The sequence below is a fragment of the Aureimonas sp. SA4125 genome (assembly GCF_019973775.1).
Classification (GTDB): Bacteria; Pseudomonadota; Alphaproteobacteria; order Rhizobiales; family Rhizobiaceae; genus Plantimonas.
Map to the genome: position 1 here is coordinate 4,093,468 of NZ_AP025032.1, position 54,979 is coordinate 4,148,446.

56 protein-coding genes, 2 tRNA genes and 2 pseudogenes (2 of these 60 running past the window's edge) are annotated in these 54,979 nt (G+C 64.2%); 34 read left to right on the plus strand and 26 right to left on the minus strand.

The features are described from left to right. Positions 1-331: the 5' portion of an Ldh family oxidoreductase gene (locus Sa4125_RS19380; RefSeq protein WP_224000666.1), read on the minus strand. It extends 665 nt beyond the left edge of the window; the window shows 331 of its 996 coding nt (coding positions 1-331); its start codon is at positions 329-331; the stop codon falls past the left edge of the window. Positions 332-668: 337 nt separating this feature from the next. Between Sa4125_RS19380 and Sa4125_RS19385 the strand changes: the two genes are divergently transcribed. Further along, the gene (locus tag Sa4125_RS19385) at positions 669-917 is read left to right on the plus strand and encodes an Lrp/AsnC ligand binding domain-containing protein (RefSeq protein WP_224000668.1); all 249 of its coding nucleotides are present in this window, start codon (positions 669-671) and stop codon (positions 915-917) included. 147 nt (positions 918-1,064) lie between these two features. Here Sa4125_RS19385 and Sa4125_RS19390 read toward each other — a convergent pair whose 3' ends face one another. Both Sa4125_RS19390 and pncB read right to left on the minus strand, forming a co-directional pair. After that, complete coding sequence (locus Sa4125_RS19390; protein WP_224000670.1) at positions 1,065-1,892, minus strand: ferredoxin--NADP reductase; 828 nt, start codon at positions 1,890-1,892, stop codon at positions 1,065-1,067. A gap of 124 nt (positions 1,893-2,016) precedes the next feature. Further along, complete coding sequence (pncB, locus tag Sa4125_RS19395) at positions 2,017-3,321, minus strand: nicotinate phosphoribosyltransferase (protein WP_224000680.1); 1,305 nt, start codon at positions 3,319-3,321, stop codon at positions 2,017-2,019. Positions 3,322-3,437: 116 nt separating this feature from the next. On the opposite strand from pncB, the gene Sa4125_RS19400 reads away from it, so the two are divergent. Beyond that, on the plus strand, positions 3,438-3,878 hold the full coding sequence (locus tag Sa4125_RS19400; protein ID WP_345944299.1) for a PepSY domain-containing protein: 441 nt from the start codon (positions 3,438-3,440) through the stop codon (positions 3,876-3,878). A gap of 293 nt (positions 3,879-4,171) precedes the next feature. Here Sa4125_RS19400 and Sa4125_RS19405 read toward each other — a convergent pair. Beyond that, a tRNA-Phe gene (locus Sa4125_RS19405) sits at positions 4,172-4,247 on the minus strand. Positions 4,248-4,560: 313 nt separating this feature from the next. Here Sa4125_RS19405 and Sa4125_RS19410 point away from each other — a divergent pair. Then, positions 4,561-4,635: transfer RNA gene (locus tag Sa4125_RS19410), tRNA-Thr, on the plus strand. A gap of 32 nt (positions 4,636-4,667) precedes the next feature. Here Sa4125_RS19410 and Sa4125_RS19415 read toward each other — a convergent pair. Continuing rightward, a complete protein-coding gene (locus Sa4125_RS19415) occupies positions 4,668-5,168 on the minus strand; it encodes a hypothetical protein (RefSeq protein WP_224000682.1) in 501 nt (166 codons plus the stop codon). A gap of 17 nt (positions 5,169-5,185) precedes the next feature. On the opposite strand from Sa4125_RS19415, the gene Sa4125_RS19420 reads away from it, so the two are divergent. The 4 genes from Sa4125_RS19420 to Sa4125_RS19435 all read left to right on the plus strand — a co-directional run bounded on the left by Sa4125_RS19420 (position 5,186) and on the right by Sa4125_RS19435 (position 7,969). Next, positions 5,186-6,394, plus strand: coding sequence for an IS256 family transposase (locus tag Sa4125_RS19420; RefSeq protein WP_223998301.1), 1,209 nt, complete (start codon positions 5,186-5,188; stop codon positions 6,392-6,394). A 179-nt stretch (positions 6,395-6,573) separates the two neighbouring features. Further along, positions 6,574-6,801: a helix-turn-helix transcriptional regulator gene (locus tag Sa4125_RS19425; protein ID WP_224000684.1), complete on the plus strand. Its 228-nt coding sequence runs from the start codon at positions 6,574-6,576 to the stop codon at positions 6,799-6,801. Next, a complete protein-coding gene (locus Sa4125_RS19430) occupies positions 6,798-7,199 on the plus strand; it encodes a hypothetical protein (RefSeq protein ID WP_224000686.1) in 402 nt (133 codons plus the stop codon). Before Sa4125_RS19425 ends, Sa4125_RS19430 begins: the two co-directional genes overlap by 4 nt. A gap of 347 nt (positions 7,200-7,546) precedes the next feature. Further along, positions 7,547-7,969: a MucR family transcriptional regulator gene (locus Sa4125_RS19435; RefSeq protein WP_224008048.1), complete on the plus strand. Its 423-nt coding sequence runs from the start codon at positions 7,547-7,549 to the stop codon at positions 7,967-7,969. 168 nt (positions 7,970-8,137) lie between these two features. On the opposite strand, the gene Sa4125_RS19440 is transcribed toward Sa4125_RS19435, so the two are convergent. The 3 genes from Sa4125_RS19440 to Sa4125_RS19450 all read right to left on the minus strand — a co-directional run bounded on the left by Sa4125_RS19440 (position 8,138) and on the right by Sa4125_RS19450 (position 10,677). After that, positions 8,138-8,647, minus strand: a complete 510-nt coding sequence (locus tag Sa4125_RS19440; RefSeq protein WP_224000688.1) for a hypothetical protein — start codon at positions 8,645-8,647, stop codon at positions 8,138-8,140. Between the two features lie 46 nt (positions 8,648-8,693). Next, entirely contained in the window at positions 8,694-9,140 is a 447-nt protein-coding gene (locus Sa4125_RS19445; RefSeq protein ID WP_224000690.1) for a hypothetical protein, read from the minus strand. Between the two features lie 97 nt (positions 9,141-9,237). Beyond that, positions 9,238-10,677, minus strand: a complete 1,440-nt coding sequence (locus Sa4125_RS19450; protein WP_224000700.1) for a hypothetical protein — start codon at positions 10,675-10,677, stop codon at positions 9,238-9,240. A 579-nt stretch (positions 10,678-11,256) separates the two neighbouring features. Between Sa4125_RS19450 and Sa4125_RS19455 the strand changes: the two genes are divergently transcribed. The 5 genes and pseudogenes from Sa4125_RS19455 to Sa4125_RS19470 all read left to right on the plus strand — a co-directional run. Further along, entirely contained in the window at positions 11,257-11,454 is a 198-nt protein-coding gene (locus tag Sa4125_RS19455; protein WP_224000702.1) for a hypothetical protein, read from the plus strand. Positions 11,455-11,717: 263 nt separating this feature from the next. Continuing rightward, positions 11,718-11,840 (plus strand): hypothetical protein, encoded by a 123-nt coding sequence (locus Sa4125_RS24245; protein ID WP_267461341.1) that lies wholly within the window; start codon positions 11,718-11,720, stop codon positions 11,838-11,840. Beyond that, positions 11,837-12,352 carry a thermonuclease family protein gene (locus tag Sa4125_RS19460; RefSeq protein ID WP_224000704.1) on the plus strand — a complete coding sequence of 172 codons (516 nt, stop codon included), beginning with the start codon at positions 11,837-11,839 and terminating at the stop codon, positions 12,350-12,352. The genes Sa4125_RS24245 and Sa4125_RS19460 overlap by 4 nt, the downstream gene beginning before the upstream one ends. 33 nt (positions 12,353-12,385) lie before the next feature. Beyond that, a pseudogene (locus Sa4125_RS19465) lies at positions 12,386-13,105 on the plus strand (SOS response-associated peptidase family protein). Positions 13,106-13,171: 66 nt separating this feature from the next. Continuing rightward, a pseudogene (locus tag Sa4125_RS19470) lies at positions 13,172-13,601 on the plus strand (transposase); the annotation flags it as partial. Positions 13,602-13,648: 47 nt separating this feature from the next. On the opposite strand, the gene Sa4125_RS19475 reads toward Sa4125_RS19470, so the two are convergent. Then, a complete protein-coding gene (locus Sa4125_RS19475) occupies positions 13,649-13,816 on the minus strand; it encodes a hypothetical protein (protein ID WP_224000706.1) in 168 nt (55 codons plus the stop codon). A gap of 315 nt (positions 13,817-14,131) precedes the next feature. Between Sa4125_RS19475 and Sa4125_RS19480 the strand changes: the two genes are divergently transcribed. Continuing rightward, the gene (locus tag Sa4125_RS19480) at positions 14,132-14,566 is read left to right on the plus strand and encodes a hypothetical protein (protein ID WP_224000708.1); all 435 of its coding nucleotides are present in this window, start codon (positions 14,132-14,134) and stop codon (positions 14,564-14,566) included. Positions 14,567-14,951: 385 nt separating this feature from the next. Here the strand turns inward: Sa4125_RS19480 and Sa4125_RS19485 are convergent, their stop codons facing one another. From Sa4125_RS19485 to Sa4125_RS19500, 4 genes are read right to left on the minus strand one after another with little or no spacing between them, the layout of a single operon-like run. Beyond that, positions 14,952-16,634, minus strand: a complete 1,683-nt coding sequence (locus Sa4125_RS19485; protein ID WP_224000710.1) for a hypothetical protein — start codon at positions 16,632-16,634, stop codon at positions 14,952-14,954. Then, a complete protein-coding gene (locus Sa4125_RS19490; protein ID WP_224000712.1) occupies positions 16,634-18,052 on the minus strand; it encodes a hypothetical protein in 1,419 nt (472 codons plus the stop codon). The genes Sa4125_RS19485 and Sa4125_RS19490 overlap by 1 nt, the downstream gene beginning before the upstream one ends. A gap of 11 nt (positions 18,053-18,063) precedes the next feature. Next, positions 18,064-18,540 (minus strand): hypothetical protein, encoded by a 477-nt coding sequence (locus Sa4125_RS19495; RefSeq protein WP_224000715.1) that lies wholly within the window; start codon positions 18,538-18,540, stop codon positions 18,064-18,066. Then, positions 18,537-19,100 carry a hypothetical protein gene (locus Sa4125_RS19500; RefSeq protein ID WP_224000717.1) on the minus strand — a complete coding sequence of 188 codons (564 nt, stop codon included), beginning with the start codon at positions 19,098-19,100 and terminating at the stop codon, positions 18,537-18,539. The genes Sa4125_RS19495 and Sa4125_RS19500 overlap by 4 nt, the downstream gene beginning before the upstream one ends. Positions 19,101-19,485: 385 nt before the next feature. Between Sa4125_RS19500 and Sa4125_RS19505 the strand changes: the two genes are divergently transcribed. Further along, positions 19,486-19,875, plus strand: a complete 390-nt coding sequence (locus Sa4125_RS19505) for a hypothetical protein (RefSeq protein ID WP_224000719.1) — start codon at positions 19,486-19,488, stop codon at positions 19,873-19,875. Between the two features lie 140 nt (positions 19,876-20,015). Beyond that, on the plus strand, positions 20,016-20,699 hold the full coding sequence (locus tag Sa4125_RS19510) for a recombinase family protein (RefSeq protein WP_224000721.1): 684 nt from the start codon (positions 20,016-20,018) through the stop codon (positions 20,697-20,699). Positions 20,700-20,751: 52 nt separating this feature from the next. On the opposite strand, the gene Sa4125_RS19515 is transcribed toward Sa4125_RS19510, so the two are convergent. The 6 genes from Sa4125_RS19515 to Sa4125_RS19540 all read right to left on the minus strand — a co-directional run bounded on the left by Sa4125_RS19515 (position 20,752) and on the right by Sa4125_RS19540 (position 25,815). After that, positions 20,752-21,147 (minus strand): hypothetical protein, encoded by a 396-nt coding sequence (locus Sa4125_RS19515; protein WP_224000723.1) that lies wholly within the window; start codon positions 21,145-21,147, stop codon positions 20,752-20,754. Beyond that, the gene (locus tag Sa4125_RS19520) at positions 21,144-21,728 is read right to left on the minus strand and encodes an HGGxSTG domain-containing protein (RefSeq protein WP_224000724.1); all 585 of its coding nucleotides are present in this window, start codon (positions 21,726-21,728) and stop codon (positions 21,144-21,146) included. Before Sa4125_RS19520 ends, Sa4125_RS19515 begins: the two co-directional genes overlap by 4 nt. Before the next feature lie 238 nt (positions 21,729-21,966). Further along, on the minus strand, positions 21,967-24,351 hold the full coding sequence (locus Sa4125_RS19525) for an AAA family ATPase (RefSeq protein WP_224000726.1): 2,385 nt from the start codon (positions 24,349-24,351) through the stop codon (positions 21,967-21,969). 53 nt (positions 24,352-24,404) lie between these two features. Beyond that, on the minus strand, positions 24,405-24,743 hold the full coding sequence (locus Sa4125_RS19530; RefSeq protein WP_224000728.1) for a hypothetical protein: 339 nt from the start codon (positions 24,741-24,743) through the stop codon (positions 24,405-24,407). After that, the gene (locus tag Sa4125_RS19535) at positions 24,740-25,510 is read right to left on the minus strand and encodes a hypothetical protein (protein ID WP_224000731.1); all 771 of its coding nucleotides are present in this window, start codon (positions 25,508-25,510) and stop codon (positions 24,740-24,742) included. The genes Sa4125_RS19530 and Sa4125_RS19535 overlap by 4 nt, the downstream gene beginning before the upstream one ends. Before the next feature lie 2 nt (positions 25,511-25,512). After that, entirely contained in the window at positions 25,513-25,815 is a 303-nt protein-coding gene (locus Sa4125_RS19540; RefSeq protein WP_224000733.1) for a hypothetical protein, read from the minus strand. 594 nt (positions 25,816-26,409) lie between these two features. Between Sa4125_RS19540 and Sa4125_RS19545 the strand changes: the two genes are divergently transcribed. Genes Sa4125_RS19545 through Sa4125_RS19555 form a run of 3 tightly spaced genes read left to right on the plus strand, consistent with a single transcriptional unit; the run spans position 26,410 to position 28,787 of the window. Beyond that, a complete protein-coding gene (locus Sa4125_RS19545; RefSeq protein WP_224000735.1) occupies positions 26,410-26,844 on the plus strand; it encodes a transposase in 435 nt (144 codons plus the stop codon). Next, complete coding sequence (tnpB, locus tag Sa4125_RS19550) at positions 26,841-27,197, plus strand: IS66 family insertion sequence element accessory protein TnpB (RefSeq protein WP_224000737.1); 357 nt, start codon at positions 26,841-26,843, stop codon at positions 27,195-27,197. The genes Sa4125_RS19545 and tnpB overlap by 4 nt, the downstream gene beginning before the upstream one ends. 57 nt (positions 27,198-27,254) lie before the next feature. Next, positions 27,255-28,787 (plus strand): IS66 family transposase, encoded by a 1,533-nt coding sequence (locus Sa4125_RS19555; RefSeq protein ID WP_224000747.1) that lies wholly within the window; start codon positions 27,255-27,257, stop codon positions 28,785-28,787. 472 nt (positions 28,788-29,259) lie between these two features. Here the strand turns inward: Sa4125_RS19555 and Sa4125_RS19560 are convergent, their stop codons facing one another. Continuing rightward, on the minus strand, positions 29,260-30,564 hold the full coding sequence (locus tag Sa4125_RS19560; RefSeq protein ID WP_224000749.1) for an integrase family protein: 1,305 nt from the start codon (positions 30,562-30,564) through the stop codon (positions 29,260-29,262). Between the two features lie 918 nt (positions 30,565-31,482). Here Sa4125_RS19560 and Sa4125_RS19565 point away from each other — a divergent pair. From Sa4125_RS19565 to Sa4125_RS19575, 3 genes are all read left to right on the plus strand, one after another. Continuing rightward, positions 31,483-33,738 carry an ATP-binding protein gene (locus Sa4125_RS19565; protein WP_224000751.1) on the plus strand — a complete coding sequence of 752 codons (2,256 nt, stop codon included), beginning with the start codon at positions 31,483-31,485 and terminating at the stop codon, positions 33,736-33,738. 3 nt (positions 33,739-33,741) lie between these two features. Further along, positions 33,742-34,368 (plus strand): response regulator, encoded by a 627-nt coding sequence (locus Sa4125_RS19570; RefSeq protein WP_224000753.1) that lies wholly within the window; start codon positions 33,742-33,744, stop codon positions 34,366-34,368. A 304-nt stretch (positions 34,369-34,672) separates the two neighbouring features. Continuing rightward, positions 34,673-35,062: a response regulator gene (locus Sa4125_RS19575; protein WP_224000755.1), complete on the plus strand. Its 390-nt coding sequence runs from the start codon at positions 34,673-34,675 to the stop codon at positions 35,060-35,062. Between the two features lie 160 nt (positions 35,063-35,222). Here Sa4125_RS19575 and Sa4125_RS19580 read toward each other — a convergent pair whose 3' ends face one another. Continuing rightward, positions 35,223-35,705 (minus strand): MarR family transcriptional regulator, encoded by a 483-nt coding sequence (locus Sa4125_RS19580; RefSeq protein ID WP_224000757.1) that lies wholly within the window; start codon positions 35,703-35,705, stop codon positions 35,223-35,225. Positions 35,706-36,411: 706 nt separating this feature from the next. After that, the gene (locus tag Sa4125_RS19585; protein ID WP_224000759.1) at positions 36,412-36,630 is read right to left on the minus strand and encodes a hypothetical protein; all 219 of its coding nucleotides are present in this window, start codon (positions 36,628-36,630) and stop codon (positions 36,412-36,414) included. 458 nt (positions 36,631-37,088) lie between these two features. On the opposite strand from Sa4125_RS19585, the gene Sa4125_RS19590 reads away from it, so the two are divergent. The 6 genes from Sa4125_RS19590 (at position 37,089) to Sa4125_RS19615 (ending at position 42,513) form a co-directional block, all read left to right on the plus strand. Further along, positions 37,089-37,565: a CYTH domain-containing protein gene (locus Sa4125_RS19590; protein ID WP_224000761.1), complete on the plus strand. Its 477-nt coding sequence runs from the start codon at positions 37,089-37,091 to the stop codon at positions 37,563-37,565. 79 nt (positions 37,566-37,644) lie between these two features. After that, positions 37,645-38,598, plus strand: a complete 954-nt coding sequence (locus tag Sa4125_RS19595; protein WP_224000763.1) for a CHAD domain-containing protein — start codon at positions 37,645-37,647, stop codon at positions 38,596-38,598. A gap of 114 nt (positions 38,599-38,712) precedes the next feature. After that, positions 38,713-40,524: a translation elongation factor 4 gene (gene lepA, locus Sa4125_RS19600; protein WP_224000771.1), complete on the plus strand. Its 1,812-nt coding sequence runs from the start codon at positions 38,713-38,715 to the stop codon at positions 40,522-40,524. Positions 40,525-40,565: 41 nt separating this feature from the next. Further along, complete coding sequence (locus Sa4125_RS19605; RefSeq protein WP_224000773.1) at positions 40,566-40,817, plus strand: DUF4258 domain-containing protein; 252 nt, start codon at positions 40,566-40,568, stop codon at positions 40,815-40,817. After that, positions 40,814-41,035, plus strand: a complete 222-nt coding sequence (locus tag Sa4125_RS19610; RefSeq protein WP_224000775.1) for a DUF2283 domain-containing protein — start codon at positions 40,814-40,816, stop codon at positions 41,033-41,035. Before Sa4125_RS19605 ends, Sa4125_RS19610 begins: the two co-directional genes overlap by 4 nt. A 221-nt stretch (positions 41,036-41,256) precedes the next feature. Continuing rightward, the gene (locus tag Sa4125_RS19615) at positions 41,257-42,513 is read left to right on the plus strand and encodes an Hsp70 family protein (RefSeq protein ID WP_224000777.1); all 1,257 of its coding nucleotides are present in this window, start codon (positions 41,257-41,259) and stop codon (positions 42,511-42,513) included. Between the two features lie 62 nt (positions 42,514-42,575). Here the strand turns inward: Sa4125_RS19615 and Sa4125_RS19620 are convergent, their stop codons facing one another. After that, entirely contained in the window at positions 42,576-43,937 is a 1,362-nt protein-coding gene (locus Sa4125_RS19620; RefSeq protein ID WP_224000779.1) for an esterase-like activity of phytase family protein, read from the minus strand. 233 nt (positions 43,938-44,170) lie between these two features. Further along, entirely contained in the window at positions 44,171-45,157 is a 987-nt protein-coding gene (locus tag Sa4125_RS19625; RefSeq protein ID WP_224000781.1) for a ChaN family lipoprotein, read from the minus strand. A gap of 239 nt (positions 45,158-45,396) precedes the next feature. Here Sa4125_RS19625 and Sa4125_RS19630 point away from each other — a divergent pair, with 239 nt between their 5' ends. The 3 genes from Sa4125_RS19630 (at position 45,397) to Sa4125_RS19640 (ending at position 48,186) form a co-directional block, all read left to right on the plus strand. Continuing rightward, a complete protein-coding gene (locus tag Sa4125_RS19630) occupies positions 45,397-45,825 on the plus strand; it encodes a heme-binding protein (RefSeq protein WP_224000783.1) in 429 nt (142 codons plus the stop codon). A 214-nt stretch (positions 45,826-46,039) separates the two neighbouring features. Further along, positions 46,040-47,527 carry a siroheme synthase CysG gene (gene cysG, locus Sa4125_RS19635; protein ID WP_224008052.1) on the plus strand — a complete coding sequence of 496 codons (1,488 nt, stop codon included), beginning with the start codon at positions 46,040-46,042 and terminating at the stop codon, positions 47,525-47,527. A gap of 14 nt (positions 47,528-47,541) precedes the next feature. After that, positions 47,542-48,186 carry a nucleoside triphosphate hydrolase gene (locus Sa4125_RS19640; RefSeq protein WP_224000785.1) on the plus strand — a complete coding sequence of 215 codons (645 nt, stop codon included), beginning with the start codon at positions 47,542-47,544 and terminating at the stop codon, positions 48,184-48,186. Positions 48,187-48,411: 225 nt separating this feature from the next. Here the strand turns inward: Sa4125_RS19640 and Sa4125_RS19645 are convergent, their stop codons facing one another. Then, positions 48,412-49,590, minus strand: coding sequence for an NAD-dependent epimerase/dehydratase family protein (locus tag Sa4125_RS19645; RefSeq protein WP_224000792.1), 1,179 nt, complete (start codon positions 49,588-49,590; stop codon positions 48,412-48,414). A gap of 117 nt (positions 49,591-49,707) precedes the next feature. On the opposite strand from Sa4125_RS19645, the gene Sa4125_RS19650 reads away from it, so the two are divergent. Together Sa4125_RS19650 and Sa4125_RS19655 are read left to right on the plus strand one after the other, a co-directional pair. Then, the gene (locus tag Sa4125_RS19650; protein ID WP_224000794.1) at positions 49,708-50,745 is read left to right on the plus strand and encodes a glycosyltransferase family 1 protein; all 1,038 of its coding nucleotides are present in this window, start codon (positions 49,708-49,710) and stop codon (positions 50,743-50,745) included. A gap of 425 nt (positions 50,746-51,170) precedes the next feature. Further along, positions 51,171-52,322: a YbfB/YjiJ family MFS transporter gene (locus tag Sa4125_RS19655; RefSeq protein ID WP_224000796.1), complete on the plus strand. Its 1,152-nt coding sequence runs from the start codon at positions 51,171-51,173 to the stop codon at positions 52,320-52,322. Between the two features lie 375 nt (positions 52,323-52,697). Here Sa4125_RS19655 and Sa4125_RS19660 read toward each other — a convergent pair whose 3' ends face one another. After that, positions 52,698-53,531 (minus strand): IS5 family transposase, encoded by an 834-nt coding sequence (locus Sa4125_RS19660; RefSeq protein ID WP_223999936.1) that lies wholly within the window; start codon positions 53,529-53,531, stop codon positions 52,698-52,700. A gap of 256 nt (positions 53,532-53,787) precedes the next feature. On the opposite strand from Sa4125_RS19660, the gene Sa4125_RS19665 reads away from it, so the two are divergent. Beyond that, on the plus strand, positions 53,788-54,111 hold the full coding sequence (locus tag Sa4125_RS19665) for a helix-turn-helix transcriptional regulator (RefSeq protein WP_224000798.1): 324 nt from the start codon (positions 53,788-53,790) through the stop codon (positions 54,109-54,111). Continuing rightward, a protein-coding gene (locus Sa4125_RS19670) for a reverse transcriptase family protein (protein WP_224000800.1) crosses the window boundary here: on the plus strand, positions 54,101-54,979 show its 5' portion. 159 nt of this gene lie beyond the right edge of the window; 879 of the gene's 1,038 nt are visible here — the first part of the coding sequence; the start codon lies at positions 54,101-54,103; the stop codon falls past the right edge of the window. Before Sa4125_RS19665 ends, Sa4125_RS19670 begins: the two co-directional genes overlap by 11 nt.

Here is a 54,979-nt window from a genome sequence, read left to right on the forward strand (position 1 = left end):
CGGCGAGCGCGACGCCCTGGCGCCGCGCGATGTCCGGCAGCATCGCGACGGCGAGATCCAGCGCCGGAAAGGCAAACCCGTCCGCCGCATCGATGGTCAGCACGCCCGGCGCAGGCCGGTCCGCCGCCGGCCGCGCATGGCCGTCGACCTTGCCGGCCCGGGCCTGCGCCGCATAGGTCGCGACCCGGCGAAAGCCGTGCCCGGACTGCCCGGCCGCCTCCGCCGCAACCAGCGCCCGCGCCACCGAAGTGGCGATCGCAGGGTCGACATTGCCGCGCACGATGGCGGCCGCCACCAGCGCCTCGGCGGCGGCAAGAGTAAGATGGGTCATGTCAGGGCCTCTCGGATGCAACGCGGGATGCTCTCCCATGGCATCGCCTTTCGGCAGCGGGAACCCCTGATGCGGTGTGGCGGTCGACAGGATTGCAGACGGATCGGCCCGAGACACCGAACGTCCGTTTCATTCCCGACTTGATTCGGGACGACGAGCATGTCGTTTGCCGCGGCGGTGCACGAGCGCAAAGGCGACCGGGGCTGCGCGACTGCGCCGACCAGGGTCGCCAGATCTCCCGATCGCTTCGGGTATGGGCATGCCGCGCTTCAGCCCCTATCCTTGCCGCGGCGCGAGCGAAATCCCGCCACCGTCTCGCCAGCTACCGGAGCCCCCGATGCAGACCATCTTCGTCCAGTTCAAGTGCCGCCCTGGCATGGCCTATGCCGTTGCCGACACGCTGGTGCAGGATGTCGAGGAGATTTCCGAGGTCTATTCCACCTCGGGCCAGTACGACCTGATCGCCAAGTTCTACCTGCCCGCCGGGCAAGACCTCGGGCGTTTCGTCACCGAGCGGCTTCAGGTGGTCGACGGCGTTTCCGACACCTTCACCACCGTCGCCTTCAAGGCATTTGGCGGGAAGTAGGGTCCGCCGCGAAGGCATGATCCCTCTGGCGACCGTCCCGCCATTTGGGAAGAGGTCGTAACGTAACGGGGATCCGCAGCGTGCTCCGGAACTGGCTGGCAGCGGGCCACGACACGCTTGTCGCTGCCCGTCCGCCCGGCCGAAAACTCAGCCGACGAAGGCGCGCTCGACGACATAGGTCGCCGGCTGCGCGTTCGATCCCTCGACGAGGCCGAACTTTTCCATCAGCGCGGCCGTGTCCTTCAGCATCTCCATCGACCCGCAGATCATGGCGCGATCGGTGGCGGGATCGAGCGGCGGCAGGCCGAGTTCCTCGAACAGCTTGCCGCTTTCGATCAGCGTGGTGATTCGCTCGCCGCGCGTCTCGCCGTCGCGCGTGGCGGTGGCGTGAAGCTGCAGCTTGTCGCCGACGAATTCGCTCATCAGTTCGTCCGCCCTGATCGCCGCCACGAGTTCCTTGCCATAAGCGAGTTCGGCCGTCGTGCGGCAGGTCTGCGTCAGGATGACCGTCTCGAACTTGTCGTAGGTCTCGGGGTCGCGGATGATCGAGGCGAAGGGCGCGATGCCGGTGCCGGTCGAGAAGAGGTACAGGCGCTTTCCCGGGATCAGCGCGTCATGGACGAGGGTGCCGGTCGATTTCTTGCGCATGAGGACGGTATCGCCGACCTTGATCTTTTGCAGATGCTCGGTCAGCGGGCCGTTCGGCACCTTGATCGAAAAGAATTCGAGTTCCTCGTCCCAGGACGGGCTGGCGATGGAATAGGCCCGGAAGACCGGCTTGTCGGCATTCGGCAGGCCGATCATCACGAACTCGCCGGAACGGAAGCGGAAGCCGGCGGGACGCGTCATGCGAAAACGGAACAGCGTATCGGTATGGTGCTGGACGTCGGTAACGGTCTCGGCGAAGACGCCTGCCGGGATCGGGAACGATGGCGCGGCGCCGGTCACGGCGGTTTCGTTGGCGAAGGCGTTCATCGGAATCCCTGTGGCAAGCGTTTGTCTCGGCGCAAGATAAGGATTTTGCACGGCAGCAAAACCATCCCGTGCCCTGATAGAGGGGTTTGGCCCATAAATCGGCGCGCCACCAGAGAGGATATTCTCAAACTCTGACCTCGCGCGGAAAATTCGCCGAACCGGCAAATACCCGGCGGTAGCGTTCGATCTCGGCCGGATCGCCCGTCGCCTTGGCCGGATTGTCGGAAAGCTTCACCGCCGGCCGGCCATTGGCGGAGATGACCTTGCAAACCAGCGAGATCGCCTCCAGCCCCGCACTGCCGTCCGGCGCCACGTCGCGGAAATCATTGGTGAGGTTCGTGCCCCAGCCGAAGCTCATCCGCACCCGCCCGTCGAAATGGCGATAGGCGGCCTCGATCCCCTCGACATCCATGCCGTCGGAAAACACCAGGAGCTTGTCGCGCGGGTCGATGCCGTGCGCCGTCCACCAGGCCATGATCGCCTCGCCCCCTTCGATCGGCGGGGCGGAATCGGGGCGAAAGCCGGTCCATTCCGTCAGCCATTCAGGCGCGTCGCGCAGAAAGGCCTCCGTGCCGAAGGCATCGGGCAGGACGACGAGAAGATTGCCGCCGTAATAGCTCTGCCATTCCTTCAGCACGGTGAAGGGCGCACGCTTCAGAGCCGCGTCGCTGTCGGTGAGCGCCGCCGTGACCATCGGCAATTCGTGCGCGTTCGTGCCGATCGCCTCGACATCGGTGTCCATCGCGAGGAGCACGTTGGAGGATCCGATGAAAGCGCCGCCGAGCCCCTCCTTCAGAGCCTCGACGCACCAGCGCTGCCAGAGAAAGGAATGCCGCCGCCGCGTGCCGAAGTCGGAGATCTTCAGGTGCGGCAGTTTGCGCAGCCGTTCCACCTTCTCCCACATCTTCGCCTTGCCGCGGGCGTAGAGGACGTCGAGCTCGAAGCGGCCGAGCCCTTTCAGCGCGGCGCGCGAGCGCAGTTCGTTGATGATGGCGAGCGCCGGGATTTCCCACATCGTCGTGTGCGTCCACTTGCCGTGGAAGACGAGCTCGAACTGGCCGTCGACCCGGCTGAGCTCGTATTCCGGCAGCTGGAAATCGGCGAGCCATTCGAGGAACGCCGGCCGAAAGATCTGCGTCGAGCCGTAGAAGCTGTTGCCGGCGAGCCAGATCATCTCGCGCTTCGTGAAGCGCAGGCTGCGGGCATAGTCGAGTTGGGCGCGCAGCTCCGATTCGCTGACATCGTCGGCGATGCGCACGCGCTTCGTCCGGTTGATCAGCGAAAAACTGACGTCGACATCCCGGTGCAGGCCCCAGATCATCTGCAACATCAACAGCTTGTAAAAGTCGGTGTCGAGCAGGCTGCGTACGATCGGATCGAGCTTGAAGGTGTGGCTCCACACCCGCGTAGCGATGTCGGTCGCGACCATGATACTTCCCCTGGCTGACGTCGCGAGGGGTTTAGCGCAGGCCGCATCAGATTTCACCTGCGACGCGCAGCGAAGACCCGCGCCAGGAGGCACGTTTGTTCGGCCCGAGAGTATTTTTGCGCAAGGCCTCGCCCGTTGCGGAACCAAAAGATATCGTCCAGCTTTATACGTCACCGAATTGTAGCGGGCACGACAGCGATGCTCGTGCAGGAGGATTTGAAATGAAGATCAAGATGTTTGTGGCCGGACTTCTGGCGCTTGGCACGGTCGTGGCGGCTGTGCCGGCCAGTGCCCAGAACATCGTTATCGGCCCCGATGGCGTCCGAATCATGGAGCCGCGTGGCGAACGCGGCCGGGACAGCGATCGTCGCCGCCCTGACAGGCGCGAGATCAGCGAGCGCGAAGCTGTAAGGATCGCACGCGGCGAAGGCGTACGCGAAGTCGATTCCGTCCGCCGGACCAGCCGCGCCTACCGCATTCTCGGCGTCGACCGCCGCGGCCGCGACATCCGCGTCGACGTCGATCGCCGCGATGGGGACGTTCTTTCGGTTCGCTGAGGCGACTCACGTCAAAGCATGTGCTGGCGGCTCTTCCGGAAGCGGGAGGGCCGTTTGCATGAGCGGGTGCAAAGTGCGGTCGCCACAGGGAGACGATTCGTCGTCTGCCGTCACTTCCCGCAACGAAAGTTAGCCGGCCAGGCGAAATACGGCGCGGCGGACGTCGGAAGCTCAACGCGTCGCCGCTGGGTCTACCGATCCAACGACTCAAATAGATTTCAAGCCGGCGAGGCAGGCATGCGGCCTGGGTCGAGCCGGTCTCAAGCCGAAAGAGGTGGAGGGCAAAGACAAAATGGTGCCCAGGGACGGAGTCGAACCGCCGACACTGCGATTTTCAGTCGCATGCTCTACCAACTGAGCTACCTGGGCGCCGGTGCGGGAGACAAGCAAGCGCTGCGTCCCTCACACGGTCCGCGCCTTATATGGAGAACGTTTCGGCGTGTCCAGCCTCAATCTGGGCGGTGCGCGGGATTGCCGTCTGGCAGGGCGGGATAGCCGCAGACGAGCGCATATCGAGGCGTCTTCGCGCCGGGAGCGCCGGCCGTGGCTCCTGTTGCTCAACCGCGGCGCTCTCGGAAGATGCCCCAGTCATGGCGGCTCGATCGAGGCTTGCGCCAAGCCGCCCACGGCAGCTTGCGCTGGAGGAAGTGCTGTGGCAGAAGTCCCCCGCGTCAAGCGACCGGCTGCGGTAGCTCAGTGGTAGAGCACTCCATTGGTAATGGAGAGGTCGGGAGTTCAATCCTCCCTCGCAGCACCATTTTGTTGGGCGAAATCAAGATTTTAGTTTTGTCAGCTGAAACGACCACGTGGGTCATCACGCGTGGGCAGCACCTGGGCAGCACCGGTTTTGCGGGGCTTCTCGCTTGTCTGGTCGTCGCCTAGCACGTTGGCTGATTCGGCAGAGGCCCATTGCAGTGTTGCCGCGCAGCGTGCCTGAAAATCGCTAGTCGGCCCGAAATGTTGCAGCAGATCGATCTCGTCGATCATGTCCGCGATCGTCTCCTGATCCCCAGCTGCGATAGCCTGGCGCAGCTCGCGGGAGCACACCCACAAATGCCGCACATGAAGCTCGAGGTCCTCGGGGGCCGGCGGGCCGCTGCACGTGCCGGGATCACGCGCTCTGTCGGCGCGCGCGGCACGTTCCTTGGAGAGGTCAATTTCCTTGGAGAGCTCGATAAGGTTGGTTTCAGGCAGGTAGTGTCCGCGCTCGTGGTGGAAATTCCGACATTGAAAGGTGTGGCTGAGGCGGTCACCGGATAGGGCGGCTAAGGTGGAGTTGCGAGACTTCAACCTGACCGGAGAACCCGATGACCGAGGACAGACTACCGCTTGCCGAGCTTTTTGCGAAAGCCGGGGACGGCGATTTCCTGAGAACGATAGCCGAGAGCGTGATGCAGCTCCTTATGGAGGTCGACGTTGAAGGCATGATCGGCGCCGGGCGCCACGAACGGACGCAGGAACGGGCGACTTATCGCAATGGCTACCGCGACCGCTCGCTCGACACGCGGCTCGGCTCGTTGCAGCTTCGGATACCCAAGCTTCGGCAGGGCAGCTACTTCCCGCCGTTCCTGGAGCCGAGAAAGCTCTCGGAGAAGGCCTTGGTTGCCGTCATTCAGGAAGCTTGGATCAGCGGCGTTTCCACCCGGCGGGTCGACGATCTGGTACAGGCCATGGGGCTGTCGGGGATCGGCAAGAGCACCGTATCGAAGCTGTGCAAAGACATCGACGAACGCGTCGGCGGCTTCCTCGACCGTCCTCTCACTGGCGACTGGCCCTACCTCTGGCTGGATGCGACCTACCTGAAGCAGCGCGAGGGTGGACGCATCGTTTCGGTCGCCGCCATAATCGCCGTGGCCGTGAACACGGACGGCAAGCGCGAGATCGTCGGCCTTCACATCGGCCCCTCGGAAGCGGAGACGTTTTGGTCGAGCTTCCTCAAGAGCCTCGTGCGCCGCGGCCTGTCCGGCGTGAAGCTCGTGATCTCGGATGCTCACGAAGGGCTGAAAGCCGCCATTCGCCGGGTGTTCAGCGCCTCCTGGCAGCGCTGCCGGGTGCATTGGATGCGCAACGCCCTGTCGTATGTCCCGAAGGCGCAGCAGAGCATGGCGGCGGCCGCGCTGCGCCAAGCCTTCGCCCAGCCCGATCGTGCTAGCGCCAGCCAGGCGCTGCGCCACGTCGCCGACCAGCTTCGGGGAAAGTGTCCAAAGCTCGGGGCCTTCATCGACAACAGCGAGACCGACGTGCTGGCGCACATGGATTTTCCCAGTCAGCACCGGACCCGGATCCATTCGACGAATTCCCTGGAGCGCCTGAACAAGGAGGTGAAGCGGCGTGCCGACGTCGTCGGAATCTTCCCGAACGAGGGATCCATCATCCGGCTCATCGGCGCCGTCCTTCTCGAGGCCAACGACGAATGGCAGATCCAGAACCGCTACATGCAGACCGAACCCATGGCCGACCTCATGGCCATGGGCAACACTGCAAAACCCGAACAGATTTCCACCGAAGTCGCCTGAAACGGAGCCGCTTCAGCTACACTCAATTTCCACCACGTTGACGGACACGACCTTCAGGCATGGCTTCGCCAGCCGCCCCGATAGGGTCGTCGTGCATATTGCGCTTCCCTTAATCAACATTTAATGTTGAATGGATAAACCGCCCTATTCAGATCGTCAACATTAAATGTTGGTTCAGAATGACCCCATCTCAGTGCCGAGCTGCCCGCGCTCTTCTCGACATGTCTCAGCCGGACCTTGCTTCGCAGGCGGGGCTCGGCCTCTCGACGATCGTTGATTTCGAGCGGTCGCGCCGCGCAGTCTCATCAGACGGCATTCAAAAGATTGTTTCGGCGCTCGAGACGTCGGGTGTCGAGTTCATCGCAGAGAACGGGGGCGGGGCTGGCGTAAGGCTGAGAAACCCATGATGCTCTGGCTAGATGAATATCGAAGTTTCTTAGCAGCAAGTGCTGGCGACCAGGCCCAGCAAGTTGGCAGGCTTGCTGAACGGATCGCATTCGCCGAGCAATTAGCGGCCCCGCTCACGTCACCTCGAGTGGACGGTCTGCGTTCTGGCCAGCCGACAGAAATCAAGGCAAAGATCGTTCGTGCTGGGGTTTCACTGGCCGGGCGCTTTGTCGACATTTCTGAACTGAATTTGGCGAATGCGGGTCTTTATCTGATCTTCCTATTTGAGCCTCACAAGCGAGCAATCAGCGTGTTCGAGATCAGAGCCCAAGAGATGCACCGCCGGTTGACCGCGGCGCACTCGGTGACACTGGGCTTTTTAAAAGAGATGACGCCGGTCTGGTCCTTTTCGGACTAGCGCCTCGTTACGGAGGTGCGTGGCCCATGCCCAAGCAGGCCGAGGCGGTATAACCAATCCATGCTGACCCCGTCAAAAGCAGACGACATTGCCTAGATTATTGGAACGTCGGTCCAAGCCTCATTGGGAAAGACGGAAGGTTCAATGGGGCAGAACGTCGAAGCCGAAGAGAGCTACATTCGGAGAGAGTTCGGAAGATTGGCAGTGGAATAACCGGGGTGATTGTCGCTCAGAATTGCAATATTCGAGGTGGGTGCTAGATGCATATTAGGAAGCAACAGTTCTGGTGGCATACCGAAGGAAGACTCGTGAAAGATACAGACACATCGCGCGACGATCTTGCCGCAATGACAGCCGAGATCGCGTCGGCCTATGTCGCCAACAATCGCGTTCCGCAGGCAGACCTTCCCGACTTGATTGCCAGCATACACAGGTCGCTAAGCTTGCTTGGTTCCCCGGAGCGTGCGCCCGAGCCAGCCGCGCTGGTGCCTGCCGTCTCGATCAGGAAATCAGTGACGCCCGACTACATCATCTGCCTCGAGGATGGGAAAAGCTTCAAGTCGCTGAAGCGGCATATAGCGGTCCGTTACGGCCTGACGCCGGACGAGTACCGCCGCAAGTGGGGCCTGCCGTCGGATTATCCGATGGTTGCGGCCACCTATGCTGCCAGGCGCTCCGAGTTAGCGCTGAACCTCGGTTTGGGCCGCAAGAAGGCCGAGCCGGTTGTCGAGCCCGCACGCAAGGCCGGCCGCGGTCGTAATGCCAACTGAGCATCAGCGACCCGGCCGCGACCCCGTTGCGGGCCCCTCCGGCAGGCCGCCGTCGCCCCCACAATGCCAGCAGTGCCCGCTCTTTCCTTCAGTGCTCGCGCCAAGTCTGAAATACTTGAGCGTTCACGGTGCTGTCGGAAACAGGTCGCTGTTCAGTTGACATGTCATTCAGATACTTCCCAGCTTTTCCTGAATGCGCTGGAAGTAAGACGAAGACTGTGTTAGTTCTTTTGCGGCATGCTCTAGGCCTCTTTTCAGCGTTCTGATCTCAAACTGTAACTCGACGATTTCAGTATTGGACCGCTGCAAGGCGTTCTCCAGCGAGCGCGCACGCATCTCGCTTTCAGCTAAGCTGATCTGCAGCGAGTGAACATGCGACTTCAGCGTCGCACGCTGCATTTCAACGCGTTCAATAAAGCAGCGAGCATCGGCTTCGATGGCCACGAACTTCCGCTCGTACTCCTTGATAAGCTCAGCAGCCTGCTCGACCATCTGCACAGCTTTTGCGCCACAGACTGATGGTTGGCTTGACATCCTGTCTTGGTTGGCTGCGACTGCACGCGACGGCACCAGTGTGGCCTGTGCAGGAAACACATCTGGACGGTCGAAAATGTTGGACTCTTCCAAACTATTCATGGGGAGGTATCGCTCTGAGAAAGCCGGTATTGCCTCTTCCATTTCAATTCTCCGACATCACGTCCCGGATGAATGGGCGGTCATATTTTCAGGGTTGATCGTTCCTGGAGCCTGGCCCGAAGCCGTTAGTGATTGCCTGATCGAGACGCCTTAACCAGGCATCCGACTCTCTTGCCTGAGCCTCCGCCGCTTCAGCCCTTTGATTGGCAGCGGTAATCTCTCGCTGCGCCAGTTGCAGCTGTTGCTGCATCATCAGAAGATCTTCGCGCATCTGACGCGCCTGGGTTTCAGCCGCGCGCTCTAATTCCGTCACCCGCTCGGCACTCATGCGAATGGCTTCGGAAGCCTCCTCGACAAGAGCCAAGGCCGCCGCCCAATCCCGACGCGGTTCTTCGCCTGAAACGGGCATATCCCTCTTTTCAATGGAGAGAATGGCCGCTGACCGCTCTCCACCGGAGTTCTCACTCCTCACGATATCGGCCGAGCCGCGAATTGGCCATGACCGCTCGACTTCAATCTCGACCGTCGATGACATTCTCAATTCCTCCCAATGCCATGCCGCTGCCGCGGCAGCATCCCATAGACCTGCTGCTCCCGCCTATTCTTGGCGAGTATATTCAACACGCGCCGCGTCATTCCGGCCGGCTGTCTGGCCGCGCCAGAAAACTGACATTTGTTGTCTGGCCTGTATCCGGCGCGAGATTTTGTTCGGGGATGACGAGCTCGCCTTGGGTCTGCATAGCGCGCACCGACCGTTTCAGGATTTCGTTCTGGCGCTGCAAGGCAACACGGTTCTCGCGAGCAATCTCGAGCGCTCCTTGCGCCAGGGTCCGTTCAGCCCGCTCGCTCTCGAGTTCTTCGATCAATCGCCGGGTCGCCGCCTCCTGCTTCACTCGATCGTTTTCGTTTCTCCGGGTGAGGGTTTCCAGGCGATCGCCGAGACTGACGGCCTTGGCAAGGCTGTTCTCGAGGGCGACGTCCTTGGCCGCCAGTGTCTTCGTCAGCATCTCGTTGCGCTCGTCGGCTTCCTGCCGCAGCCGGTGGATCTCGCTGACCTGGGCACTCTGATGGACAAGTTCGTTTCGCATGGCCTCCAACCGCCGGTCGGCGGCGATGCGTTCCAGCAGGGCGTCCTTGAGGCTTCGTTCGGTGATACGCAGGGCCTCGTCCTTGTCGCGGAACTGGCTGCGTAAATTGGCGAGTATGTGCTCCGTCGACGCGAGGCGTGCTGCAGCGGCGTCGACCTTGAGGGTGAGTGACGTACGCTCCGCGGTCAGCTGCCCAACGATGCTTTCATGTTCTTCCTCGGCCTTCTGGCAGGCAAGCTCAGCCTCCTGCAAGCGAACCTCAAGCGCTGCGAAAACCCCTTTCTGCCTCTCCCGCTGCTCAGCAAGCTCATTAGCGCGCGCCTCCAGCCCAACGATGCGCTCGCTCTGCTCGCCAACCAGCTGATGCAAGCGCCTGCACTCGCGCTCGAAGATGGAATGCTGCTCAGACTCACGCTGCAGTTCGCTTTGGGCGCGTTGCAAGGATTGCTCTGTCGCCTCCCTCTCAGCCCGCTGAAGGGCTAGTTCGGCCGCGACTGACGAATGCTGCTCTGCCTCTACTGCCAGTTGCCGTTCGATGTTGTCGAGAAGCTGAGCCTGCTCGCGCAGCAGTGCGCGCTGCTCGTCAACTGTCCCAGTCATCTCATGACACTCGGCCTCCAGTTTCCGAGCCCGCGTCGTATAGGAAGTCAGTTCGCCGGAGGTGGCAGAGAGTTCACTCGTCAGCGCGTCAACTTCGCGGCGCAGGTTCTGGTTGGCCTCGATCTCTCGCGACAGCAGGGCCTCGGTTTCCATGACGCGGGCCTTAGCGTGCGGAAGCTCTTCAGCTATGGCCTCGATAGGCTCAACGATCATAGAGAAGTCTTCACTGAGAGACTTCAGGTCCTCCAGGCGGTCAACCATCTGGCTGAAGCGGACGCGCAACATCTCATTACGTTGCCCAAGACTGTCGAGCAGCTTGGCGGGGCGCAAATGGGACTGTGGGTCAGCATCACACAAGTCGGGGGCGTGCAGTTCTGCTGCCATCTGTTCCCCGGCTGCGCCGGCCTTGCTCCCGCTCGAGCTGCGCCCTGAAAAAAACGACCACGCTGATGACATTGTACATTTCCAAATGACAAGCGTTCAGTGCGTCAAAGGTATAAATTAATCTTTCAATAATCAAATAAATTAGTTTGATGTGCGGAGAGGAGGCAGCGCTTTTTTCCTTGTGATGGCACCGGTCGGCGGGCTCGGGGTCATCGTCGCAGACATGCTGACCGATACGAAACTGTTTCTCCTTCGGTGCGGGTCGCGGGTGTTCGCTTACCGCTCGGGAGGGGCTTTAGCGACGAGACGGCCGGCGCTAAATCAGCCATCAATGCGCAGAAGGCGGCGGAGCCCGCGGCGTCATTACCTCCAGCGCGAGAAAGCGCCCTGCCCTTACGGAAGGCGGCCGACTTCGGCATGCGTCTTTCAAGGGCTGCGCGATGATACTGATACCGGCGTCGTTCTCGAGAACTGACGCTTCTGTTGACTGTCGTTCCATCATTGGAACAAAGTAGGAACATTTCCTTTCCATCGCGCGCCCCGGATGGCACCATGACGCGGAGAATCAGGAGAGCTGCAATGTCCTACCCGTCCCCGAAGTCCCTGCCCGTGGTGACCGTTGATGAGAGTTTCGACAGCGTTGTCGACGAGGTGATAGCCGCGGCCGGCGGCGATTTGCGCTCTGCGATCCTGGGCTTGGTCCGCGGCCAGCACGCGATTGAGGCAGAGGCGCGATCATCGACATCGGCCGGCTATGTCCGGCGCCGTCTACAGTGAGCCGACGGGCGCAGCGCCGCAAAGCCCTCTACGCTCCTGAGCGGGAGGAGCTCCTGCGAAAGGCTCACGCGCTGTGGTCGGCAACGTGCACCACCATGCATCATCTGCAGACGCCCAGCGCGGATTACCACGCGGCGAGCGATCTCGCCGCCGCACTGTGCTCATTTGCAAGTGACTTGAGCGGCGGCGCCGTGGACTTTGCTCGTATGGCGTCGACTAGAGGCGGCGGTGACGACAGGACTTGGCTCGAGGGCGGAAGCGAGATGAACGAGGCGATCGACGAGGCACTGGCGATCTGTGGCGGTGATCCTCGAGCGACCATCAGGAGCCTGCTGGTGCTGACCGAGTTCCTGGAAGCGGAAGCGGAAGCCGAGGGGAAAGCATGAGGCTGACGGGCATCTGGAAATGGATTGCGGTCGTCGCGCTCGTAGCGATCTTCGGACCGTCCATTCTCCAGCAGGTGGACCTGGGCGAGCTTGGCGACGCGATCCGCCCAGCGCCGACCGACAACCGGGCGCCAACACCGGCGGGCAGTGCGAAGCGGATCGCGATGCCCCCATGCACGAACGGTCGCCATGCGCCGCCCAGCGGGTCCTGTGTCATTGACGGCGACAGCGGCTGGCTCGAGGGCCGTCAATGGCGAATTGAGGGCGTCGACGCGCCGGAGATCGGCAAGCCCGGCTGTGCAAACGAGCGCGCAGTCGGCGATCGCGCCAAGCAACGACTGGCTTCGCTCCTGGCCGGAGGGTTCACCGCCCGACATGGCAACTCCGACCGCTATGGGCGGCAGCTCATAACTTTTCGCCTGGCCGACGGCCGTGATGCGGGGGCCGTCTTGATCGACGAGGACTTGGCGCAGAAGTGGCCGAACTCGGGAAACCGCTGGTGCCGGCGCTAGACAGCCGGGGCGCGGCCACCACATGATGCGGGCATGTGCAATCTCTACTCCCTGACCAAAGGCCAAGCCGCCATTCTAGCTTTCACCCGGGCGATGAACGATCGCGCTGGCAACCTCCCCTCCATGCCGGGGATAGTCCCCGATACGATGGCGCCGGTCGTCCACAAGGCCGCCGAGGCCCGGACACTGTAGCTGATGCGCTGGTGCATGCCGTCGTCGCAGAAAGCGCTCTTCGAGGCGACGAAGCGCCGGGCCGCGAAGCTCGAGGCGAAAGGCAAGGAGGTTGACTTCGCGGCCCTTCTGAAAGCCGAGCCGGACAGCGGCACGACGAACATCCGAAACGTCGCTTCGGCTCACTGGAAACGCTGGCTCGTGCCGGCGAACCGGTGCCTTGTTCCCTTCACCTCGTTCTCGGAATACGAGACGGTCGGCACAGCCAAGATCCCGGTCTGGTTCGCCGCTGGCGAGGAACGCCCGCTTATGGCCTTCGCCGGCCTATGGACGAGTTGGACAAGCGTGCGGAAGGTGAGAGAGGGCGAGGTCACCGCGGACGTCTACGGCTTCCTCACCACCGACGCCAACGCCACCGTCGGCGCCATCCACCCGAAGGCTATGCCGGTGATCCTCACCACTGCCGAGGAAATGGACGTATGGCTGCGAGCGGACTGGTCGGAGGCAAAAGCTCTGCAGCGTCCGCTGCCGGACGGCGTGCTCGAGATTGTCGCCCGCGGGCAGCGAAGCGACGCAGCCTGATCGTGGTCGGCCGCGCAACTCGGTCTGGGCAGCTTGGATTTTTCGGACAGCGGCCGGAGTGGGGCCAAGCGCTTCGTGGTCGTTGCCCTTCGCGAGCGCATGGGCCGCACCCTGACTTTCATCCGCAACGCCGAACAGGAAGGCGTCGCCATCGCCAAGTCCAAGGTCGCCAGCACCGCCGCTATGTTCGCCGATGAAGCCTCGCACTGGGATGCGCTGGAAGCCTTCTTCCCGACCACCAGCATCAACCACTCTGAGAGCTACAGCGACGGCCACGGCAAGCACACGAACTGGGTAGAAAGCTACTTCTCGCGTCTGCGTCGCATGGTGCGTGGCCAGCATCACAGCGTCTCTGCCAAGCTGCTTCACCTACGCTGCGCATGCCGCATGGTGTGAAGATCACCGCCGCCGCGACAACGGCGACAACGCCTTCGCCGTCGGCAATGCGCTCCTGTCGCCGGTCAGCCGCGTGTGGTGCGGATACTGGCAGAAATAAAAGAGGGCCGGTCTCCCGGCCCTCTTTCTTGCGCTTGTCGGCGGGAGTCAGCTCTTGGGGCTGCTGCCGTTATCGTTGTCCGGCTTGACCCGGATGCGGAAAGCATTCAGCCCGTACTGTCGGGCGAAAATCTTCTTTCCATTGCGCAGGGTGATAGAAGCCCGGAAAATGTAAATGGAGTCTTCCGGGGGCGTCTGACGTGGCTTCTTGGCCATCGGCGTTCCTTTTGGGCGGTGTTGACAATTCCGCCGGGAACGCTAGAAAAAGGTTGCAACACCTGATTTTCCTAGCGGCCCGTCGACATTCTGACGACAGAATACTGCCGCCGAGATCTGCAAAACGCCTCGCACCAGTTGCGGGGCGTTTTGCATTGTGCCGACCATAGAATCCTTCGCCGCAGGAGTCCATATGGGTCCAACTCAAAAACGCGATTCCTTAAGATTCCGTTAACCATGATTCCGCTCTCGTGTTACCCTCAAGCGGATTAGAGGCTATGGGTAGCCATCTCCTGTGGATTTGGACGGCGGACGATGAGCAACGATTTTCTTACCGGCATCATTGCTGAAAGGGAGACATTGATGCAGGAGCGTCTTCGGATAGATGCCCGCATCCGCAAACTCGACGCTGTTATCGCAGAGTACAGGCTCCAGCCCTTGGTTGAGGCAACTCAAGGCACGACGCCTTCACCGGGCAAGCGGCGACGCATCCGAAACAGCATACCGCCCATAGAGGTCGGCAACCACGCCCGAGCCTTCATACTGAACGCAGGGCGTCCCTTGACGCGTGGTGAACTTCTCCGAAAGTTTGACGAAGAAGGCATCCCGATCGTCGGACGCGACCGCGCGAAGGTTCTGGGGACAACGATCTGGCGGCTAGACCGAGATGATGGTCGTCCAGCTTTCAATAACACCCCAAGAGGCTATTGGCCTTCCGATGTGCCTCTGCCAACCGAATCTAACGAGTAGCGGATTGGGCAGAGGCCAACATTCCGAATTGTGACAAGGCCCTTCTCCCGCTGCGCCCGAAGCGCCTTCGACACCCTGTCGCTGACTTCCTTCATATACCGCCTGTCGCGACCATCCATGCCGTTCATGGCGACGATGGCTGTCGCTATCTCCCGGCATCTCATGGGCCCGTCAGCGGTCCTCAGTTGGCGCGGGATGGCGGATGTAATCTCGCCCTTGCAGAATAGCACCTGGCGCTTCTGGCGAGGCAAAGCGGCATGCAGATCGCCGGCATAGCTGACGACGCCCAAGGTACGGTCCAGCGCATCTACGTCGTTGCGGACCTCGGCCAGTCTGTCGCGAGTGCGCTGAATAGGGGGCGACGAAAGCCAGCCCGAGCGCCCGTCTAGCGATTATCCTCTCGCATGATCGCTTCGATAAGCAGGCTGTAGGGCAGCGCGGCCGGCGTCGACACCATCCGGCCCGGGTCGCGGAAGTCGCCGCGGCTCATCAGGCTGTCGGCGGTCGCAAGGTTGCGGCCGGCGCGCTGGCGATCGATCGCCCCGCCGAAGATGGCGTCGATCAGTTCAGCGCTTGCGTCGCCGACCTTCAGGTTTGCCGCTGACCGGAAGACGCCGGGACGCTTTGCTGGTCCGTCGATCTCCTTCTGTGCGGCCTGGAGCGTGGCTGTCTTCGACCCGGCAAGCGCCCGGTTTTCGGTGTCGGCCATCGCCCGTTCGTTCTCGAGGATCCGATAAAGCTGGTCCGTGCGCTCGGCGCCGAACAGTGTCGTCAGCCTCTGGCGGTTCCAATCGCTGTTGCCCTTCAGCAGGCTATTCAGGGCCGCACGGTCGTTCAGGTTCGTACCGACAATGCGGTCGATCTCGGCCCGGGCGCCCTGGCGCAGACGGAACGTGACGCCGGACGGCCCGACGATTTCGCCGGACGCGACCGCGCCGGCCGCCGCCTCGTCGGCGAGCTCGGCCGGCCGCGGATCGGTTCGGCCATTGCCGAGAACGGTCTGCCCGCGGTCGACCGCTGCGCCCTGCCGCGCGAGCTCGGAATAACGGGCGTCGACCTGCTTTATCCCGGGCGCGGCGTCTCCCAGCAACCCGTCGACCTGCCTGCGGACGTCCCCGAGAACGCGCGTGACGTTGCTGTCGGCCTCGTCTCTCAGCATTCCGTCTATCGCCCGGCGAACCTGGAACAGTGTCGACGGCGAGGGATCGAGATCGTCGGTGCCCGTCGCATTCAACATACCCCGCACGCTCTGGAGCGCCGTCTGCGCTTTGCCCCGAAGGTTCGGCACGGTCGCATCGATGGCGCCTGCCAGGCTCGACGTGTCGATGGGCGCGGCGCCGGCAAGGGCGGTTTCATATTCCGGGCCGAGCGCTCGCTGATCGTCGCGGATGCCCCGCTGGAGGTAGGACGGGATCGGCGCGGGGCCGAGGGTCTCGTCGAGGGCTCCCGTCAGCCGATCCGGGGCGGCAAGCTGGCGAGCGCGCAGCCGATCGGTGATGACACGCTGCCCCTTTCCGGGCGTGGTGGCGATTGCGGCGGCCTTGCCCCGAAGGTTCTCGCCAAGATCGGCGACCACGCCGTCGGGGCCGAGCTCGCGGACGCGCCGGCCGATGTCGGCGATGGGAACGCCATCGTCGCGTAGACCGCGCACAACGGCCTTGGGAACGGCGCGGCCGGCATCGTCGATCAGCTTGCGCGTCGGTGCCGTCAGGGCGCCGCCGGCGGCCATCCCGGCAAGGTTCAGCGTCCGCGACATGCCCTCGTCGGATGTCGGATCGACTTTCCCTTCGTAGACATCGCCGGGCAGACTGAACGCCTCGTAGGCGTCGACTGCGATCTGCGGCCAGGCGAAGTCGACTTCACCCGTTGCCGTGTTCTTTGCAGCGGGCAGGATGGTCGCCCGTTGCCACTCACCAGCCGGCGCTGGCGAGGTCGTTGGCCGCGTCCCGGCCTTGCCAGGCGCCGTGCGTGCGCTGGCGCCGCCATAGCGCTCCCACGGCCCTGACGGGGCCGATGGGGCGGCTTTCGGTGCTGCCGGCGCCGCGTAACGTTCCCAAGGACCGGCCATCAGCCTACGGCCTCCCAATTCGCCGCGTCGGCGGGATCGCCGCCGCGGAACCTGAAACCGTCCTCGACGGTGCCAGGCTCGATCGTCGGCGCGCGCGGCGTGCCGCCAGCGCCCGTGTCTTGCGCATTTTCGGCGCCGCCCATCATCGAGCGCAGCTCGGGCGTCATGATCGACACGCGGTTGATTTCGTCCAGTCGACGACGCGCTTCAGGCGCGTCGATGTCACCGACTTGGTAAGCGTTGACAATGGTCCCGCGCTCGACGTTGATGTCGGCCTTGGCACGCATCATGTCGACAATCAGACGATTGCCCTCGGGCTTGTTTCTAAGGCGCGGCAGACTGCGCACCATGCCTTGATATTCGATATCGCTTGTTGCACCGCTGCCCTCGACGCGAAGCCCGGGCGCCGCACGGCTGACGACCGACTGGAAGGCTGAGCCGGCCGTGGTGAGCTCGGGGAAGTACTCGGAAAGGCGACCGGTCAGCGGACCTTGCGGGGCTTCGTCAATGAGCGCGCTCAGCAGGTCGAGGTCCTGTTGAAGCCCGGATGCCGTCGTCGCCGCAGCCTGGAGCGCGGACCAGCGAGTTCCTTCAGCCTCGTCGAGCTTGTTCCGCAGCTTCCCATCGGAGGGCTCGACGTTGTTGACGTTGACGAGCGGCGAGCGCGGCGCGGGCTCTGCGCCCGTGCGGATGGCGGCGCCAGGCGCCATGAAGCGCAGGCGACCGTCGGAACCGATCGCCTCAACCGGCGCCCGCTCGCCAAGGATCGCGTCGAGCAAGGCTTGGTCGTCGAGCGTGCCGTCGGCAGCGAGCCGGCGGCGCTCCTGACCCTGCACCTGGCTTTCGGTTGGCGCGAACTTGTCCGCCGCGAACTGCTGGAGCGTCGTCGGATCCAAGCCTTGCATCACCGCCGCAACAGTCTCATCGGTCGATAGCGGCTTGGGCGCGCCTGCGAGCGTCGGCGCAAGGCCGGTCGCGCTGGCAGTCTGCCCCGGCAGGAACACGGTCTCGCCGGGCGCCGCCTTGATCGGCTCGGCAAACTGGCGCGCCAAGAGCCCGCTTTCCTGCATCTGGCGCTCGGTCAGGGCGCGGGTATTGTCGGCAGCGTTGTTCGTGCGTGACGTGATGGCGCCGACATCGACGCCATAGCGGGCATCTGCGCTGCCAATGTCCTGGCCTCGCTGCGTGATGCCGACGCCCTGGTTAGGCGTCCACAAACCCAACGCGGGTCCGACGCGGTCATAGGCCGCCGCGTCCATCTCCGGCGCCCCAGCGTAGAAATCGGCGAGACGCTTGGCCTCGGCTCGCTTCGCGTTGGCAGCGGCCCAGCCAGCCGCCTCGGCGCCCGACGGCGGCGCGAAGAGGCTGGCAATGTTGGCGGCGGCCTGCCCGATCGCTGGGTTATTGACGATGACCATGTTCTTTCCTCTCAGTTCAGGGCGCCGGCCGACTCGGCGGCCAAGGCGCGGCGAATGGTGATCGTTCGGCGGAAAACGTCGCCGCGCTCTTCGATCCGCCTTCGGCGCATGACCGCATCGAGCTCGTCGGCAAGCAACGCTGTGTGATCGATCCTGTCGGCGGCGAGTAGCGGATCGACGGCCGCCGCGGCGTCGGTCGGCGCCTGGCTAAAAAGCGACGCGAACCCGCTGGCGGCGGCGAGGCCGAGATAGACGGCATCCGGCGAGATGCGCGGGTGCGCCGCGTCGGCGACGGCCGGTGCCGCGGAAGCGATTGCGGAAACGAGGCTTCCGACGACATTGGCGGGCGCCCCGCGGTCGTTCGGCATCAGCCCGGCGGCGAGCAAGCCGCAAAGGCCGGCGACCGCTTCGCCAATGCAGTCCGGCCCGGCCGTCGCCGCCCTGTCGAAGCGCGCCGCGATCGTCTGGAGCATCTCGTCGACGGTCATCGCGATGCGCCCCAGACTGGCGCCGCGGACTGGGCTGGCATGGCAACGCCGAGGGCCGCCGCGATCTCGGCGACGAGCGCCCGGTTTCGATGCGCCCGCCGTTTCTGCCGCCGCTCGGAAACCCGCCCTTTCAAGCTCTCGATCGTGCAGAGGCTTTCGAGGATGCGCGCCCGGTCCTTCGCATCCTGCAAGTCGGGGTGTTGACGGGGCAACCGCAGTCCGGGCGGACAAGCCCAATGGTCGACGAGCCGACGGAAAGCGGTCAGCCCGTCGGCAACTCTTTCGTAGCCGATGCCTGTGTCGGCAACACTTTCAGCCCCACTGGAAATCTGATTTTCGATTTCGCTCTCGTAGAGAACGAGAGCATCCCGGATCATTCTCTGGTGGCATGAGCTGAGGGGTTCCCTGCCGTCGCAAAGGTGAAGAATTTCGCCGACAGCGGACGCGAGGTTTTGGAAAGGGCGCTCCCCCAGCGCGGCGACGCGCAAGTCGTCGCAGATGCACGAGACGATATGGTGGCGGATATGATCGCCCGTCGTGGGTGGCGCTGTGATGGGCATGTGCTCGACCCTTGTGTTCAGGGTCGATAATAGGCGGCTCGAATGCGCGATGGACCCCCTGTTTGCGCGTCGGAAATCGCGCGATCAGGTCCGAAAAGTTCGGCGGGGGCAAAAATTCCTTCACCCGCCTGACGCCGCCAGCAAGTGACGGTTCGGACTGCCCCCTAGGGGGGTGCCCCGGCCCTCCGGGGGGCAGGGGTGCGTCTGCCGCGTCCGCCCTCGCGGAAGGCAACGGCAAGCACTGGAAATGCAGCAGACAACGCCGCTTCGATGCAGCGTAAGCCCCTGGCAGAATGGGAGAAATTCTTTCTTTGGTCGCCCTATTGATGGCTGGCCGGCAGACACCGCAACCTATGCCGGCAACATGTCAAATCGGAGCCAGGCCATGCAGGCAAACACCATCATCACGAACATCAGCGAGTGGGAAACTCATGTCTATTGGCAGGCCGTGGCGGAGTACCGAGCGGCTGTCGCGGCCGGTGACACGGAGGGCGCGGCCGACGCGCTGGACGAGATCGAGGGGATCGCCAGAGGCAGCGAGCGCGGGGCAATGCGCTGGGTCGCAGGCGCGATGCTCGATCAGAACCGCCCCGGGTGGCGAGAAGCTGAGGATGATGGCCCCGACGACGAGCCGTTTGCGGCTGGCCCTTCTTACAGCGAACGTGACCTGAACGACGGCATGGTCGAGATCCGCGTCATCCTGCCCCGCGGTGCCGAGAGCGGTCTGTTCCGGGCCTTCCGCGAGGCGATCGGGACCGCCCAGCCGGTCGCCTGACGATCACCCTATCGCTCGACAGACAGCCCGGCCATCGCGCCGGGCTTTTTTCATCCACTGCGTCGCTTTTAGGTGAAATGGGGCTTGCGTAACAACTCCATACGCTCGTATGGTTTTGTAACAACCCCGACGAGGCCGTCATGACCGAACCTTCCCGTACTCTCGTTGCCTACTACCGCGTCAGCACCGACCGCCAAGGCAAGAGCGGCCTGGGTCTCGACGCACAACGGATGGCCATCGCTCAATTCGCCTCCGCCAATGGCTTCCACACCATTGAGGCATTCGAAGAGATCGAGACGGCAAAGGGCGCGGACGCTCTCGAGCGCCGACCGAAGCTGGCGGCGGCACTGGCGAGCGCTCGGCGCCATAAGTGCGCTGTCGTGGTCGCCAAGCTCGATCGGCTTTCCCGCGATGTCGCCTTCATTGCTGGCCTCATGGCGCAGAGGGTTCCGTTTATCGTGGCGGAACTCGGCGCGGATGCCGACCCCTTCATGCTCCACGTCTATGCCGCTCTCGCCGAGAAAGAACGCGCCATGATCGCGGCTCGCACGAAGGCAGCGCTCCAACAGAAAAAAGCGGCCGGCGCGAAGCTTGGCAATCGGACAAATCTCGCCGAAGCGAGCAAGGCGGGCGCCGCATCGAACGCGAAAGAGGCCGACGCCTTTGCAGCGAACGTGCTTCCGGTGATCGCCAGCATCCGAGACGCGGGCACGACATCACACCGGGGGATCGCGGAAGTCCTGAACGCGCGAGCGGTGCGAACGGCGCGTGGGGGCACCTGGACCGCGGTTCAGGTTGGACGCGTCCTTGCCCGCGCCGCTTAGGCGCAACTCGTCAACCTCCGCGCCGTCTCGTCGAGCGCTTCGCCTTGGGTGCCTAGTCGAATAGCCCGGGGGCGCCGGCAGGGCTTTCGGCTGGCGCGGCGGTGCTCCCGTGGCGGCTTTCGTCTGCAACGCCTCCAGAGCCCCCAGAACGCGCGCGGCGCTTCTGCGCTGCCTCGCGCCGCTTCAGGTCCTCGATCGCCGCCTGAAGCTGCTTCCCGTCCATCTGGTGCGGTTCCAGATCGCGTTCCCGCTCACCTTGCTTCCCGAACCCGCCGAGCGCAGCCGCACGAAAGAGAAGGCCGGCGGCTGTAGCGCGGGCGGGCGCGGGTGCCGCCGCGTCTTCGCAAACGGCGATCGCTGCTTGTGCCGCCGCCCGGAGGCCGCGCGTTTCGATCAGGTCGAGCACGTCCTCGCGGACCTCTTCCGGTCGTTCCCGCTCAGTGGTCATTCGAACACGCTCCATGCTTTCTGCCTCGCCGCGTCCTGACGCGCTTCGATCTCGGCGGCTTGGCGCCGCAGCTCCTCGATGTGATGCTCGATCTCCGCCAATTCGGCACTTGGCGGTGCGGCCGGCCGGTCGGGCAATTTGCGCGCTTCGGCGGCGTGCTGACGATCGACGCGGACGCGGGCACGTTCGGCCGGCGAGCCGGGCTTGCGCGCTGCGTGCCAAGCATCGTGCCGCGCCCGTTCGTCGGGTGACATGGCGGCGAGGCGCGCTGCGCGCTTCTCTGCAGCCCGCTCGAGGTCCTTCAACTTGGCGGCGAGCTTGTCCATTGCCCCCGGGCTGTCTCGATCGGGCCATCGTGGTTTGTGCCAATCCTTCGCCTTCGGCGTGCTGCCGCCGTGCAGACGACAACGGCCGTTCGCCTTCGGCGGGTTTCGGCAGGGCTCGCCAGTCACGCGGGTCTTGGCGCCACACTTCGGGCCGGCCACCCGCTCGGCGTTCATCCGCCGGCAGTGCTGGCGGGCGATGTCGCGCCACCGGGCCGATCGGCACCACGCGGCCCGCGCCGGGCTCAGATCGCGCATCGGGGCAGTCTCCTAACTTTGGCTAGGTGAGGTATCGACCCCGTGCCTCTCGTCCCCTCCGGAACCGGGACCGCCGCCGCCGATGAAAGCGACGGCGTCCCCCGAAGGGGCTTCATCGCTTTCATCCTTACATCGTTGTTTTCCTTGCGTTTTTTTCGCGATGAAAGCGCAGATGCCATTTTCATCGCTTTCATCGGGTTTCCGAGAGATAATTTCGCATATCTTTCAACGATGTAAGTCATGAAAACACCCCCTGTCTTTCATCGCTTTCATAACCCTCGGACAAGTTGTCCTTGTCGAACCGCGGCACCTTCAGGGCCGTGATGATCCACGGCGCTTTTTCCCCGTGATCGCTTTTCGCGACCGTCAGTATGAAAGTCTGTCCGTCGGCATCAATTTCGACGCCGGGTTCGCAAAGGGCGCCCAATAGGAGAGTTCTGATCGTAGGAAGGGTCGCCCCCACCTTCACCCCGGCCGCCTTCATCTCCGTCACCAGACGCGGCAGCACCGCATTGATCTTTGCGCTATCGGCGCCACCAAGTGCCCGCAGGACGGCGTGCGCAATTCGTCGCCGCCGCTCGATCTCCTCCGGGCTCGGCTCGCCGTTTGGCTCCGTTGCCGCCATCTTCGGAAGCAGCCGGACCGTCCGAGACGTGACAATATTCCCGTCGTCGTCGAAACCGAGCATCGCCGGCTCCAGGGCGAAGCCCGTGCTGAAGCTCCGGTCTAGGTCCCGCTGCTTCGTGACGCGTATCTCGCCCCTGGCGTCGTCGCCCGCCGTGATCTCGATCTCGGTGTCGGTTGCAGCCCGCAGCAAGGAGTGCCCACGGGCGCCTTTAGCCCGGTCCTTGCCGCTGTGGTGTACGGCCATCAGATGCGCCCCTGTTGCTGCACGGAGCTTGTCCAGATGCCGCACCATTGCCCCCATATCCGTACTCGCGTTCTCATCGCCGCCCGCCATCGCGCGCGACAGGGTGTCAATGACGATCATTCCGACATCGACGCCTAATTCCCGGATCGACGCGATCAGCGGCATCAAATCGGTGTCGCCCCGCAACAGATCGACGCTCGACCGCAGCACCTTGAACGGCGGCGCGGCGTCGTTGGGGAACTTGCGTTGAAGCGCAGCAATGCGTTTTGAAACGCCACGTCCGCCTTCCGCGGCTACATAGACCACCATCATGCCGGCGGAGTGCATGTCTGCCCAAGGGCGACCCGAGGCAACGTGGTAGGCAAGATCCATCGCGACGAACGTCTTGCCTGTATTGCTCTCGCCGTACAGGATCGACATGGCGCCTTGATCCAGCAGGCCTTTTATCAGCGGCTTGGCGGAACTTTGCATCGCGACCGCTGCGAGGTCTGCGAAATCATCGAAGCTAAACCGCTTCTTGCCTGTCGGGTCTAAGGCAGCGGTTGGCGTTGGCGTGTCGGTTTCGCCGTCCTTTAGCTTCTCGAACAACTTAGTGCCGATGTAGCTGTCGTAAACCGCCGCGCCCTCGTCGCCGCCATGCTTCCTGGCGTTCTTGAAAAGCCATCGCGCCCCGATAGAATGTGGCGGCTTCAGCGAGTTCCAAACCTGGTCCGCTTTGTCGTAGTCGTAGTCTCCACGTTCCCACCGCGACGCCCACCCGTGGAATATTTCTCGACCGCTTTCCAAATCGTCGGCGCACGCCGCACGCAGTGCCAACCCAAAACGCACCATGTCGTCGCGACGCGGAAACAGTTCAGATGAATTCGGGATCGTGACGACGGCCTGACGTATCAGCTCGATGTCGCCCTTGAGTGCTTCCTGGTCGAGGTTGCTGCGATCCACGGGCAGGCTTCCCGTCGATCTCGTCGCCGCCGGCAGCTTCGCGCGTTGCCGATCGAGAAACGCGTCGACCTGATCGTGCGTCACCAGCGTGAGCTTGTCGCGAGGTACGATCGGTCTGCGCCACTCGTAGGGCTTGCCGGTCTTCGGATGGATGCCCTGCACGACCATCTGCTTCTGTTGCGCCAGCACCTCGATGCGGTTCTCGCCGTCCGGCCCTTCGAACGTGACGCTGGTGAACAGGAGCGGCTCGTCGACCTGGTAGACAAGCGCTCGCTTCGGCCACGATCCGACGCGCAGCGGCGCGGGGCCGAACGCCTCCAGCGCGTCCCGCTCGATGGCATTGGCGGTCGCTTCGTCGGTCGCGTCGATGTCCAAGAGGCAGAGGCCCCCGTCATCAACGAGCCCAACGCCGGCGCCAGACGCGAACCAAGGGTCGAGATCAGCTTCGGTCGTTTCTCGCGTTTGCCAGTTCTTCAAACCCATCCACCGGCCGTCACTTCCGCGGATGCCTGGCGCCTTGCCGCGAGGATCCTTGCCGGCATCGACGCTCCTTTGGAGTACACTGTTCTCGTAGAGCGGCGCGCCGGGCGGCACGATCGGGATGATCGACTTGTAGCCGAGATCCCAAAACTGACGAAAGGCGTTCGCCGGCGAGGCGCAATCGCCAGCGCCATCGAGCACGGTCCGGGAGACCTCGAGTACCTGCGACGACTTGGCGGTGGCGGCTTCGTCCGCGGGTGGTCGAGAACGGTCGCCGAGGACGTCGCCGAAAACTTGCCCGCTTGGGGCTTCGGATGCTATGTTTTCCACTGTGCTCAATACCTTTCGCGGCGCTGCTGGCTCGTACCCGGCGGCGCCGTTTTCTATTTCAAGCCACCGATGATCAGGCGCAGTTTCGGCCGGCCATGCGGAGCCGGGCGCGAGCGGAGCAAGGCGTCCACGCTGTCGGCGCAGATAACGGCTCGGCCATCACGCTTGACGGCGCGAAGGCTGCCGTCGGTGATGCGGTCGTAGGTCCATGAGACTGATCGCCCGCACCGCCGGGCGGCCTCTGCGGGCATCAGGAAGTCTTCGGTGCTGGTCGGCACGATGGCGAGAGGGTGAGACACGGCAGGCTCCTGGTCGAGGGGTGGGCCTGTCACCTTGCCGATCCAAAATGCGCGATTACAGCCGGCTACATCGGCTTGGAAATCGCGCGTCACGCCGCTGGCAGTGCGTACGGCATGAGCGCGCCGCGCTCGCCGAGGAAATCCAGTTCCCTTTCGAGACTGCGTAGAAGGCCAGCCTTTTCGTCGATCGCATGCGCCAGATCGGCGCCTCGGTAGTGCTTCAGCCAAGGGTGCTTGGCAGCACGGACGCGAATGCGTTCGGTCGCAAGCCAGAGGTTCCAGCTTCGCGTGAATTCCAGTTCGAATTCACGCGAAGATCGCCCCAGAAAGAAATTCTGAAACGACTTGCTCGCCCGGTGCACATGATTCCGGTCCAAACCTTTCCGTCGGCTGCCGACGTTGAGTAGCCGAGCGGCGGCGGTCGGCGAATGTCCGCAAGCCATGCACGCCATGGCGAGGATACGCTTATCGCGCGACGGCCGCGGGAACGGCGGCCGGCTCGCGACGTGCTCGTCGAGAATGCAGTAGAGCGCGAACCATCCGGCGCGCATCTCCTTCATCAGCAACAGCAAGGCGGGCGACGGGTTCTCGATCGCGTCTTGAGGCAAACCGGCTTGTCGCAGCCTATCGTGCAGCACTTCCTCCTGCCGCCTTTCACGCCACCGCAGATACGGATTGTTTCGCTCGGCCCATTCTCGATAAGCCGGGTGCATGTCGTCCGTCATCTCGACCGGCCCGGAGGCGAAAGACGGGTCGACGTCATCGTCGCGCATCGCGGTGCCGACGTCGTGAAACTCGTAGACGGTTCCCGGGGCCGGGCTGGCGGCAAAGACTACGTAGTTTCCTGTGTGTGGCGGCATCGTTAGGCTCCCGAGACAGAACAAGTGCTGACGTTCGTCCCTTGGCGACCGGTCTCGCCACGGAAGCACCGCTCGACGTCGATTTGTACGGGTAGAAACCGGGGATCGATCAGCACTTCCGCCTCGCCGCGCTCGGTGAAGGCGGCAAGCACGATCGCTCTCGGAACGCGTGTCGAGGCGATGACCGGGTGCAGGTTGCGTATGGCCCGATGGCCGCGAGCAAAGCCTTCGGCCACGTTCCTGTCGAGCGTCCAGGAAACTCCCCTCACTCGGCGTCGAGCGCAGCCGCGGTGGATGGTGATCATGGCGGGGAGCCTGTCATAAAGGCGAGCGTCATCTGGCGCTGCGAACAACCGCCAAGGGGCCGACCGGGATCGCAGAATTCGCACGAGCTGACGCTGGTTCGCCCAAGTCCGATCGCAGCACGGCCAAGCGGCAGCGAACGCGGGCCAGAAGACGGGTCCAGGCTCATGTCGCAGAAGACGGACAAGAACTCCTAGACGATCGGCGCTGGTGATACCGGGGGCCGTGAGCGTTTGGCGAAGCTGCTCGGTCTTCGCGTAATCCAACGCGGTCATGTCCGGCCGCCTGCTGTGCGAGCGCCGGCATTCACCCACTCGCGATAGGCACGCACGGTCGAACGTGGCCGGCCTTCGATGTAGATCGTTGCCGGACCTCGCCCCTCCCGGCGCCACTTCTTGAAGGCATCGACGGTAAAACCGCTGAGGCATGCCTTCTGCCGATCCGTTAGGAGCGCCTCGTCAGGCAGCTGCGAAAGGTCCGGCGCGGACGCCGCTGCGAATTTCAGTGTGGTGGCTGAACTGTAAGCGTCATCCCGGCTCCACCTTTCGCGCTGTGGCCTGACAGGCGAGTCTGACGATCTTGAAGAGGATCGTTCTGTGTCTGGATTTGACATTACGCTTAAGCCGATGCGCCGGGTCGAGGTGATCAACGGGGCTGGGGGACGGCGTCGCTGGTCGGCGGACGACAAGGCACGGATCCTGGAGGAGACCTTGGTGTCAGGCGCGGCGGTTTCGGAAGTGGCCCGTCGGCACGGGCTATTGCCGCAGCAGATTTTTGGGTGGCGGCGTGAGGCACGCCGTGTGTTCGATGCGGGCTCGGCGGCCTCGCCGGCTTTCGTGCCCGTCATCGTCGAACCGCCCTCGAGTGTCGTGCCGCACAATTCGCCGAAGCCGCCGCGCCGCAAGCGGGCTGCGGCTCGAAGCGGCGGCGGGATCGAACTGGAGCTCTGTGGCGTCGTTGTTCGCATTGGCCCCGACGCGAGCCCAACGACGATAGCGGCGGTGATCTCGGCGCTGAAGTGTGGTTCGTGATCGGGCCGACGGGCGCGGTCCGGGTGATGGTGGCAACCAAGCCCGTCGACTTCCGCAAGGGCGCGGAAGGACTGGCGGCGCTGGTGCGCGAGACGATGGGCGCCGATCCATTCTCGGGCACGGTCTACGTCTTCCGGGCCAAGCGGGCCGACCGGATCAAGCTGGTATTCTGGGACGGCACCGGCGTGGTGCTGGTCGCCAAGCGGCTGGAGGACGGCCAGTTCCGCTGGCCGAAGGCCCAGGACAGCGTCATGCACCTGACCGCGGCGCAGCTATCGGCGCTGCTCGAAGGCCTCGACTGGCGCCGAGTCCACGAGGTCCAGACCAGCCGCGTCCCGTCGTCATCAGGCTGACCTCTGGGGACACAAAAGCCTGTTGCCGCAGGCGTTGGGAGGTGATTCACTTCTGGCATGACACCCGCTGCCGACACGCTTCCCGACGATCCCGGCACGCTCAAGGCGATGCTGATCACCGAGCGTCTGCGGGCTGAACGTCTCGAGCAAATCATCAAGGAATTGCAGCGCCACCGCTTCGGACGCCGGGCCGAGACGCTGCCGGAAGATCAGCTTCTGCTGGGCCTCGAAGAGGTCGAGCAGGCCGCAGCCGATGACGAGGCGGCCGCAGAGGCCGCGGCTCCGGACGTTCGGACAGAGCGCGCCGCCAAGCGCCGGGCAAATCGAGGCTCGCTGCCTGCCCACCTGCCTCGGATCGAGATGGTCGTCGACATCGAGGACAAGGCCTGCCCGTGCTGCCGCCATGCCCTGCATGTCATCGGCGAGGACGTCGCCGAGCGGCTCGACATCGTGCCGGCCCAGTTCCGGGTGCTCGTCACCCGTCGGCCCCGCTATGGCTGCCGGGCCTGCGAGGGCGTTGTCGTCCAGGCGCCGGCGCCGGCACGGCTGATCGAGGGCGGCATGCCCACCGAGGCTACCGTCGCCCACGTCCTCGTCTCCAAATTTGCCGACCATCTGCCGCTCTATCGCCAGGCGCAGATTTACGCCCGCCAGGGCGTCCATCTCGACCGCTCGACGCTCGCCGACTGGGTCGGTCGAGCTGCCTTCCTGCTGCGTCCCATCCACGAGCGGCTGTTGGGCCACCTCAAGGCATCATCGAAATTATTTGCTGACGAGACCACGGCGCCGGTGCTCGATCCCGGTCGCGGCCGGACAAAGACCGGGCAGCTCTTCGCCTATGCCCGGGACGATCGGCCATGGCAGGGCGGCGACCCGCCCGCCGTTGCCTATGTCTATGCGCCCGACCGCAAGGCCGAGCGGCCCATCGCCCATCTCAAGGGGTTTGCCGGCATCCTCCAGGTCGACGGCTATGGCGGCTACAAGGTGCTGGCCGAGAAAGGGGATGTCCGGCTCGCCTTCTGTTGGGCGCATGTCCGCCGACGGTTCTACGAACTCGCCGCCGCCGGCCCCGCACCGATCGCGGCCGAGATGCTGGAGCGCATCGCTGCGCTCTACCGGATCGAGACCGAGATCCGGGGACGACCGGCCGAGGTCCGCCGTCACGCACGCCAGGAAAGAACGAGGCCCGTCCTCGACGCGATCGAGCTATTCCTGCGCGAGAAGCTCGCGCTCATCAGCCAGAAGACCAAGCTCGCCGAGGCGATCCGCTACACGCTCTCACGTTGGGAAGGCCTTTGCCTCTTTACAGGCGACGGCCGTGTGGAAATCGACAACAACACCGTCGAGCGCTCGATCCGCCCGCTGGCCCTGACCCGTAAGAACGCCCTGTTCGCAGGCTCCGACGGCGGGGCCGGCCACTGGGCCGTCATCGCTTCGCTGATCGAAACCTGCAAGCTCAACGGCGTCGATCCACAGGCCTACATGACCGCCGTCATCACGCTGATCGTAAAGGGCCATCCCAACAGCGGCATCGATGATCTCATGCCATGGCAGTTTAGGCCCACGGACGCGCTCGCCGACGTGGCTTGAGGACGACGCTTACGCTGAACTGTCCATCGTTTCCGTCCGTGTTCATCGGCTGACATGACGGACAGTAGTCGCCGGTACACCGACGCTAAAATTAGGGCCCAGATTTTTCGCCTAATCCTTTGTTCCTCTTTGTTGAAAATCGAAAAGTCAAATCGGCGATCGGATTCGGCGCATGCGTCGGCGGATTGTCTCTACAGAGACTAGGTGACCGCGTTCCGCTTCAAGCTTTGCTGCAAGGGCTGCTCCACCCTTTTTCCCACGGTTTGCGATAGCTTGAACGATCAGCAGGTTGTCGTCGTAGCCACTATCTTGCGGGACGGGAGGCATGTCCTGCACAAGCGTTTCAGCATCCTTGACGGGCCGACCCATAATCCGCCCTCTTCGCGTAAGCTTCGTTTTCAACCTGGGGCGCTTTGGCTTCCGAGGCTTCAAGCCATTGCTCCCTCACAGGTGCCACAATGGACTTCTTTGCTCATACGAATGCCCCCTGCCCCGCCTCGGCCACTCGTCGAGTCTCCTCGGTCGAGACGATCGCCTCGACATGCTCCGCCCAAGCGACGAATGCCCGACGGACCGGGTCTGCGGCTGGGTCGCGGTTGTAGATGGCGACGAGATCAGCCCGCGCGTGACCGAGGGCGAGCTCGGCGGTCTCCGTATCGATGCCGAGCCGCGACAAACCGGTCCGGAAAGTCCTCCGGAGATCGTGGATGTGGAAGGTGACGCCCGACTGAGCATTAATCCGGTCGGTGATTTGCGTCCAGCCGCTAATCAGGCCGCCTGTCCGCGGCGAGGCAAAGACGAGATCCGAGCGGGCGTCGACGGAGCATGCGTCGAGTAGCGTGGCGAGCGCGCCGGCAATCGGCACCTCATGGCCACGCCCCTGTTTTACGAACACAGCGGGCAGCCGGATCAGTGCTGCCTCTCTATCGATCATGCCACGCGTGAGGCCAGCGCCTTCACCTCGTCGGCAGCCCGTCAGGATCCAGAAGCGCACCAGGCGGCCGTTGACGGTCCCCGGGTCGGCCGCCCGCCAAACCTTCACCAGATCCTCGTCGGGCAGGGCGCGGCCGTGCTCAGCCTTTGCAACGCGATCGGCGCGGGTCGCACGTTCCTTCCGATGGCCGGCAAGGGGGTTGGATGGGATTACCTGCGCTTTGGCCACGCACCACGTTAGGAAGGCCCTGCAACGAGCCCGGAAATCTCTGCCGGCACCGACCCGACTAGCCTGCTCGAGCTTTTCGATGATCTTGGCGTATTCGGCTCCAGTGATCGTGCGGATGTCTCGGGCCAAAAGGTGCTTCATCTTCGTTCGTAAGTTCCGGGTGTGAAGCTCGGCCCCCACATAGCTGCGGCGGATCAGGTCTTTCTCATAGCGGTCGATCAAGTCGGCCAGCTTGGAGCGCTCGACATCGCGGCCTTCCTTACGCTCGGCAAGCGGGTCTTCCCCACGGGCGATTTTCCCAAGGGCGATCCTCGCGAGCGTGCGCGCCTCGGCCGTCGTCCTGATCGTTGTGGGCGTGCCCAATTTCATGCGCTTAAAGGTCCCTGCCCTACCGCTTCCGACTGGCCGGTAAGCGAGGATCCACGACTTTCCGCCGGGCCTTAAACGGACGCCAAAACCCGTTACGTCCGTGTCCCACGCGACAATGTCCGACTTGCCGGTCGGCAACACCAACTGAGCTACGTAGGCATCTGTCAGTCGGGATTTCAGCAATAGCAGATTCCTCTGGGCAGCACATGGGCAGCACCGTTTCGGTAACCGACCGGACTCTTCCATAACCCACAATAGCCCAATTACGTCAGTAAAGACAGGTTTTTAGGAGACTTCATATTCCCCTCTATAAACCCCAGTAATCCCTCCCAGATGATTTTGGTAATGGAGAGGTCGGGAGTTCAATCCTCCCTCGCAGCACCATCCTCGTCCTTCCGTTCGCGTCTGGCGACAGCGGCGCCAATCTTCCAACTGCATGGACCATCGCGCTTCGGGCAAGGCCTAGCCCGGCAGATGATCGGGCATCAGTCCGATACCGGCTCGGCGCAGGGGGTGAGGCCGCAAGCTTGAACCTCCGTCCCCATCCACCGTCGCGGCACCGCCGGGAGCAGCCCAGCAGGTCACCGCCCTACCCTTGACGGTGTCGTCTGGGGGGCAGGCCTTCCGGATAATGAAGGTCGCGGGGAACGCTCCGGCACTTTTTCGCCCGCATCAAGCCGACGAACTCCCCGCGCCGGGGCGGTCGCGCGGCATGTCACGCTGGATCAGCGCCGCGCTATTGGCCCCTGCCCGACGCGGCATTGAAGCTGAATAGTGAGAACAAGCAGGCTTAGACACAGTCGATGTTCCTGCCGTCCTTCCGATTCTGAAAATTGATCTCGATCGACAATGGAATCACGTTTGCAGAAAAGCTGCCGCGGGCCATGATGACGTGATTCGATGCGCGGATTTTGATTCCGGGGCAGTTGGCAGAAGCGGAGGCGCAAGGCGACCCACACAGGGTTTCGTGATTCGGGGTGAGTATTTGGTTGATCGCTGGAGCAAAATGACCTTCATGGCATCGCTCCCTTGCTGTGGACCCTTTCCGGACATCGGAAGGGCCGTCGAGGCACTCGGCCTCCCAGAATGCGCTCCGAGACCGGACCGCGTGAACGGCGGCATGCGAGCAAGCGGTGATCCGACCGCCGGCACCGCGGTGCCGCGATGAGCCTGGCCTTGCGGTTGTCCATGGCCATGGTGTGCCTGACAGCGGCGACGACCCTGACCGCCGGCGTGATCGTCTACCGGCAGAGCACGGCGGCCGCGCTCCCGCTGGCCCTCGATGCCCTGCGCTCGCACACGGCTCTCCTGGCGGACGACTTGCTCGGCTATGTCGACGTGGCGCGCGAGGACCTCCTCGTCATGGCGCAGAGCCCGGCCGTCCGGGAATATGCCGATGAGGCCGAAAAAGCATCGCCCGTTCAGGGCTGGCACGGGGCGCCCCGGCAGCGGGCGCGCGCTGCGCGGCTCCTTGTTGCCCTTGTCACGATCAAGCTGCGCTACGACCAGCTGCGGATCATCGGTCGGCACGAAAACGGCCGGGAAGTCGTGCGCGTCGATCGCCAGGGGCCGGGCGGCGCGGCGCGGTCAGTGGCCTCGGCGGCATTGAAGGCGCGTGCCGGCAGCCCCTATTTCGAGCCGGCCTTCGCCCGCAGGGGAGACGACGTCTACGTCTCCACGATCGCCTACCACCGCGAGGAGGGCGGGGGCGAGCGACCGGCAATTCCGACGATGCGGCTGGGGAAACCGGTTCTGTTCGACGGCAGGGACCCGCAGTTCATTCTCATGGCCGATGTCGACATGCGGCCGATCTTCGCCCGGCTCAGCAGTGCCTTGCCGCCGACAAGCACGATGTACCTCGTCGATGAGGCAGGCCACTACCTCATCGACGGCAAGCACCGGGATGAGGTCACGGGAAATGAGACCGGCCCCGTCGGCCGCATCCAGGACGAACTCGGCGGGATAGCCCCCCTCCTGGCGTCGACGAAACCGGCCGTTCTGGCATTGCAGGATGCCGACGGCCGCCCGATGGCGGCCGCTTCCTGGCCGGTCCTTCTCGTCGGCGCGCAGCGCGTGACGATTCTCGAGCTCGCGCCGATCGCTGAATTGATGGCGCCGACCAATGCGAGCATCGCCCGCGCGATCCTCGCGGTCGGCTCAGTCGCGGGCGTACTCGCGGCCCTGGTTGCCGTGACGGTGTCCTACCGGGTCTCCCATCCCCTGCGGTCGATCGCCGACGCCCTCGTCGACGTCACCCGCGGCAGGCCGGTCAGCCTTCCCGTCCGGGCAACCGGCGAGATCGGGGCCCTGGCGCGCGGCGTGGCGCAGTATCTCGAGCGCGAGTCTCTTCTGGGAGCCCTCGTCAGTTCCTCCATCGATGCGGTTCTCACCAAGACCTTGGACGGGACGATCACCTCGTGGAACCCCGCCGCTGCCGCGCTGTACGGCTACTCCGCCGACGAGGCGATCGGCGCCAATATCAAGATGCTCACGCCAGTGGACCGTCGGGCCGAATTGGAGGAGATCATGCAGGGCCTCGCCAGGGGAGACAGCCTCCACGCCTACCAGACCGTCGGGATCGACAAATCCGGCAAGCGGCTGGACGTCTCGCTGACGATCTCGCCCATCCGCAGCCCGGCAGGCGTGGTCGTCGGCGGCTCGACGATTGCCCGTGATATCACCCGAACGCTGGCGGATGCGCGCCAGTTGCGCAAGCTCCAGGCGGAAACCGCGCACGCCGCGCGGGTCGACACCGCCGGCCAGATGGCCGCAACCCTCGCGCATGAATTGAACCAGCCGCTGACGGCCATGATCAACTACGTCAGATCGGTGCAGCGGACACTGGAGGATCGTGGCCGGCCGGAGGACGACAAGGTCATCTCCTATGCCCAGAAGGCGATGGAGCAGAGCCGGCGCGCCGCCGATATCGTGCGCAAGGTCAGCACCTTCATCGGCAACAAGCAGTCCAATGTCTGTCATCAGATGATCAACCCCGTCGTCGAGCAGGGCCTCGAACTGGCGTTGCTGGGCGCCGGCAAGCAGTCGGTCATCGTGACCCGGGATTATGCCGAGGGACTCCCCAGCGTTTCCATCGATGAGGTCCAGATCGGTCAGGTCGTCGCCAACCTCGCGCGCAACGCCTTGGAAGCCATGGCCTCCGTCAGCGATGCCCGGCTGACGATCAGGACGGCCGCATCAGACGGCACCGTTGTCGTCACGATATCCGATACGGGCACCGGCTTCGACGCCAGCATACGTGACCACCTGTTCGAGCCCTTCATCACGAACAAGCCGGGCGGCATGGGTTTTGGTCTCAATATCTGCCGCTCGCTGATCGAAGCGCATGGGGGAACATTGATGGCAGAGGAATCGGTGGAGGGCACGATCTTCCGGTTCACGCTGCCGGCGGCTCAAGGATAGGTCATGACACGCAGCACCGTCTGTCTCGTCGACGATGATGAAGCCGTCCTCGGCTCTCTCACCGCCCTTCTGGAAACCGTTGGGTACAACGTCAGGTCATATCTCTCGGCGCAGGAGTTTCTTCGCCGAGAAATCACCGAAGCGGCAAGCAGCCGGATCGACTGCCTGATCACCGATTTTCGCATGCCGGAGATGACCGGCGTCGAGCTGCAGCAACGTCTGAGCGACGCCGGCGCCGACTTCCCTGTCATCGTCGTTACGGCCTTCGGGGAGGTGCGCGCCGCGGTCGCCGCGCTGAAGCTGGGTGCCCACGATTTCATTGAGAAGCCGTTCGAGGAAGAGGGGCTGATCCGGGCCGTCGAGGGCGCGATCGGGAGGGCGCAGGCTTTGCGAACGCGCTCTTCGGCCTGTCGGCAGGCGCGCGACCGGTTTGCCACGCTGTCCCCTCGCGAAACCGAGATTCTGGGTCACGTCGCCTCTGGCGCGCCCAGCAGGACCATTGCCCTCAGGCTCGGAATATCGCCCCGCACGGTCGAGATCCACCGCACCAACCTGATGCGCAAGTCAGGCGCAAAGAGCATTGCGGAACTGGTTGGCCTCGCCCACGAAGCGGCGTTCCACGATGAGTAGTCCCCGCCGGATCATCACCGATGGCTCGCAAACGGGATTTGGACTTTCGCCAGCGGCCCCCGAGCCGATTATGCCGGTTATCCAGCCGCAGCCATGCTCAGGAAAGATTGCTACCGGATCTGCGTGCCTCGCCCTCGCGTCGATCGGGCGGAAATCTCTGCCGGGCGAATGGACGAGCCCTTGCCTGTCAAGGCTCGGTCCGCAGAGGGCGGTATACGTATTTTCCGCGTATTGTTGGACGGCTGCGCCCGCGCGAAAATGGCGGGCGCGCTGCAAACTCTGGACGATGAAATGACGGGGCTTGATGTCAGAACGCTCAAGGCTCCTGCGGGACGTGACCGTCTATCTCATCGAAGATGACGAGGCGGTTCGACAATCCATCGGCGCCGTCCTCGAAACGCATGGTGCGACGGTCAGGCCCCTGTCCGGGGCCGGCGAGGCACGACGGCTGAGGTATCACGAGGATCGCGCCATCATGGTGATCGACGTCCACCTGACGGACGGCCTCGGACCCGATCTTCTGGCGGAACTGCGCAGCAACGGTGTCTCGGCTCCTGCCATCCTGATGACGGGAAGGATCGAAGCTCGACTCCGCAATATCGCGAGAGACCTCGAGGTCGCCATTCTCGAAAAGCCACTGGACGGTGACGACCTGGCTGCCCGAATGTCCAGCCTGATGCACGGGAACCATTGACCCCCCGCACGGGCAGATCTGGACGGTTCGTTGCTGGCGAGGGGAAGACCGGCAGATTTGCGTCGCCGCGACACAAGATCTGCCGATGTTGAACGGCACGCGAACCTCGAACACGGGAGAGTGCCGATTCCCTGTCGCGGCGCAAACAGAGCACGCCCGCCTAGAGGCTGGAACTTCTCGTCACGTCGTTGCCGAGTGAGCGCTGGCGGCTGAGGTTCGCGCGTGCCGTTTCCAGCGAAGCTTCCGTGCAGAGCCGCGCTTCGGTGGCAACGCCACGCATGGCGTTTTCATAGACCATGGCAAGCATCGGCTGAACCTGCTGCAAGACGAGGCCAGCCGCATCGGTCACATGCACCACCCGTGCGCGGCGATCGCGCGGATCGGCCTGGCGCCGAACCAGATGGCTGCTTTCGAGACGGTCGAGATAGGCCGATATGGTCATCGGTTCGACGTTCATGCCCTTGGCGATGTCGCACTGGCGAACGCCGTCGAAGTAACGGGCAATGTTCATGAGGGCGCGAATATCACCTGCGCTGAGGTCGAGACCCGTCTCGGCGACACTTCTGTCAAGCTCGACCCGCATCAGCCGGGCGACGTCCGCCAGCATGAAACCGGCCGGGTAATTGATTTCTTCATTCGGCATAATCTGCTCCTGTTGGGGCGCCTGACAGCCAGCACGGGTTTCCGGCCGTCTTAATCACGGGGCGCGCCAACACGCTGCACATACTACCCATCCGAGAAAATATGCATTTCTACCTAGGTCAGAAGCCAGACTGACAATCTAAGCCATTCGAATATTCTGCAAATGAATCTAAATTAAAAGGGGTATTCGAATTGATACGTAGATATTACGAAATTTTACCAGCCCCTGCATTATAAGGCTCGCAGATACGATTGCCTCGGGCGGTACGCATTGGTGATGATTTTCGTCATCTTATACGGCTGCCAAAATTCTCGGGAACCAACCGGGGATCCAGTCGTTGCTGCGATTGCAAAAAATTTGATGCAGATGCGAGAAAGGTAGGTGAGTGTGTCCGGCAAGAGCGTGCCGGCACGGCATTATCGGGCGGAGCAATCCATTGAGGGCACCGGTAGCGTCCACCACACCTCGTCCAAACGAATCACTTCGTTGAAGCGAATCACCTCGGCGAAAGCGGTCTGCACGTCGTTTGGCCGATCATCGGATTGAATGTCTATCGGACGAATGGGAACGGCCTTCGCCATTTCCGGAGAAAACGTCCCGGTTAGCCATCCCCAGCGAGTCGTGGCACCTGAGCCGAGTTTCGCCGATGCGATCCAGTCGAGGGCATGTGCCACCTGGCCCCGATGACCGTTCCGTCCTCATAGCGCTAGACCACGCTGGAGCAGTCCGTCGCGTAGAGATAATAGCCGGTGCGGCGGATGGCGATGGAGGCGCAATCGCTGTCGTAGGTCGGCGTCTCGGTCCGCAGCGAGGTGGACCGGCCCTCATACTCCCAACTCTCGTCCAGGAAGCGCGGCATGACGCCCGCCGCGCGGGTCACGCAGACGATCGATCGGTCGCTGCGATGGTGATAGATGTTGAACATGCAGAGCCTCCCAGCCGCCAGCCGTTTCGATGAAGGTCGTACGCGATTGAGTCCGCTGTAAGTCGAAACCGCACTTTGCGCCTCTCGAGCGAAAATGCCGATGCAGCCGGCGGGGATGGTATAGCAGGTTTGCGTGCCCCAACCGAGCACGGATGGTGCCGATGCAGCGCCTCGCGACGATGGCTGCCATCCGCATTTCTCTCGCGCTCCCGTCCGAACTCGGACGCGTGTTTCACGCAACCCTTTCGTAGAGCTTGGAAAATTCATCGAGAAGATCGCAACCGGTTGCCGCTTGCACCGGCGAGGGCCGGCCATCACGTTATCGGGAACGCGTTTGCTACGGGGCGCAAACTGCTGGAGCCCTGTCGCCCTTTCCCAAGACAGCCTGCAAAGACGATTTCGTCAGCAGCGCATGCGGCACGCTGGATCATGACAGCGACCTCCTCCATGGTTCGGCCATGGCACGGGAAATCGAACGCAAGTTTCTGATACGCGAAGACAGCTGGCGACAGTCGGTCGGCGACGTCATCGCCATCCGGCAATTCTATCTCGGCCGGCGCGACGACTTTTCGGTTCGCATCCGCATCGTCGACGCAGCAAAAGCCTATCTGACGGTGAAGACCGGGGCGGGTCTGTCGCGCGGTGAGTTCGAATACGAGATTCCACTGGCCGACGCGCATGACCTCGAGCCGGCCCGGATCGGCCGGGTGATCTCCAAGAAGCGTCACCGCCTGCCGCTCGGCCGGCACGTGATCGAGGTCGACGTGTTCGAGGATGATCTGGCGCCGCTGGTCATTGCCGAGATCGAGCTCCGGAGCGAGGACGACGCGGTCGAGCTTCCGAGCTTCCTCGGCCAGGAAGTGACCGGCGATTCCGCCTATTCGAACGCACGGCTTGCGCTTTCCGGCCATCCCGATACATCATCGTCGCTGTGACGTGCCTCTCCCTGACGCCTCGACCGGGTCTGCCGGTGCGGCCGCTCGGGCGGCCGAAGCGACAATCCAGGATGGACAGATGAGCTACCGCATCACCCCCGGCCTTCCGCTCGACGCCGAGATCCGGCGCATCGCCGAGGAGCAGATCGACAAGGCGACCGTCGAACTCTCCGCGCCGGAACCCGGCGAAGATCCGCACGAAGCAATCCACGACGTCCGCAAGCGTTTCAAGAAACTGCGTGCGCTGGTGCTCCTGGCCAAAAGCGGCGATCCGGGCTTTGCCCGCACCGAGAACGCCCGCTATCGCGATGCCTCCCGTGCGCTGTCGGGCGTGCGCGACCGCACGGCGCTGATCGAGGCGCTGGACGCCCTCGCCGAGCATGTCCCGGCTGGCCTCTCGCAAAGTGCGACGGCACCGGCGATCGCGACGCTGCGCGCCGACCTCGAGGAAAAGCGCCAGACGGCGCTCGCCGGCGAGGGTGATCTCGGCGCGACGATTGCGGCGACGCTGACGACCTTGGCCGACAGCCGCGACGCGGCCGGCATGCTGGCCTTCCACCGCCCCGTCAAGGACGCGGCAAAGGTGCTGGCGACGGGATTTGCCGCCACCCATGGCCGTGCCCGCGCCGCGCTGAAGCGAGCCCTGCGGAGCGGCGCGGTCGAGGACCTGCACGAGTTGCGCAAGCATGTGAAATATCTGAGCTACCATCTGGCGCTCCTCGCCCCGCTCTGGCCCGAGACGTTCGAACCGCTGCGCCGGACGGCCGCCGATATCGGCGACGATCTCGGCCGCGACCACGACTATGCCGTGCTGCGCGAAGAGCTTGCGCCGGAGGCCGAGCGTCACGCGCTGGTGCTGGCCCTGATGGATCGCCGCCAGGCGGAACTGCAGGCGGCCGCGCTCCTCTCGGCGCGCCGGCTCCTTTCCGACAAGCCCGACGCCGTCGCCGCCCGTATCAAGCGGCTCTTTCGCATTGCGGCCGAGGACACGCCCGCCGAGGAAGCCGAGGCGCTGCGCCAAGCCGCGCAGTAGCCGCAACCCCATTCGCCGGCGGCGGCAGACGCCTTGGATGCCGACGGCAAAGAGGGCCGACACGGCCGCTAAATAGCGGTATCGCCTTTGCCTCAATTTGCTTATATGCGGCGCATGAGCACGCACACGCCCCTCGACCATATCCGCAACTTCTCGATCGTGGCCCATATCGACCACGGCAAGTCGACCCTGGCCGACCGGCTGATCCAGACGACGGGCGGCCTGCAGGCCCGCGAGATGACAGAGCAGGTGCTCGACTCGATGGATATCGAGCGCGAGCGCGGCATCACCATCAAGGCGCAGACGGTGCGCCTGCACTATGTCGCCAAGAACGGCGAGACCTACATCCTCAACCTCATCGACACGCCCGGCCATGTCGACTTCGCCTATGAGGTGTCGCGCTCGCTCGCCGCCTGCGAGGGCTCGCTTCTCGTCGTCGATGCGGCGCAGGGCGTCGAGGCGCAGACGCTTGCCAACGTCTATCTCGCGCTCGACAACGGCCATGAGATCGTCCCGGTCCTCAACAAGATCGACCTCCCCGCCGCCGAGCCGGACCGGGTGAAGGAGCAAATCGAGGAAGTCATCGGCCTCGACGCCTCCGAGGCGGTGATGATCTCGGCGAAATCGGGCATCGGCATCGAGGACGTGCTGGAAGCCGTCGTCCACCGCCTGCCGCCGCCGAAGCAGGGCGACCGCGCAGCGCCCTTGAAGGCGATGCTGGTCGACAGCTGGTACGACGCCTATCTCGGCGTCGTCGTCCTCGTGCGCATCATCGACGGCGAGTTGAAGAAGGGCCAGATCATCCGGATGATGGGCACCGACGCCAAGTATCCGGTCGACAGGGTCGGCGTCTTCACCCCGAAGATGCTGGCCATGGACGTGCTCGGCCCCGGCGAACTCGGCTTCATCACTGCCTCGATCAAGGAAGTCGCCGATACCCGGGTCGGTGACACCATCACCGAGGACAAGCGGCCGACGACGACCATGCTGCCGGGCTTCAAGCCGGCGCAGCCGGTAGTGTTCTGCGGCCTGTTCCCGGTCGATGCCGCGCAGTTCGACGATCTTCGCGCCGCCATGGGCAAGCTGCGCCTCAACGACGCGAGCTTCTCCTTCGAGATGGAATCCTCGGCGGCCCTCGGTTTCGGCTTCCGCTGCGGCTTTCTCGGCCTGCTCCACCTCGAGATCGTCCAGGAACGCCTCTCCCGCGAGTTCGACCTCGACCTGATCGCCACCGCGCCCTCCGTCGTCTACGACATCAAGCTGACCGACGGCTCGACGATCCAGCTGCACAACCCGTCCGACATGCCCGACGTGATGAAGATCGCCGAGATCCAGGAGCCCTGGATCAAGGCGACGATCCTGACCCCCGACGACTATCTCGGCAACATCCTGACGCTCTGCCAGGAACGCCGCGGCATCCAGACCGACCTCTCCTATGTCGGCAAGCGCGCCATGGTGACCTACGAACTGCCGCTGAACGAAGTGGTGTTCGACTTCTACGACCGGCTGAAATCGATCTCCAAGGGCTATGCCTCCTTCGACTATTCGCTGATCGACTACCGCGAGGGCGACCTCGTGAAGCTCTCCGTCCTCGTCAACGCCGAGCCGGTCGACGCGCTCTCCATGCTCGTCCACCGCAACCAGGCGGAAAGACGCGGCCGGGCGATGTGCGAGAAGCTGAAGGAGCTGATCCCGAACCACCTGTTCAAGATCCCGATCCAGGCGGCCATCGGCGGCAAGGTCATCGCCCGCGAGACCATTTCGGCCTTGCGCAAGGACGTGACCGCGAAATGCTACGGCGGCGACGCCACGCGCAAGCGCAAACTCCTCGACAAGCAGAAGGAGGGCAAGAAACGCATGCGCCAGTTCGGCAAGGTCGATATTCCGCAGGAAGCGTTCATCGCGGCGCTGAAGATGGACAGCTGAGCGCAACAGCCGACCGAATGAGGGAGCGGATCTGACTTGCAATGAAGCCGATCCGCTTCACCCTTCATGCCCAGGCCAAGCTTTCCGAGAGACGAATCTTGAGCGAGTGGGCTGAGGCTGTGGCCCGGCATCCTGAATGGGTCGAGCCGGAGACTCGCGACCCCGAAGCCGAACGCCGCTTCGGCTCCATTTCGGCGTTTGGTGGCCGTATCCTGCGCGTGGTATGTGTCGAGACTGAAACGACAATCCGCATCATCACCGCCACCTTCGACAGGGGAGCCAGGCGTCCATGATCGACACGACCTATGATCCGGAAGCCGACGCCGTCTATTTCCGCATCGGCCGCGGACAGATCGTCGAGTCGGCTGAAGCCGGTCCCTTCATTTATGACGTCGACGCCGAGGGGCGTGTCATTGGGATCGAGATCTTGTCCGCCAAGAAGGTTTTGGCTCCAGGGGATTGGCAGGAGGCTCGCCTTCCCGGTTCGAAGAGCGTCGACGCAGCGGAGTGACGGTCGATAACTGAAGGCGGCTCTCGAGCGGCGCACAGTCTTCCACCCAGTCCACGTCCATCGCGTCGTTCCAGCCACTGACAGCACCTGCCGCCCGCTCGACGGAAAAGGCTTCACGCCGGATTAGGACGCCCATGGCGGTTGCCATTTCCGGCCTCGACCTCTATCCCCGGCCCTCGCCTTTCCGCCGCCTGCCGGGCCGCCCGAGACAAAGCACTGACATGACCCTTTCTGCCTGCGGCCTCGATTTCGGCACGACGAACTCCACCCTCGGCCTCATCAGCGGCGGCACGCCGCATCTCGTGGCGCTCGAGGACGGGCAGGCGACGATCCCGTCGGCGATGTTCTTCAGCCTCGAGGATCACAGCACCCATTTCGGTCGCAAGGCGGTGTTCGAATATGTCGACGGGGCCGAGGGGCGGTTCATGCGGGCGCTGAAGAGCGTGCTCGGGACCTCGCTGATGGAGGAGACGACGCGCGTCGGCCGCGAGCGGCTGCATTTCGGCGACATCATCGGCCTCTTCCTGAAATCGCTGAAGGCGACGGCCGAGACCGCGGCGGGCGCGCCGATCGAGAAGGTGGTGCTCGGTCGCCCCGTGCATTTCGTCGACGACGACGCCAAGGCCGACCGGACCGCCGAGGACCAGCTTGCCGCGGCTGCCAGGGCTCAGGGGTTTTCCCAGATCGAGTTCCAGTTTGAGCCGGTCGCCGCGGCGCTGAACTACGAGCGCGACGTGACGGCTGAGGAACTGGCGCTCGTCGTCGACATCGGCGGCGGCACCTCCGATTTCACCGTCATCAGGCTCTCGCCGCAGGCGGCGAAGAAACCCGACCGCAGCGACGACATCCTGGCTTCCTCCGGCGTCCACATCGGCGGCACCGATTTCGACCGGGTGCTGAGCCTTGCCGAAGTGATGCCCTCGCTGGGGCTGGGCTCCTCGACCGCCGACGGCAAGCGGCGCATGCCGGTCTGGTATTTCAACGATCTGGCGACCTGGCACCGGATCAACCTGCTCTACACGCCGAAGATCGCCCGCGACCTGTTCGAGCTCCGGCGCGAATCGGCCGATCCGGAAAAGCTGTCGCGCTTCCTGAAGATCCTCGAGCATCGCTCGGGCCACCGCCTCGCCGGCAAGGTCGAGGCGGCGAAGATCGCCCTGACGGACGCCGAGGAAGCGCTGATCTCGCTGAAGGAGCCGGGGCTCGATCTCGGCCGCACGATCACCCGCCCGGCTTTCGAAGCGGCCGTCGAAAGCCTCGTCGCCGGCATCACCGGCAGCATTCTGGAATGCCTGTCCCAGGCCGGCATCGATGCCGCGGCGATCGACACCGTGCTCCTGACCGGGGGCTCGACGCAGATCCCGGTGGTGCACCGCGCCGCGACGGGGCTCTTTCCAGGCGCGCGCGTCGTCGAGAGCGACGCCTTCGGCAGCGTCGGCCTCGGCCTTGCCGTCGACGCCAGGCGCAAGTTCGGCTGAACCGGCGGCCTCCTCGAGCCAGAGCGGCGGCGCAGGCAGAAGCCCACGCCGCCGGTTTGCGCTTACTTGGCCTTGAGGAAATCGGCGACGTCGAGAAGGACGAACTCGTTGTCGTCGGTCTTGTCCAGTTCGCGGCCGGCCGAGAAGGGGAAATTGTTGTCGTTGCCGACGATGATATAGGTCTCGTCGACGCGGTCGACATTCTCGATCGTCACGAAGGGCATGTCGTATGTCCCGTCCCTGCCGCCCTGCTTGGCGAGACCGTTCGGGTCCTTGATGGCAAGGAGATCGATGTAGCCGACCTTGCGCGCCGCCTTGCCGGCGTTCTCATCGGTCATCTCGATCTTGTAGACCCGCTTCAGCTTGGCCGGGGTGGCGAAACAGTCTGCCGCGGGCTCACTCTTGCAGGCTTCGGTGGCACGGCCGGCGCCGTTGTCGCGCTCGATGACGAGGCCTTCCGTCTCGCTGATCATGTTGAAGTCGCCGATCGCCTCGCCGCCCTCGGCCAGCGGATAGAGCCAGGAGCGGCCGGTCCAGTCGTCCTTGGCGGTGTCGAACTCGATGATGCCGAGACCAATGCGGCCATCCTCGGTGGTCGCGACCTTGCCGTCGGTGTAGAGCGGACCTTCGAGCAGCGCGTAGAGGCGCGTGCCGTCCGGCGAGAGCGCAAGGCCCTCGTAGCCGCCCGTGCGCTTCAGGTTGAAGCTCGGCAACGGCTTGGTGGGGTTGTCCGGCAGCTTCAGTGTCAGGTTGTCCGGCGATATGACTTTCGTCTCGCCGATGCGCGTCGCATGGGTCGACTGCAGACGGCCCTGAAGGTCGAACTTCAGGAGATAGGGGCCGAATTCCTCGCCGACCCAGAATCCGTCCGCGACCGGCTGGATGGATTCGAGGTCGAAGTCGGCGCCGGTGAGATAACGCGTGTCGGTGCCTTCGAGGGTGATCGGGAACGGCGCCTTCATGTCGGGGTCGCTGAGAAAGATCGTTTCCGTCCGATCGACGGTGCCTGTCGCCCAGTCGATGGCGAGATGATGCAGCATCAGCATCGCGTCGCTCGATGTCGCGCGGGAACCGAAACCGTTGTCGGAGAGGCTCCAGAAGGTGCCGTCCGGCATTTTGCGAATGCCCGAAAAGCCCTGGACGGACTGGCCGTCGATCGGCAGGCCGGCATTTGTCGGGCGCTTGCCGTCCATTCCGGGGACCTTGCCGAGCTCGGTGGTGCGCAGGCGGTCGGCCGTCGTGAACTTGCCGGCCTGCTTCAGGAACGTTGGCGCATCGGCCGGGGCGGCGACGACGGTCGCGGCCGGAAGGACGGCCTGACCGGCCAGCGTCGCGTCGAACACCTGGCCTTCGACGGACTGCGCTGTGGCGCCGGACATGCCCAGAAGCAGAAGGGCGATGCTGGGCGCGAGAATCTTTGTCATGGGTCTCTGTCTCCTGTGATGGGTGGGCGGAAGACAGCGGTTTTGGGTGACAGGCCGTTGACGCAGGCGTGAACAAGGCATGACATTCCGGCAATCCCGGTTGCCGTGAGCCGGCGACGAACGCGGCCATCCTTTTCCCAACCGACGCAGAATGCGGGGCAAACGCACGAGATTTTTCCGGGGCTTCTCGCCACCTGCAAGCTTCCGATGTCAAAGGCTGCTGCCCGGCGGCCCTATTTCGCCGGCGCCATCGTCTTCATCGCCTCGGCCATCCCCTCACAGGGATCGGCAAGATCGGCGCGCGGGGTGAACAGCACGAAGTCGTAGGGCGCCGGCGTGGCGGCGGAAATGCCGTAATCGGCGAGCGCGGTCTTGCCGTCAGAGACCTCCATCATCCCGATCGAGACGATCGTGGCATCCGGCTTGCGGGCGCGAAGGAGCGCCGGCACGGCATAGTCGGTGCGAACGTGCCCGGCGCCCGCGATGAGGAGGCCATGGCGGTGCCCCGAGGCTTCGATCAAAGCCTTCGCCAACGCCCCGTCGCGCGCCCGCTGCACCATCAGCATCGGCGCAAGCGCCTCGTCCGGCAGAAGCCCGCAATGCGAGGCCTTCAGTTCAGCCGTCAACGTCTCCTCGGTGCCGCCCGGCATCGGCCCGTCGAGCCCGAGCCGCCCGACCTCCCCAGCCGGCAGGGATTTCACGCCCTCGCGACCGATCCGCCTTATGGTTTCGCGGCCGAGATCGCCGGCATGAAGGGGAAGCCTGTGCGCCATCGCAGCGGCAACGACCGGGCGGTACATGGCAAAATCCGGCCAGCCCCGCTCCGTCCACTTCACCGCCGCGCCAAAGCCCTCCGCCGTCGCGCCGGGTCTGGCGAGAAAGGTGTCGAGTGCAGGAGCCTCGTCGGCGGAGATCATCTCGAACACCACGGCCGGGCGCCGGCCGGCCGCCACCCACGCCTCGACGATCCCTGCCTGGATGGCATGATGGTCGGGATTGGTGTGGATCTCGCCGGCAAGAACGAAGTCGGCGCCGCCCAGCGCCGCGGTCAAGGCTGCCGCATCGCTGCGCCTGCCGTCGCCGCTCCAGAGGGAGCCGACGAGCGGATTGTCCTGGAAATGCGCCGAGAGCCATTCCGACGGCATCTCGAAGGCAGCGGCAGGAGCGCTCAGCACCAAGGTGAGCGACAGAGCTTGTACCAGCCGGCGGAGAGACTTCATCGGCCACTTTCATGCAAAGCTGCGGTGGATGCGGCGGCAGCCCGCCGCCATCGCCTTTTCCGGTCGCGACGCGTTAGATATAGACATTCCTCGGCGGCGAACGAGACGCGAAGTCACACGCGGCCATTGCTCCGGCCCGGGGGTCGTTTATGGATAGCACGACATCCGGCGGAAGCTGGAACCGATCATCTCCGTCGCTGCCGGCCGCCGGCGCGCGAACGACCGCAGGAAAGACACGCATGACCCTCACCCTCGCCCATGCCCGCATCATCATCAAGGCCGCTTTCGACAAGGGCGTGGAGATGGGCCTGAAGCCGCTGACGATCGCCGTCCTCGATGCTGGCGGCTCGCTGATCGCGCTGGAGCGGATGGACGGCGCGAGCCCGATGCGGCCCGATATCGCCGTCGGCAAGGCCAATGGCGCGGTGCAACTCGGCATGGGCTCGCGCGCCCTGCAGACTCGCGCCGAGACCCAGCCCTTCTTCATCCAGGCGATGAACGCGCTCGCCGGCGGATCGCTGGTGCCGGTGCCGGGCGGCGTTCTGGTGCGGGGCAAGGACGGCCGCGTTCTCGGCGCCGTCGGCATCACCGGCGACACGTCGGACAATGACGAGGCCTGCGCCGTCGCCGGCATCGAGACCGCCGGCCTCACCGCCGACCACGGGTAGGCCGACCGCAACGCATCAGAGCCGACCGGCCGGGACGGGATTTCCCCCCCGGCCGGCAAACTGGCAAAAGCAATCCTCGACAGGCCCCCTCCCCGCGCCGACATTGCGGACCTGGGCGAGGATGAACCCCTTGCCTGTCTGAACCCCCTGCCTGTCTGACGAGAGAGACAGCCCGCACAGGAGCGAGATGAGCAACGACCGCCGCCCTGCCGAAATGCGCCTCGTTTCCGCCGACGCAGCGCAGACGCGCGCCGCGCGCCGGATCGAGCCGCTGGCGACGCTGCCGGTGTTCTTCGATCTGGCCGGCAAGCGCGTCGCCATGGCCGGCGGCGGCGCGGGCGCGGCGTGGAAGGCCGAGCTTCTGGCAGCGGCCGGCGCTGCGGTCGTGCTCGACGTGCCCCTGGACGAGATCGGCGAGGAGATGGCGGCGCTGATCGCCGCCGGTCCCGTGGCGGGTTCGATCACGCACCGCGACCGCCCGTGGAGCCTCGACAGTTTCGACGGCGCATCGCTCGCCGTCGCCGATTGCGACAGCGACGCCGCGGCACAGGCGTTCTTCTGTGCCGCCCGCGCCGCGGGCGTTCCGGTCAATGTCATCGACAAGCCGGCCTTTTGCGAATTCCGCTTCGGCACCATCGTCAACCGCTCGCCCGCCGTCATCGGCATCTCCACCGACGGCGCTGCCCCGATCCTCGGCCAGGCCATCCGCCGCCGCATCGAGACGCTTCTGCCGCGCGCCCTCTCCGGCTGGGCGGCGCTGGCCGCCAGCGTGCGCGGCGAGGTGATGGCAAGGCTCGACGCCGGTCCTCGCCGCCGCAGCTTCTGGGAGAACTTCTCCTCCCGCGCCTTTACCGGACGGGTGCCGGATCTTGCCGACACCACGGCGCTCGCCGCCCTTGTCGACGGCCTGGCCGCCTCGCCGGAGGCCGGCGGACGCGTCACCCTCGTCGGCGCCGGTCCCGGCGAAGCCGAGTTGCTGACGCTGAAGGCCGTCCGGGCGCTGCAGGCGGCCGACGTCATCCTCTTCGACGATCTCGTCTCGGACGAGATCCTGGAACTTGCCCGGCGCGAGGCCAAGCGCATGCTCGTCGGCAAGCGCGCGGCGCGCGAGAGCTGCCGCCAGGAAGACATCAATGCCCTGATGATCCAGTTCGCACGGGCCGGAAAGCATGTGGTGCGCCTGAAATCCGGCGATGTCGGCGTGTTCGGCCGGGCCGGCGAGGAGATCGCGGCGCTGGAGGCGGAGGGCATTCCCGTCGCAATCGTTCCCGGCATCACCGCCGCCTCGGCGCTCGCCGCCGGTTTCGGCGTGTCGCTGACCCACCGCGACCGGGCCACCCAGGTGCGCTTCGTCACCGGCCATTCGAAGAAGGGCGGCCTGCCCGAGGATCTCGACTGGCGGGCGCTTGCCGACGACCACGCCACCACCGTCTTCTACATGGGCGGCCGCATGGCGCCGAAGATTGCGGCCATGCTCATGGCCCATGGCCTGCCCGCCGAGACGCCCGTCGCCGTCGCCGCCAACATTTCGCGCGCCGACGAGTCGCGCGGCACCGGCCACCTCGCCGACCTTGGCGCCATCGTCGCCAGAATCGGCGTCGACCGGCCGATCCTCATCGGCGTCGGCCGGGTGTTCCAGGATTGTGTCGCCGCCGTCGAAACCGCCGGGGTGGAGCCCCGGAACGCCGCGGCCGAGGCCTGACGGGACGATCGGGAATGACCAGGACGCTCTCGGCCGACACGCTCATCGCACGCCTACTGGCCGACGCCGGCAAAGGCAGCCGCCTTCTCGTCGCCTTGGCCGGCCCGCCCGGCGCCGGCAAGTCCACCACCACGGCCACCTTGGCCGACCGGCTCAATGCCGCAACCCCCGGCCTCTGCGGCGTGTTGGCGATGGACGGCTATCACTTCGACGATGCCGTGCTGCATTCGCGCGGACACCGCCCGCGCAAGGGGGCGCCCTTCACCTTCGATCTCGGCGGCCTCCGCGCGATGCTCCAGCGTCTGAAGGCCGACGACGGCACGGACATCGCCGTCCCCCTCTTCGACCGCAAGATCGAAATCGCCCGCGCCGGCGCCGCCATCATTCCCGGCACGGCCCGCATCGTTCTGGTCGAAGGCAATTACCTCCTCCTCGACGAACCCGGCTGGTGCGACCTGAAGCCGCTGTTCGACGTCACCGTGATGCTCGTTGCCGATCCTGCGGTCCTTGAGGCCCGGCTCACCGAGCGCTGGATGGGGTTCGGGCTCGAAGGCGAGGACATGCGGCAGAAGATGGAAGGCAACGACCTTCCGAATCTGCGCCTTGTCCTCGACCACAGCCTGCCCGCGGATTTCTGCCTGCGCACGGACGCGGGGTAAGCGTTCGATTTCCAATCCAGCGCTGGGCCGAAGCTGCTTCTTCTCCCCTCCGGGAGAAGGTCGCGGGAGCGCGATGAGGGGCGGCGCAGCCGACATCATCACAGTCATCCGCACCGCATGAGATACAGCCGCCTTCGGCGCCCCTCATCGGCCTGCCGGCCACTTCTCCCCGGCGGGGAGAAGAACAGGCGTCACCGTCGCGGCCACAGCGGCTGGCTGGAGCCCCTACTCTGCCGCGAGCGGCTTCACCCAGCGGCTGGAGCAGACGATCTTCGAGCGGTCGCAGCGGTCGGCATAGCGGCGGGCAATGGCGACGACCTCGTTCATCAGCCCGTCCGAGAGCTTCGTCGGGGTGAGGCCGAGGCCGATCAGCGTGTCGTTGGCGACGACGAGATCGTTTTCCGAAGCCTCCTTGCGCGGATTGTCGAGATGCTCGACCGGCACACCCGTCATGCCCGAAATCATCTCGGCGAGATCGCGGATGCGGTGCGTCTCGGTCATCTGGTTCATGATCCGCACGCGGCTGCCGCGTTCGGGCGGCGTCGAGACGGCGCGCTCGATGCAGCGGACGGTGTCGCGGATGTGGATGAAGGCGCGCGTCTGCCCGCCGGTGCCGTGGACCGTCAGCGGATGCCCGATCGCCGCCTGCATCAGAAAGCGGTTCAGCACCGTGCCGTAGTCGCCGTCATAGTCGAAGCGGTTGACGAGGCGCTCGTCGAGCTCGGTCTCCTCGGTCGTCGTGCCCCAGACGATGCCCTGGTGGAGGTCGGTGATCGCCAGCGCGTCGTTCTTGGCATAGTAGAGGAACAGCAGCTGATCGAGCGTCTTGGTCATGTGGTAGACCGAGCCGGGATCGACCGGGTAGAGGATCTCGACATCGGTCGAGACGCCGCCCGAATGCAGCGTCGCGTCGATATAACCCTCGGGAATGCGCATCCCCTTGGCCTTGCCGTAGCCGTAGACGCCCATGGTGCCGAGATGGACGAGATGGGCGTCGGGCGCGGCCTCCACCATGGCGCAGAGCACCGAATGCGTCGCGTTGACGTTGTTGTCAACGGTGTAGCGCTTGTGGCGCGGCGACTTCATCGAATAGGGCGCGGCCCGCTGCTCGGCGAAGTGCACGATCGCGTCGGGCTGCAGGTCGCGGAACAGCGCCTCCATTTCGTCGTAGTCGCGGGCGACGTCGAGGGCGACGAAATCGATCGGCGTGTTGCGCGTCTCGCGCCAGGCGCTGAGTCGCTCCTCGATCGGGGCGATCGGCGTCAGGCTCGCCGCGCCGAGTTCGATGTCGGTGGCGCGGCGCACGAGATTGTCGACGATCGTGACCTCATGGCCCTGAGCGGAGAGATGCAGCGCGGTCGGCCAGCCGCAGAAGCCGTCACCGCCGAGGACGATAATCTTCATCTCTGATCCACTCCACTCGAACGCGGGCCGCCGGCCGATACGCCGGTCTTTGCATGCCCTAGCATCCCGATATAGATCGGCCCAAGCCATTCGCAGCCTCACGCCCAAGGAAATTCGATGCGCATCCTGATCCCGACCGACGCTGCGGCGCCGCAGATCAACGGTGTCGTCCGTGTGTTCGAGACGACGGCGAGGCATCTCGAGGCCGACGGGCACGTGGTCGAGGTGATCGGGCCGGACCGTTTTGCGACGACGTTTGCGGCCCCCGGCTATCCCGAAGTACGCCTCGCCATGACGCTCGGCCGCGCTCTTCCGGACATGATCGAGGCGTTTCGGCCGGACGCCATCCACATCACCGTCGAGGGGCCGATCGGCCTGGCCGCGCGCCACTATTGCGTCAAGCGCGGCCTCCCCTTCACCACTTCCTTCCACACCCGCTTCGGCGACTATTTCGCCATGCGCCTCGGCTTCGGCACGGGCCCCGCCTATGCCGCGCAGCGCTGGTTCCACAATGCCGGACAGGGCTTCATGGTGCAGACGGCGACGCTGGAGCGCCAGCTTGCCGCCCGCGGCTTTCGCAACATCCGGAGCTGGGGCCGCGCCGTCGACACTGAGGCGTTTTATCCGCACCGGGAGACGCCCGGCTTCGACGCCGACTTCCTGAACCTGCCGCGGCCGATCTTCCTCTATGTCGGCCGCGTCTCGACCGAGAAGAACCTGCCGGCCTTCTTCTCGCTCGATCTGCCCGGGTCGAAGGTCGTCGTCGGCGACGGACCGGCCGCTGCCGCTCTCGCAAAATCCTTTCCGGACGTGCATTTCCTCGGCTACCGCCATGGCGCGGATCTCGCCCGGCATTTTTCCGCCGCCGACGTGTTTGTCTTCCCCTCGCGCTTCGAGACCTTCGGCCTCGTGGTGCTGGAGGCGCTGGCCTGCGGCACGCCGGTCGCCGCCTTCCCCGTCCAGGGCCCGCGCGACATCGTCGGCGGCACGCCGCACGGCGTCCTCTCGGAGGACCTACGCGCCGCGGCGCTGGAAGCGCTCGCGATCGACCGCGAGGGATGCCGGCGCTTCGCCGAGAGCTTCTCCTGGGCCGAGTGCACGCGGCAGTTCGCGCAGAATCTCGTGCCGATCCCGCCCTCGGCCTGGGCGGGCTGAGCCCGAGCCGCCTGAGGCCGAGACGATTATGTCGAAGCCTGCCAATCCGACACCGGCACCGGCCATCTTCAGACAGCGTTGATTTCGTCATCCTCGTGCGTAGCGCGGGGATCCATGCCGAGACGGGGGACGGGCGTCGGCCCAGTTCGTCGGGATACCCAGCCAAATCCTGACCCCGAGAGTGAACACCAGCGCGATGGCATGGATCCCCGGGGCCAGGGCCCCAGGATGACGAGGGCCGGAGGTCGGCGGCCGACAATCACCGCTCGTTCCGCGTGGATGGCCCGTGGTGAAAGCGGCGACACGGGCGGAGGCGGCATGGCCGATCCCGCAGCACACCCGGCCGCCATGCAGGAACAGGGGTGCCGGGAGCCCCCGTCTCCTGCTAAGGCCCCCAAACACGCGCATGTCCAAGGAATGCCCCGATGTCACCCCTGTCGCGCCTCCTCCTCGGCGGTTTCCTGACGCTCGCCGTGGTGATGGGCGTCGGGCGCTTCTACTACACGCCGCTGCTGCCGATCATGCGCGCCGAGCACGGGTTCGGCGTCGATACCGCCGGCCTCATCGCCGGCTTTAACTTTGCCGGCTACCTCTTGGGCTCGCTCCTCGTCACCCTCGTCTCGGGCGCGGCGATGCGGCTCGCCACCTTCCGCCTCGGCCTCGTCCTCAGCGTGGCGACGACATTGGCCATGGGATTCACCGAAAACCTGCCGCTCTGGTACGCGCTGCGCGCCCTGTCGGGCATCGCCAGCGCGCTCGCGATGATCTCGGCCGCCGGCATCATCGCCGAAGCGCTCGCCAGGATCGGACAGGAGGCGCGCATCGGCTGGGTGTTCGGCGGCGTCGGCTCGGGCATCGCCGCCTCCGGCCTTCTCGTCCACCTCGCCGAGCCGCATCTTTCCGCAGCCAGCCTCTGGATCGCCGCCGGCCTCGGCTGCGCCGCGCTGCTGCCGGTGATGCTCGCCTTCGTCGGCGACCGCGACCTCCAGGCCTTCGCCCGCACCCACCCCCACACCAAGCGCATCCCCCGCCCGCTCCCCTTCTGGCCGCTGTTTGCGAGCTACACGGCAGAAGGCCTCGGCTATTCCGTCTTCGCCACCTTCATCGTCGCCATCGTCAAATCCCGCCCGGGCCTCGAAGACATCGGCAGCTGGGTCTGGATCATCGTCGGCCTCGCCGGCCTGCCGAGCTGCCTCTTCTGGAGCGCGCTGGCCGAACGCATCGGCTTCTCCCTCGCCCTCCTCCTCGCCTTCCTGACGCAGATCCTCGGCATCCCCTTGCCTGTCATGAGCGACAGCGGCACCGCCGCGCTCGCCGCCGCCGTCCTCTTCGGCGGCACCTTCATCCCCATTACCCTCCTCACCATGCCGCTCGGCCGCAAAGGCCTGAACGGCCGCGGCTTCGCCGTCCTGACGGCGGGATTCGGCTTGGGTCAGATGCTGGGGCCGGTGGCGACGGGCTGGCTGGTGGAGGGGCCAGCGGACTACGACACGGCGCTGCTGGCCTCGGCGGGGGTGGTCACGGCGGGCGCGGCGATGCTGGCGGTGGCGATGGCGAGGCGGGAGGGGGTGGCATAGCGAGAGGTTGCGCCCCCTTCCAATGGCCCTGATCCTGAGCTTGGTGAAGGGCTAAACGCGGCTCACCGACAAACTTCTGCTGTTAATTATCGCTCTGGGCGATTTTCAATTTGACATCCGTTGTCGCATCGTTAAGGTCGGGCTGTGGTGATTGCTCATGCTGAACCCGTCTAAATGTGGGGCCTGGAGCCCTGTGGGAACGCAGTGTTCCCGTTTCAATCCCGTGTCTGGCAGGGACCGTGGCCGCGCGCCGCACCCGTCGGGCTCCGGGTGCGGCATATTCGAGGTCAAACGTCGCTGAACAGTCCTCTGACTCAACGGGCGTCGGCAATAGTGCCGGCGGGATCAGAGGTAAGAGCCCGATTCAGAAGTTTCTCAAGCGTAGCAATATCTTGCGGTTCGCCGGGTAAGCATGCGGATGGAGGCGATCAGCGCCCATGCGGTTGAAGAGGAGACGGAAGTTTCCCAGTCTTTTGCGAGGCGGCGGCATCGTCCGAGCCACGCGAAAGTGCGCTCGACGACCCACCGTCGAGGCAGGATCTCGAAGCCTTTGGCGACATCTGATCGCTTGATGATCTCGATGGTCCAGTCGCCATGGCGGGCGATCGCGTCGCGCAGTTTCTGCCCGGCGTAACCGCCATCGGCGAAGACATGGCGCAGCCACGGGAAACGCCGGCGTATCGCCTTGAGCACATCGACGGCGCCGTCCCGGTCTTGAATATCGGCGGCATGCACGAGAATCATGACCAGGAAGCCGCAGGTGTCGGTGAGGATATGGCGCTTGCGGCCCTTGATCTTCTTGCCGGCGTCATAGCCGCAAATCCCGCCGCTTTCCGTGGTTTTGACCGACTGGCTATCGATGACACCGGCACTGGGCGAGGCTTCGCGTCCTTCGATTTCGCGCAGGCTCATGACCAGCGCCATGTTGATCGCATCGAACAGACCGGCATCGCGCCACGCGTAAAAATAGCGCCGCACCGTCGAAACCGGCGGAAAGCATTTGGGCAACAGCCGCCATGCACATCCGCTCGATGCGATGTAGAGCAAGGCGTTCACAACTTCGCGCATGTCCGCCGAGCGGCGCCGCCCTCCGCGTTTCGCGGCTGGGATAAACGGAGCCGTCACCATCCACTCCCGATCCGTCATATCGCTTGGATACCGCAACCCCTCCCGGCTATGCTCGCGCCGGGCAATACCAGACCATGCCATCGTTCACTCCATCTCCTCGCAAAGACGGCCTGAATCACAACATACTGGTATTGCTCAACAACTTTCGGATCGGGCTCTAAAAGAAATGAGCATCGAAAATCGTCACCAGCGGCGTCGCCGCCGGCTTAACCGCGTTTGGCTTTTCAAGCTGTTCGTCGGCATAGGTCAGGCAGCATTTTATGTTGTGCGTTTCTGGTTCTGGTTGTCAGACCGGGAGTGAGCGGCGACCTCGAAGATAGCCGAAAAGGAGTCGAACATGAGCGATGTTAAGCGTCCAATGATTAATCAAGCACTTCGGCTGCTGCGCCTGTATCTAGGGATTTCGCAGAAGCGTATCGCCACGGAGCTTGAAATTTCCCAGTCTATGATTTCCGATATCGAGAACGGCTCGAAGCCCGTCTCCATGGAAGTTCTTGAGAGATACAGCACTAAATTCAATATCAAGATGTCTCAAATCCTGTTTTTTGCAGAAGAGCTCAATGGAGAGCCAGTTAAAACGCGAGGGAAGCTTATAATTGCGAATAGAGTTCTATCTCTGCTCGACACTTTGTCGCCGCGGGAGATTGCTGATGCTTCCTAGAAGTCAACAGCGAGAGCGCTATGAGCTCGAGCGTTCACCGTTAGCGCAAAAGCCAACCCAGAGAGATGTTGCTCAATTACTTGGTGAAACGCGCGACGACCTACGTAGACTTCGAAATTACAAAGAACACTTTATAGTACGCAGAACAGCCATCATCGGCAAGAAGGGCAAAATCCGCGAGCTGGCCTATCCGGAAGGTCGGCTACGAGCCCTACACGAGCGCCTTAAGTACCAGCTTAATAAGGTTAAACAGCCGAATTACTTATTTAGTCCGCGTCTGCGCCGAAGTCAACGAGACAATGCAGCACTACACCTCGAGCAAAATCAGTATCTAACACTTGATCTTAAGCAGTTCTATCCTTCCACAAATGAAAGTATGGTCAGGTCGTGGATGCGCGATCAACTTGGAATGTACGAGGATGTTTCTGGACTGCTAACTGACTTATGCACGGTTGATGGCAAAGTTTCCTTTGGCTCCCCCTTAACTCCGGTACTGTGCAGTCTAATTCATAAGTCTATGTTCGATCAGATCGCTCGTATTTGCGATAATCGGGGATTGACATATTCGGTATGGGTTGACGATCTCACTATTTCAGGTCGTTTTATTCCAGGAGAGGTCCTGAATGAAATACGTTGGGTGGTACGTGATGCAGGACTGAAATCGCATGCGGTTAAATATAGAAATGGAAATCGTCCGGTATTTATAACAGGTATCGGAGTGGTCGGGCGCAAACTTATCGCGCCAAGCTCGCTAAATCTGAAAATTAGAGTTGCGTGGTCTGAATATCATACAGCGCTGTCGGATGATGAGCGCGACGAAATCTGCCAGCGCCTGCTTTCATATTTAGGAACTCTACGCCATATATCC

Bases quoted from the DNA above. Each gene is read 5' to 3' on its own strand.
- Sa4125_RS24245 (WP_267461341.1), top strand. From the start codon at position 11,718: ATGAACGAGGCGATCGACGAGGCACTGGCGATCTGTGGCGGTGATCCT.
- Sa4125_RS19610 (WP_224000775.1), top strand. From the start codon at position 40,814: ATGATCGACACGACCTATGATCCGGAAGCCGACGCCGTCTATTTCCGC.
- Sa4125_RS19590 (WP_224000761.1), top strand. From the start codon at position 37,089: ATGGCACGGGAAATCGAACGCAAGTTTCTGATACGCGAAGACAGCTGG.
- Sa4125_RS19615 (WP_224000777.1), top strand. From the start codon at position 41,257: ATGACCCTTTCTGCCTGCGGCCTCGATTTCGGCACGACGAACTCCACC.
- Sa4125_RS19500 (WP_224000717.1), bottom strand. From the start codon at position 19,100: ATGCCCATCACAGCGCCACCCACGACGGGCGATCATATCCGCCACCAT.
- Sa4125_RS19385 (WP_224000668.1), top strand. From the start codon at position 669: ATGCAGACCATCTTCGTCCAGTTCAAGTGCCGCCCTGGCATGGCCTAT.
- Sa4125_RS19650 (WP_224000794.1), top strand. From the start codon at position 49,708: ATGCGCATCCTGATCCCGACCGACGCTGCGGCGCCGCAGATCAACGGT.
- Sa4125_RS19645 (WP_224000792.1), bottom strand. From the start codon at position 49,590: ATGAAGATTATCGTCCTCGGCGGTGACGGCTTCTGCGGCTGGCCGACC.
- Sa4125_RS19620 (WP_224000779.1), bottom strand. From the start codon at position 43,937: ATGACAAAGATTCTCGCGCCCAGCATCGCCCTTCTGCTTCTGGGCATG.
- Sa4125_RS19595 (WP_224000763.1), top strand. From the start codon at position 37,645: ATGAGCTACCGCATCACCCCCGGCCTTCCGCTCGACGCCGAGATCCGG.
- Sa4125_RS19480 (WP_224000708.1), top strand. From the start codon at position 14,132: ATGAGCAACGATTTTCTTACCGGCATCATTGCTGAAAGGGAGACATTG.
- cysG (WP_224008052.1), top strand. From the start codon at position 46,040: ATGCGCCTCGTTTCCGCCGACGCAGCGCAGACGCGCGCCGCGCGCCGG.
- Sa4125_RS19485 (WP_224000710.1), bottom strand. From the start codon at position 16,634: ATGGCCGGTCCTTGGGAACGTTACGCGGCGCCGGCAGCACCGAAAGCC.
- pncB (WP_224000680.1), bottom strand. From the start codon at position 3,321: ATGGTCGCGACCGACATCGCTACGCGGGTGTGGAGCCACACCTTCAAG.
- Sa4125_RS19505 (WP_224000719.1), top strand. From the start codon at position 19,486: ATGCAGGCAAACACCATCATCACGAACATCAGCGAGTGGGAAACTCAT.
- Sa4125_RS19665 (WP_224000798.1), top strand. From the start codon at position 53,788: ATGAGCGATGTTAAGCGTCCAATGATTAATCAAGCACTTCGGCTGCTG.
- Sa4125_RS19565 (WP_224000751.1), top strand. From the start codon at position 31,483: ATGAGCCTGGCCTTGCGGTTGTCCATGGCCATGGTGTGCCTGACAGCG.
- Sa4125_RS19475 (WP_224000706.1), bottom strand. From the start codon at position 13,816: ATGGCCAAGAAGCCACGTCAGACGCCCCCGGAAGACTCCATTTACATT.
- Sa4125_RS19570 (WP_224000753.1), top strand. From the start codon at position 33,742: ATGACACGCAGCACCGTCTGTCTCGTCGACGATGATGAAGCCGTCCTC.
- Sa4125_RS19585 (WP_224000759.1), bottom strand. From the start codon at position 36,630: ATGTTCAACATCTATCACCATCGCAGCGACCGATCGATCGTCTGCGTG.
- Sa4125_RS19430 (WP_224000686.1), top strand. From the start codon at position 6,798: ATGATGCTCTGGCTAGATGAATATCGAAGTTTCTTAGCAGCAAGTGCT.
- Sa4125_RS19660 (WP_223999936.1), bottom strand. From the start codon at position 53,531: ATGGCATGGTCTGGTATTGCCCGGCGCGAGCATAGCCGGGAGGGGTTG.
- Sa4125_RS19630 (WP_224000783.1), top strand. From the start codon at position 45,397: ATGACCCTCACCCTCGCCCATGCCCGCATCATCATCAAGGCCGCTTTC.
- Sa4125_RS19625 (WP_224000781.1), bottom strand. From the start codon at position 45,157: ATGAAGTCTCTCCGCCGGCTGGTACAAGCTCTGTCGCTCACCTTGGTG.
- Sa4125_RS19515 (WP_224000723.1), bottom strand. From the start codon at position 21,147: ATGACCACTGAGCGGGAACGACCGGAAGAGGTCCGCGAGGACGTGCTC.
- Sa4125_RS19420 (WP_223998301.1), top strand. From the start codon at position 5,186: ATGACCGAGGACAGACTACCGCTTGCCGAGCTTTTTGCGAAAGCCGGG.
- lepA (WP_224000771.1), top strand. From the start codon at position 38,713: ATGAGCACGCACACGCCCCTCGACCATATCCGCAACTTCTCGATCGTG.
- Sa4125_RS19390 (WP_224000670.1), bottom strand. From the start codon at position 1,892: ATGAACGCCTTCGCCAACGAAACCGCCGTGACCGGCGCCGCGCCATCG.
- Sa4125_RS19460 (WP_224000704.1), top strand. From the start codon at position 11,837: ATGAGGCTGACGGGCATCTGGAAATGGATTGCGGTCGTCGCGCTCGTA.
- Sa4125_RS19575 (WP_224000755.1), top strand. From the start codon at position 34,673: ATGTCAGAACGCTCAAGGCTCCTGCGGGACGTGACCGTCTATCTCATC.
- Sa4125_RS19605 (WP_224000773.1), top strand. From the start codon at position 40,566: ATGAAGCCGATCCGCTTCACCCTTCATGCCCAGGCCAAGCTTTCCGAG.
- Sa4125_RS19560 (WP_224000749.1), bottom strand. From the start codon at position 30,564: ATGGAAGAGTCCGGTCGGTTACCGAAACGGTGCTGCCCATGTGCTGCC.
- Sa4125_RS19445 (WP_224000690.1), bottom strand. From the start codon at position 9,140: ATGTCATCGACGGTCGAGATTGAAGTCGAGCGGTCATGGCCAATTCGC.
- Sa4125_RS19425 (WP_224000684.1), top strand. From the start codon at position 6,574: ATGACCCCATCTCAGTGCCGAGCTGCCCGCGCTCTTCTCGACATGTCT.
- Sa4125_RS19640 (WP_224000785.1), top strand. From the start codon at position 47,542: ATGACCAGGACGCTCTCGGCCGACACGCTCATCGCACGCCTACTGGCC.
- Sa4125_RS19510 (WP_224000721.1), top strand. From the start codon at position 20,016: ATGACCGAACCTTCCCGTACTCTCGTTGCCTACTACCGCGTCAGCACC.
- Sa4125_RS19555 (WP_224000747.1), top strand. From the start codon at position 27,255: ATGACACCCGCTGCCGACACGCTTCCCGACGATCCCGGCACGCTCAAG.
- Sa4125_RS19450 (WP_224000700.1), bottom strand. From the start codon at position 10,677: ATGGCAGCAGAACTGCACGCCCCCGACTTGTGTGATGCTGACCCACAG.
- Sa4125_RS19435 (WP_224008048.1), top strand. From the start codon at position 7,547: ATGACAGCCGAGATCGCGTCGGCCTATGTCGCCAACAATCGCGTTCCG.
- Sa4125_RS19520 (WP_224000724.1), bottom strand. From the start codon at position 21,728: ATGCGCGATCTGAGCCCGGCGCGGGCCGCGTGGTGCCGATCGGCCCGG.
- Sa4125_RS19540 (WP_224000733.1), bottom strand. From the start codon at position 25,815: ATGATCACCATCCACCGCGGCTGCGCTCGACGCCGAGTGAGGGGAGTT.
- Sa4125_RS19535 (WP_224000731.1), bottom strand. From the start codon at position 25,510: ATGCCGCCACACACAGGAAACTACGTAGTCTTTGCCGCCAGCCCGGCC.
- Sa4125_RS19440 (WP_224000688.1), bottom strand. From the start codon at position 8,647: ATGGAAGAGGCAATACCGGCTTTCTCAGAGCGATACCTCCCCATGAAT.
- Sa4125_RS19455 (WP_224000702.1), top strand. From the start codon at position 11,257: ATGTCCTACCCGTCCCCGAAGTCCCTGCCCGTGGTGACCGTTGATGAG.
- Sa4125_RS19490 (WP_224000712.1), bottom strand. From the start codon at position 18,052: ATGGTCATCGTCAATAACCCAGCGATCGGGCAGGCCGCCGCCAACATT.
- Sa4125_RS19580 (WP_224000757.1), bottom strand. From the start codon at position 35,705: ATGCCGAATGAAGAAATCAATTACCCGGCCGGTTTCATGCTGGCGGAC.
- Sa4125_RS19495 (WP_224000715.1), bottom strand. From the start codon at position 18,540: ATGACCGTCGACGAGATGCTCCAGACGATCGCGGCGCGCTTCGACAGG.
- Sa4125_RS19655 (WP_224000796.1), top strand. From the start codon at position 51,171: ATGTCACCCCTGTCGCGCCTCCTCCTCGGCGGTTTCCTGACGCTCGCC.